This window comes from Hoeflea sp., assembly GCF_984452065.1.
This window is the reverse complement of sequence record NZ_CFHWAF010000023.1, coordinates 1-42,113: the sequence shown is the minus strand read 5'-3', so window position 1 is coordinate 42,113 and position 42,113 is coordinate 1. Positions and strand designations below refer to the sequence as shown.

General features: G+C 62.2%; 37 protein-coding genes and 1 tRNA gene. 23 read left to right on the top strand and 15 right to left on the bottom strand.

Annotated elements, in window-relative coordinates:
• Both polA and AC5E6N_RS06745 read left to right on the top strand, forming a co-directional pair.
• A partial coding sequence (gene polA / locus AC5E6N_RS06750) for a DNA polymerase I (protein ID WP_491747093.1) occupies nt 1-2,886 on the top strand: 2,886 nt, incomplete at its 5' end.
• Nucleotides 2,887-3,347: 461 nt separating this feature from the next.
• Nucleotides 3,348-5,825: a sensor domain-containing protein gene (locus AC5E6N_RS06745; protein WP_491747092.1), complete on the top strand. Its 2,478-nt coding sequence runs from the start codon at nt 3,348-3,350 to the stop codon at nt 5,823-5,825.
• Between the two features lie 39 nt (nt 5,826-5,864).
• Here the strand turns inward: AC5E6N_RS06745 and AC5E6N_RS06740 are convergent, their stop codons facing one another.
• Nucleotides 5,865-6,968, bottom strand: a complete 1,104-nt coding sequence (locus tag AC5E6N_RS06740) for an Ntn hydrolase family protein (protein WP_491747091.1) — start codon at nt 6,966-6,968, stop codon at nt 5,865-5,867.
• Between the two features lie 68 nt (nt 6,969-7,036).
• Here AC5E6N_RS06740 and AC5E6N_RS06735 point away from each other — a divergent pair, with 68 nt between their 5' ends.
• Nucleotides 7,037-7,813: a LytTR family DNA-binding domain-containing protein gene (locus AC5E6N_RS06735; protein ID WP_491747090.1), complete on the top strand. Its 777-nt coding sequence runs from the start codon at nt 7,037-7,039 to the stop codon at nt 7,811-7,813.
• Between the two features lie 4 nt (nt 7,814-7,817).
• Here the strand turns inward: AC5E6N_RS06735 and AC5E6N_RS06730 are convergent, their stop codons facing one another.
• Nucleotides 7,818-8,582 carry a sulfite exporter TauE/SafE family protein gene (locus tag AC5E6N_RS06730; protein WP_491747098.1) on the bottom strand — a complete coding sequence of 255 codons (765 nt, stop codon included), beginning with the start codon at nt 8,580-8,582 and terminating at the stop codon, nt 7,818-7,820.
• A gap of 105 nt (nt 8,583-8,687) precedes the next feature.
• Here AC5E6N_RS06730 and AC5E6N_RS06725 point away from each other — a divergent pair, with 105 nt between their 5' ends.
• A complete protein-coding gene (locus tag AC5E6N_RS06725; protein ID WP_491747089.1) occupies nt 8,688-9,539 on the top strand; it encodes a LysR substrate-binding domain-containing protein in 852 nt (283 codons plus the stop codon).
• 5 nt (nt 9,540-9,544) lie between these two features.
• Here the strand turns inward: AC5E6N_RS06725 and AC5E6N_RS06720 are convergent, their stop codons facing one another.
• Nucleotides 9,545-10,153, bottom strand: coding sequence for a TetR/AcrR family transcriptional regulator (locus AC5E6N_RS06720; protein WP_491747088.1), 609 nt, complete (start codon nt 10,151-10,153; stop codon nt 9,545-9,547).
• A gap of 177 nt (nt 10,154-10,330) precedes the next feature.
• Between AC5E6N_RS06720 and AC5E6N_RS06715 the strand changes: the two genes are divergently transcribed.
• Nucleotides 10,331-12,520: a phytoene desaturase family protein gene (locus AC5E6N_RS06715; protein WP_491747087.1), complete on the top strand. Its 2,190-nt coding sequence runs from the start codon at nt 10,331-10,333 to the stop codon at nt 12,518-12,520.
• A gap of 339 nt (nt 12,521-12,859) precedes the next feature.
• Here AC5E6N_RS06715 and AC5E6N_RS06710 read toward each other — a convergent pair whose 3' ends face one another.
• Nucleotides 12,860-14,047: a porin gene (locus AC5E6N_RS06710; protein ID WP_491747086.1), complete on the bottom strand. Its 1,188-nt coding sequence runs from the start codon at nt 14,045-14,047 to the stop codon at nt 12,860-12,862.
• 308 nt (nt 14,048-14,355) lie between these two features.
• Between AC5E6N_RS06710 and AC5E6N_RS06705 the strand changes: the two genes are divergently transcribed.
• Nucleotides 14,356-14,946: a tyrosine-type recombinase/integrase gene (locus AC5E6N_RS06705; RefSeq protein WP_491689561.1), complete on the top strand. Its 591-nt coding sequence runs from the start codon at nt 14,356-14,358 to the stop codon at nt 14,944-14,946.
• 113 nt (nt 14,947-15,059) lie between these two features.
• Here AC5E6N_RS06705 and AC5E6N_RS06700 read toward each other — a convergent pair.
• Together AC5E6N_RS06700 and AC5E6N_RS06695 are read right to left on the bottom strand one after the other, a co-directional pair.
• Nucleotides 15,060-15,146, bottom strand: a tRNA-Leu gene (locus AC5E6N_RS06700).
• A gap of 74 nt (nt 15,147-15,220) precedes the next feature.
• A complete protein-coding gene (locus AC5E6N_RS06695; RefSeq protein ID WP_491747085.1) occupies nt 15,221-15,745 on the bottom strand; it encodes a methylated-DNA--[protein]-cysteine S-methyltransferase in 525 nt (174 codons plus the stop codon).
• A gap of 318 nt (nt 15,746-16,063) precedes the next feature.
• On the opposite strand from AC5E6N_RS06695, the gene AC5E6N_RS06690 reads away from it, so the two are divergent.
• Nucleotides 16,064-16,288, top strand: a complete 225-nt coding sequence (locus AC5E6N_RS06690; protein ID WP_491689559.1) for an EF-hand domain-containing protein — start codon at nt 16,064-16,066, stop codon at nt 16,286-16,288.
• Between the two features lie 465 nt (nt 16,289-16,753).
• On the opposite strand, the gene lepA is transcribed toward AC5E6N_RS06690, so the two are convergent.
• The 4 genes from lepA to AC5E6N_RS06670 form a co-directional block, all read right to left on the bottom strand.
• Entirely contained in the window at nt 16,754-18,574 is a 1,821-nt protein-coding gene (lepA, locus tag AC5E6N_RS06685) for a translation elongation factor 4 (RefSeq protein WP_491747084.1), read from the bottom strand.
• A gap of 104 nt (nt 18,575-18,678) precedes the next feature.
• Entirely contained in the window at nt 18,679-19,536 is an 858-nt protein-coding gene (locus AC5E6N_RS06680; protein WP_491747083.1) for a C40 family peptidase, read from the bottom strand.
• Nucleotides 19,537-19,746: 210 nt separating this feature from the next.
• Nucleotides 19,747-20,361, bottom strand: a complete 615-nt coding sequence (locus tag AC5E6N_RS06675; protein WP_491747082.1) for a transglutaminase-like cysteine peptidase — start codon at nt 20,359-20,361, stop codon at nt 19,747-19,749.
• A 134-nt stretch (nt 20,362-20,495) separates the two neighbouring features.
• A complete protein-coding gene (locus AC5E6N_RS06670) occupies nt 20,496-21,281 on the bottom strand; it encodes an alpha/beta hydrolase (protein ID WP_491747081.1) in 786 nt (261 codons plus the stop codon).
• Nucleotides 21,282-21,516: 235 nt separating this feature from the next.
• Here AC5E6N_RS06670 and infC point away from each other — a divergent pair, with 235 nt between their 5' ends.
• The 8 genes from infC to AC5E6N_RS06630 all read left to right on the top strand — a co-directional run bounded on the left by infC (nt 21,517) and on the right by AC5E6N_RS06630 (nt 29,432).
• The gene (gene infC, locus AC5E6N_RS06665; protein WP_491747097.1) at nt 21,517-22,053 is read left to right on the top strand and encodes a translation initiation factor IF-3; all 537 of its coding nucleotides are present in this window, start codon (nt 21,517-21,519) and stop codon (nt 22,051-22,053) included.
• 268 nt (nt 22,054-22,321) lie between these two features.
• Nucleotides 22,322-22,522 (top strand): 50S ribosomal protein L35, encoded by a 201-nt coding sequence (rpmI, locus tag AC5E6N_RS06660; RefSeq protein WP_220228947.1) that lies wholly within the window; start codon nt 22,322-22,324, stop codon nt 22,520-22,522.
• Between the two features lie 31 nt (nt 22,523-22,553).
• On the top strand, nt 22,554-22,955 hold the full coding sequence (gene rplT / locus AC5E6N_RS06655; RefSeq protein WP_491689555.1) for a 50S ribosomal protein L20: 402 nt from the start codon (nt 22,554-22,556) through the stop codon (nt 22,953-22,955).
• Between the two features lie 122 nt (nt 22,956-23,077).
• On the top strand, nt 23,078-24,160 hold the full coding sequence (gene pheS, locus AC5E6N_RS06650; RefSeq protein ID WP_491747096.1) for a phenylalanine--tRNA ligase subunit alpha: 1,083 nt from the start codon (nt 23,078-23,080) through the stop codon (nt 24,158-24,160).
• 63 nt (nt 24,161-24,223) lie between these two features.
• Nucleotides 24,224-26,638 (top strand): phenylalanine--tRNA ligase subunit beta, encoded by a 2,415-nt coding sequence (pheT, locus tag AC5E6N_RS06645; RefSeq protein WP_491747080.1) that lies wholly within the window; start codon nt 24,224-24,226, stop codon nt 26,636-26,638.
• 62 nt (nt 26,639-26,700) lie between these two features.
• The gene (locus AC5E6N_RS06640; RefSeq protein WP_491747079.1) at nt 26,701-28,086 is read left to right on the top strand and encodes a nicotinate phosphoribosyltransferase; all 1,386 of its coding nucleotides are present in this window, start codon (nt 26,701-26,703) and stop codon (nt 28,084-28,086) included.
• 7 nt (nt 28,087-28,093) lie between these two features.
• The gene (locus AC5E6N_RS06635; protein ID WP_491747095.1) at nt 28,094-29,089 is read left to right on the top strand and encodes a Gfo/Idh/MocA family protein; all 996 of its coding nucleotides are present in this window, start codon (nt 28,094-28,096) and stop codon (nt 29,087-29,089) included.
• Nucleotides 29,090-29,255: 166 nt separating this feature from the next.
• Nucleotides 29,256-29,432 (top strand): nucleotidyltransferase family protein, encoded by a 177-nt coding sequence (locus AC5E6N_RS06630; protein WP_491747078.1) that lies wholly within the window; start codon nt 29,256-29,258, stop codon nt 29,430-29,432.
• Between the two features lies 1 nt (nt 29,433).
• Here AC5E6N_RS06630 and AC5E6N_RS06625 read toward each other — a convergent pair whose 3' ends face one another.
• Nucleotides 29,434-29,811, bottom strand: coding sequence for a GtrA family protein (locus tag AC5E6N_RS06625; protein WP_491689551.1), 378 nt, complete (start codon nt 29,809-29,811; stop codon nt 29,434-29,436).
• Between the two features lie 282 nt (nt 29,812-30,093).
• Here AC5E6N_RS06625 and AC5E6N_RS06620 point away from each other — a divergent pair, with 282 nt between their 5' ends.
• The 7 genes from AC5E6N_RS06620 to AC5E6N_RS06590 all read left to right on the top strand — a co-directional run bounded on the left by AC5E6N_RS06620 (nt 30,094) and on the right by AC5E6N_RS06590 (nt 38,048).
• Complete coding sequence (locus AC5E6N_RS06620) at nt 30,094-31,905, top strand: hypothetical protein (RefSeq protein WP_491747077.1); 1,812 nt, start codon at nt 30,094-30,096, stop codon at nt 31,903-31,905.
• 98 nt (nt 31,906-32,003) lie between these two features.
• A complete protein-coding gene (gene mepA, locus AC5E6N_RS06615; RefSeq protein WP_491747076.1) occupies nt 32,004-33,032 on the top strand; it encodes a penicillin-insensitive murein endopeptidase in 1,029 nt (342 codons plus the stop codon).
• A 181-nt stretch (nt 33,033-33,213) separates the two neighbouring features.
• Nucleotides 33,214-34,239, top strand: a complete 1,026-nt coding sequence (locus tag AC5E6N_RS06610; protein ID WP_491747075.1) for a glucokinase — start codon at nt 33,214-33,216, stop codon at nt 34,237-34,239.
• 108 nt (nt 34,240-34,347) lie between these two features.
• Nucleotides 34,348-36,132, top strand: a complete 1,785-nt coding sequence (locus tag AC5E6N_RS06605) for an ABC transporter ATP-binding protein (protein WP_491747094.1) — start codon at nt 34,348-34,350, stop codon at nt 36,130-36,132.
• Nucleotides 36,125-36,943 carry a 4-hydroxy-tetrahydrodipicolinate reductase gene (dapB, locus tag AC5E6N_RS06600; RefSeq protein ID WP_491747074.1) on the top strand — a complete coding sequence of 273 codons (819 nt, stop codon included), beginning with the start codon at nt 36,125-36,127 and terminating at the stop codon, nt 36,941-36,943. Before AC5E6N_RS06605 ends, dapB begins: the two co-directional genes overlap by 8 nt.
• 58 nt (nt 36,944-37,001) lie before the next feature.
• On the top strand, nt 37,002-37,637 hold the full coding sequence (locus AC5E6N_RS06595; protein ID WP_491747073.1) for a 2,3-bisphosphoglycerate-dependent phosphoglycerate mutase: 636 nt from the start codon (nt 37,002-37,004) through the stop codon (nt 37,635-37,637).
• Between the two features lie 75 nt (nt 37,638-37,712).
• Nucleotides 37,713-38,048, top strand: coding sequence for a hypothetical protein (locus AC5E6N_RS06590; RefSeq protein WP_491747072.1), 336 nt, complete (start codon nt 37,713-37,715; stop codon nt 38,046-38,048).
• Here the strand turns inward: AC5E6N_RS06590 and hemW are convergent, their stop codons facing one another.
• From hemW to rph, 4 genes are read right to left on the bottom strand one after another with little or no spacing between them, the layout of a single operon-like run.
• A complete protein-coding gene (gene hemW / locus AC5E6N_RS06585) occupies nt 38,049-39,206 on the bottom strand; it encodes a radical SAM family heme chaperone HemW (protein ID WP_491747071.1) in 1,158 nt (385 codons plus the stop codon).
• Nucleotides 39,207-39,220: 14 nt separating this feature from the next.
• Nucleotides 39,221-39,847 carry an RdgB/HAM1 family non-canonical purine NTP pyrophosphatase gene (rdgB, locus tag AC5E6N_RS06580; RefSeq protein WP_491747070.1) on the bottom strand — a complete coding sequence of 209 codons (627 nt, stop codon included), beginning with the start codon at nt 39,845-39,847 and terminating at the stop codon, nt 39,221-39,223.
• Nucleotides 39,834-40,280, bottom strand: a complete 447-nt coding sequence (locus AC5E6N_RS06575) for a VOC family protein (protein WP_491747069.1) — start codon at nt 40,278-40,280, stop codon at nt 39,834-39,836. Before AC5E6N_RS06575 ends, rdgB begins: the two co-directional genes overlap by 14 nt.
• Before the next feature lie 7 nt (nt 40,281-40,287).
• On the bottom strand, nt 40,288-41,007 hold the full coding sequence (gene rph, locus AC5E6N_RS06570) for a ribonuclease PH (RefSeq protein WP_491747068.1): 720 nt from the start codon (nt 41,005-41,007) through the stop codon (nt 40,288-40,290).
• 153 nt (nt 41,008-41,160) lie between these two features.
• Between rph and hrcA the strand changes: the two genes are divergently transcribed.
• On the top strand, nt 41,161-42,113 hold a 953-nt coding region (hrcA, locus tag AC5E6N_RS06565; RefSeq protein ID WP_491747067.1), incomplete at its 3' end, for a heat-inducible transcriptional repressor HrcA.

Below are 42,113 nucleotides of genomic sequence, written 5' to 3'. Positions count from 1 at the left end.
TTGCCTCCGCTGACGCGCAAGACGGACGGTTTGCCCGTTGGCGCCGTATCCGGTTTCTGCAACATGCTGTGGAAGCTGCTGTCGGAAGCGCGCGATACGTCGGTCGGGGTCACGCCGACCCATCTGGCGGTGATTTTCGATCACTCGTCACAGACCTTTCGAAAGGACCTTTACCCCGAATACAAGGCCAACCGCTCCGCGCCCCCGGAGGATCTCGTGCCGCAGTTCGGGCTCATTCGCGAGGCCACCCGCGCCTTCAGCCTGCCCTGCATCGAAATGGAGGGCTTTGAGGCCGACGACCTGATCGCCACCTATGCTCGGCTGGCAGAGGAAGCCGGCGCACACACGACGATCATATCGTCCGACAAGGATCTGATGCAGCTCGTGACCGATCATGTCACCATGTACGACACCATGAAGGATCGCCGCATCGAGGCGCCCGAAGTGGTCGAGAAATGGGGCGTGCCGCCGGAAAAGATGATTGACCTGCAGTCCCTCACCGGCGATTCCACCGACAATATTCCCGGCATCCCCGGCATCGGACCGAAGACCGCCGCGCAGCTTCTGGACACCTTCGGCGATCTCGACACGCTTCTGGAACGCGCCGGCGAGATCAAACAGAACAAGCGCCGCGAGAACCTTATCGAATTCGCCGACCAGGCGCGTCTGTCGCGTCAGCTCGTGACGCTGCGCAAGGATGCGCCGGTCACCGACACGCCCGGCGATTTTCTGCTTGAGGCACAGGATGGTCCGCGGCTGATCGCCTTCTTCAAGGCCATGGGTTTCAACACCTTGACGCGACGCGTAGCCGAGGCGACGCAGACCGACGCGGCCGAAATCGAAGCGGCCGATGTTGCGGTGGAGTGGGGCGCAGAAGCCCGCGGTCCCGACCTTGATACCGGCGACGCGGCTGGCCGGCCTGCCGCGGCCGGGATTGCCGGTTCGCCGGGCGGCTGGACGCCCGGGGATTTTGCGGCCGCCCGTGCGGCAGAAGGTGCCGACGCCAGGATCGACCACACCGGCTACGCATGTATCCGCGATGTTGAAGCGCTCGCAGCCTTCATCGCCAAGGCGCGCGAGACCGGTATCGTTGCGTTTGACACCGAGACGACGTCGCTCGATGCCATGCGGGCCGACCTTGTCGGCTTTTCGCTTGCCTACCAGCCGCAGGATGCGCATTCCGGCGCCAGCTTGCCGGTCATGGCCTGCTATGTTCCCCTGTCGCACAAGAGCGGTCAGGACGACCTGCTCGGCGGCGGCCTTGCCGAAGGCCAGATCCCGATCGACACTGCATTGTCCGCGTTAAAGGACCTGCTTGAGGATCCTGCGGTTCTGAAGATCGCTCAAAACCTCAAATATGACTGGCTGATCATGAAGCGCTACGGCATTGAGGTGCGCGGTTACGACGACACGATGCTGATTTCCTATGCGCTCGATGCCGGCCGCGGCGGGCAGGGCATGGACGCGCTGTCGGACCGCTGGCTCGGGCACAAGCCGATTGCCTACAAGGAGGTTGCCGGCAGCGGCAAGTCCGCCGTGACATTCGATTATGTCGACATCGACAAGGCGACGGCCTACGCGGCCGAGGACGCCGACATCACCCTGCGCCTGTGGCAGGTGCTCAAGCCCCGCCTCGCCGCCGAAGGCGTCGCCTCGGTCTATGAGCGCCTTGAGCGGCCGATGGTGCCGGTCCTGGCCCGGATGGAGTCGCGCGGCATCCGCGTCGATCGCCAGATCCTGTCCCGGCTTTCGGGTGATTTCGCCCAAGGGGCAGCGGCGCTCGAGGACGAGATCCAGGAGATGGCGGGCGAAAAGTTCAATATCGGTTCGCCCAAGCAGCTTGGCGAGATCCTGTTCGGCAAGCTTGGCCTGCCCGGCGGCTCGAAGACCAAGACCGGCCAGTGGTCGACGTCCGCACAGGTGCTTGAGGACCTGGCCGCGGAGGGCCACGAACTGCCGCGCAAGATCGTCGACTGGCGCCAGCTCACCAAGCTGAAGTCCACCTATACCGACGCGCTGCCCGATTTCATCAATCCCGAGACGAAGCGCGTTCACACCTCCTATTCATTGGCCTCGACGACCACGGGACGGCTGTCTTCATCCGATCCCAACCTGCAGAACATCCCGGTGCGCACGGCCGAGGGCCGCAAGATCCGGACCGCATTTGTATGCGAGCCCGGCAGCAAGCTGGTTTCGGCCGACTATTCGCAGATCGAATTGCGTGTCCTGGCGCATGTGGCCGATATCGACGCGCTCAAGCAGGCCTTTGCCGACGGCATGGACATCCACGCCATGACCGCGTCGGAGATGTTCGGCGTGCCGGTCAGGGACATGCCGTCCGAGGTTCGCCGCCGTGCCAAGGCGATCAATTTCGGCATTATCTACGGCATCTCCGCCTTCGGCCTTGCCAATCAGCTCGGCATCGAACGGTCGCAGGCAAGCGAATATATCAAAACCTATTTCGAGCGGTTCCCCGGCATCAAGGACTATATGGACAACACCAAGGCCTATGCCCGTGACCACGGCTATGTGGAAACGATCTTCGGCCGTAAGGCCCATTATCCCGATATCACGACAAGCAATCCGCATATGCGGGCCTTCAACGAGCGCGCCGCGATAAACGCGCCGATACAGGGCTCGGCGGCCGACATTATCCGCCGCGCCATGGCGCGCATGGACGCTGCGCTCGAGGAAGCCGGGCTGGCGACCCGCATGCTGCTTCAGGTCCATGACGAGCTGATATTCGAGGCGCCTGAGCAGGAGGTGGACAGCACGATCGCCGTTGTCACCGATGTCATGGAGAACGCCGCCATGCCCGCCGTTTCCATGAAGGTGCCCTTGAAAGTCGATGCGCGCGCCGCCGATAATTGGGACGAGGCGCATTAGAGTGAGCGATCGTCGGGCGAATCCTTATGCATAGAAGGCCCTCCCTGGGGGAGGACCTTCCATCGCGCCTGAAAAAGTTTTGGTTATATATGCACCTGGCGCTGCTGAAATTCTGCCCGTCGGACGGGTCGCCGCCCCTCAGTAATTTCCCAGTGCCTAGAGCGAGCTAACCTCATCTCGCTCTAGCTCCTTTGATATATCTATTTTTGCACCGATGCCAATAGAAGATTTCTATGGTATCCATGCTTGACATGCAGATTTCTCCATGAGTCCGCCATCTCCCGTTTCAGGGTTTTGTTAACCAAGCCCCTCAACGAAATCGAAGCAATCCGCAATTACTATACCCGCGCTTAATGTGTGTTCGGGGCCGCTGACGGGTGATTGGGGGCCATGCGGCATGACTGCCGACAGTAAAATCCGGATCATTGTCGTTTATTGTGGGACTGCCAGGGAGAATCTTCATGGATTCGCCGCTTGAGTGCCGATTGACGGATATTGTGGAGAGCATTCCCGCGGGGTTCCTGATGTGCGACGCGAGGGAACGCGTCGTCGCCTGCAATTCGCTCTATAAGAAGTGGTTTTTTCCAGGCATGGAGGACCGCGTTGTCCTCGGCATGACATTTGAGGAATTGCTGCGCCTGTTCGCATCCGAGAGCCCCTCTGCCAGCGACAGGATGGATGCCGCCTGGATCGAGCGCCGGCTTGCAAGACGCAATCGCTCCGACGGCCCGTTTGAACATCGTCTGGCCGACGGGCGGGTTCTGCGCACGTCTGAAAAGCGCAACGAGGACGGCTCCACGATCAGCATCCATGTCGACATGACCGAGCTTTACAGCCGCAAGGAAACAGCGGACCGCACCAGCGAGCAGTTCCAGGTCATCCTGAAGTCGATCGACCAGGGCATCAGCATGTTCGATCAGAACCTCGATGTGGTCGCATTCAATCCCCGTTTCCTGGAACTCCTGGAATTTCCCGCCGAGCTCGGAGAGAGCGCCACCAAGTTCGAAGACTTCATTCGCTATAACGCCGAGCGCGGCGAATATGGCGAAGGCGACAGCGACCAGCTGGTGAAAGACCGGGTTGATCTGGCCAAACAGTTCCAGCCGCACCTGTTTGAGCGGGTGCGGCCCGACGGAAGCGTCGTCGAGATCAGGGGGACCCCGGTGCCCGGCGGCGGTATGGTCACCACCTATACGGATGTCACCGAGCACCGCAGTTACGAAGAGGCCCTGTTGAAGCGCGATCAGGAACTCACCGAGCAGAACGAGCGTTTCAATGCGGCCCTCGACAACATGTCCCAGGGCCTGTGCATGTTCGACCAGGACCGCAGGCTTCTGGTGTGCAACCGCCGCTTTGTCGAACTCTACGATCTTCCGGACGCCCTGGTGCGCCCCGGTGCGATCTTTGACGACATCATCCGCTTTCGGGTCGAGCGTGGCGACTATGAGAACACCGATGCCGAGACATATCTGGGCGAGTGGATCGAGCTCTTGGAAAGCGGCAAGCCGGTGATGAAGATCCAGAGTCTGGCGGGCGACCGGACGATCGCGGTCAACCATCAGCCAATGCCCAATGGCGGCTGGGTTTCCACCCATGAGGACACGACCGAGCTGCAGCGCATCCAGGCGCGGCTCGCCTATATGGCGCACCATGACGGATTGACGGAATTGCCGAACCGGACCTATCTGCGCGAACGTGTTGAAATGGCGATACCCGGGGTCCACCGTGGTCAGAAATTCTCAATCATGTGTCTGGACCTGGATCGTTTCAAGAATGTCAACGATACGATCGGCCACCCGATGGGTGACAAGCTCCTCAAGGCGGTGGCCGGCCGATTGAGGAAATGTGTGCGTGAGACAGATACGGTCGCCCGCATCGGCGGCGATGAATTTGCCATCCTGCAGATTTCCGACGATCAGCCGAAGGCGGTCAAGCTGACGGCCCAGCGCATTTGCGAGGTGCTGGCCGAGCCTTTCAGCCTCGACAATCATCAGGTGGTGATCGGAACCAGTGTCGGCATCGCCGTCGCGCCTCAGGACGGCATCGATCCGGATCAGCTTATCAAGAACGCCGATATGGCGCTTTACCGGGCCAAGAATGACGGCCGGGGCGTTTACCGGTTCTTCGAGGCCGACATGGATGCGCATATGCAGGCCAGGCGCAACCTCGAGGTCGATCTGCGCCGCGCCTTCAAGGAAAGTGAGTTCGAGCTGCACTATCAGCCGCTCGTCGATCTTGAGACAGACGAGATCACCGGATTCGAGGCCTTGCTGCGCTGGCGTCACCCCGAGCGCGGCAATGTTTCGCCGGCCGAGTTCATTCCCGTCGCCGAAGAAATCGGGCTGATCGTGCCGCTGGGCGAATGGGTGGTGAAGCAGGCGTGTGTGGACGCCGCCGGCTGGCCTTCCCACACAAAGGTTGCGGTCAATTTGTCGCCTGCGCAGTTTCGCAACGACGATCTGGTGAATTCGGTCTTCAATGCGCTGGCGACGTCGAGGATCGCGCCGCAGCGGCTGGAACTGGAGATCACCGAACATGTGCTCCTGCAGCACAATGAGACGACCCTCAGCAAACTGCATGCGCTGCGCGACATGGGCGTGCGTATTGCCATGGACGATTTCGGCACCGGATATTCCTCGCTGAGCTATCTGCGCAGTTTCCCGTTCGACAAGATCAAGATCGACAGATCCTTCATCAAGGACCTGTCCAATCAGGAAGAGGCCGACGTGATCGTCAAGGCGGTTGCCGGCCTCAGCCAGGATCTCGGAATTACGGCGACGGCCGAGGGCGTCGAGACGGAAAACCAGCGCGCCCACGTCAAGGCCGCCGGCTATGCCGAGATGCAGGGCTTCCTCATCAGCCCGGCGCGTCCGATCGACGAAATCAACGCCGAGTATTTTCCTCAGTCGACCGCCGGAAACACAAGGCAAAGCGCCTGACCGATCCTGCACGATTGTCTCGCTCTGCGTGGATATCCGTCAGTCGCCGCATCGCAGGGAAGCGAGCAGACCCATGGTGAGGCCTTCGGCGGCGTCCGGTCCGAAACCGCCGCCGCGCAGCGATGCAAGCACGGCGCCCGATACCCGGCTTACCGCCGACGGATCCGCCGGCGCGAGCTTTGTCCTCGCGTCAGCGCCGGCAATGTCCTGAAGAGAGGCTGACAACGGGCGGCTGCGGCAGCGAAAGTCGATGCTGTTCAGTCCGAGCCGGTGAATGCGGTCCTTGCCGACAATCCGGAACATGATGCCCGCCTTGACCGGATCGAAGACAATCTGCCAGCGTGTTTGTGCATTGGCGACGGCGTCCAGGACGCCGAATGCGTCCTGTATTGAAACCGGATCGCCGCGCTGCGCGGCATCGGCCGCGATGACAAACCGTTCCAGGCTGCCCGGGCCGTCAGTCCCCTCGCCCGACGGCAGGATTCTTTCGCCGCCGTGGCCTTCAAACTCCGCGAGTTTTGCGATCAACGCGTCATAGTCCGTATTGGTCAGGGCCGGGACCGGCATGTCGGCGCCCGTGTGAATCGCGAAGCCTGAGATTGTTGGTGTCACAATTGCAGCGGCGCCGCCGGCATCGGCGAGAAAAAAGTGAATGGGAACAAGACCCTCGATGCGCAGCCCCGGCAGGGACGCCAACGCCTCGTCCACGGAACCGGACGCGTCGAGCAGGCGCTGGATGAATTCCAGCTCGTTGACGACGGCCCTGCCCTCGCGGCCGAAGACGACCCCGTCGTTCCACATCAGCGACACGATCAGCCCCCGCGTGTTCATTCCGGCGGCCGGCATGCCCGGACCCATCTGATTGAAGGTGACGCTGCCGTGGCGAACGGCCCACCGTGCCGCCGGACCCTCCATGACGGAGCGCCGCGATCCCGCCCCCGGATTGACGAAAAGGAAGCCGGCGCCGGTGGCCGCATAGTCGAAACTGTAGGCAATGACCGGCCGGTCCGGGAGCCCGAGCGCGACCGTCGAGCAGGCAAGGGCGGCCGAGGCCCAAAGCCACACAAGCACACTGGCGGGCAGGCGCATCGCCCGCCGCCACGATCCTGGCAAGGTGCCGGTCAACATGGAAATCTCTCTCATCTGTTACCTTCGATCTGTTTGCGCCATACTGGGCTGCCCTCGGACCAAACGAAGCGGGATTTCGCAAAATGCAGGAAAGTTTCGCAAACGACCGGCTCGCAGCCGTTCTGAAACGGCAATGTGCGGCAACGTTCGGATCGGCCGGAACGCTGGGCCTGCTTGTGCTGGCGGCTTTTTTTGCCGGGCTGGCCGGCCCCTTCGGCACCTATGATGCGTTTGCGCCGCTCGAACGGCATCTCTACTGGCTGCTGGTGGTTGCCGGAACCGCCGTCGCCGGACATCTTGCCGGAACGTCCGCCGAGGTCCTGCTGGCCCGGCGCGGTTTGCCGCTTCGGCTCCGCTTGCCGATCGCCGCGGCCATTGCGGCCGTGCCGGTCTATTGCACCGTCGTCGCCATTCTCCTTGCCTTCGGATCGAGGCCCGGCGCATCCGATCTGCTCGTCGTGTTCGCTCAGTGTGCAGCGGTGACCATGGGCATCGCCCTGCTGCCGTCATTCCTTGCCGGACATGCAAAAAGGCCGCGATCGCCCGTCGCGCCGAAACTGATGCGGCGGTTGCCGCCGGGCAGACGCGGCCGGCTGATCAGGCTGGCGGCGCAGGACCATTATGTCGAGGTCGTCACCGCCCGGGGCAGCACACTTGTTGCCATGCGGTTCCGGGACGCGATTGCCGAGGCCGCGCCCGAGGCCGGTGCGCAGACGCACCGCTCGCACTGGGTCGCCCGGCACGCGGTGTGCGGCAGAGGCCGTCTGGACGGCAAACCGGTGCTGCTGCTCAGCGAAGGATCAAAGGTTCCCGTGGGTCGCACATTCAGGACGGCGGTCAGAAATGCGGGGCTGGCGTGAACCGTCAGCCGGCAAGGTGGCCGATGATCAGCGGCGTGCTGTCCCAAAGCAGCCTGACGCCGGCCAGCGCGAGCAGAACATGGACGAGCGCCGTGAAGCGGGACTGATCGACGATCCCGTGCAGCCGGAAACCCAGAAAAACACCGAGCAGCAGCAGCGGCGAGAGGGCAAGACTGAGGCCGAGGCTGCCGGGCGTGTAATGTCCGAGCGCCCCGTAGGCGACGGTTTTGATGAAATTCAGCATGAAGAAGAAGATGGTGTTGGTTCCGACAAAAGTGGATTTGTCCAGCCTCTGGCGCAGGAGATAACCCTTGACCGGCGGCCCGCCGGCATGGGCGATGAAGCTGGCGAACCCGGAGATCGCGCCAAGAGCAAGGACAAACCCGTCATGGTGCGGTGAGCCGGCATTGTCGCGGCGCACCGTCAGGAGATATTGGGCCACGAAGGAAAGGGCGAGGACGCCGACCGCAAATCGGATAAGCGCCGTGTCCACGTGGCGGAACGTCAGCGCCCCGAGGGCCAGGCCGATCAGAGCGCCGGGCAAAAGCATCCGAACCACCCTGGCGGACCAGTTCCTGCGGTAATGCCACACGATGATGATATCCATGCCCAGGAGGATAGGCATCATCACCGCGGCCGCAAATTGCGGCGTTACAAAAAGGCTCATGAGCGGGACGGCCATAATGCCCAGCCCGCCGCCAAAGCCGCTCTTGGAGAGCCCCGTCAGTATGATGGCGACGGCAGCGACGACATAAAATTCCGGTGGCACGTTCAAATCAGACCTCCGACGTGGTTCGCCGGAGGGATAGACCGGTTGGAGTTATCTGAAAAATGATTTATTTCTATTGAATAAATCGGAAATAGAGATTTAATTATGGACCTTGCCGCTCTCGAGAGCTTCGTCACCGTATGCGAGACCCTGAGTTTCTCCGAAGCGGCGACACGTCGCAACACGGTTCAATCCGCGATCAGCGCGCATATCGGCAAGCTGGAGGATAAGGTCGGCCAGACCTTGTTCGAGCGGGGGCGGGGCCGCAAGGTTCACCTGACCCCCGAGGGCACGGTTTTCCTTGCCTATGCACGCCGGATCCTTGCCCTGTCGGACGAGGCGGTCGAAACGATGCGCGGCGCCGGCGCGCAGCCGGTGATCCGGCTCGGCACGACGATAACGCTTGCGCTGTCTGTCGTTCCCGTTGCGCTCGGACGCTTCGCGTGGATGCACCCGGACGCTCAGATCCAGGTCTCCTGCGACCGAAGCGATGCTCTGGCGGGCCGCCTCGATGCCGGTGAATTCGATCTTGCCTTCATGATGGATCAGGGCAGGCGGCCGGGCCGCGTCTTCGTCGAGGACACGCCGCTCGTTTGGGCCGCCGGCGAGGGCTTCAGCGCCGATCCCGGCCGCGATGTCCCGCTGGTTTTCCTGACGGACGGACGCGACCTGCGCCGTTTCGCGCTGGAGGCGCTCGACCGCATCGGCCGCCGCGGCTTCATCGCCCATACGAGCCCCGACCCCGTGGGTGTGCGTTCATTCGTCGCTGCCGGGCTGGCGGCAACGGTCATGCCCGCGCTTTCCGTCGTGGCGCCACTGCGCAGGATGGGCGAGGCCGAGGGCCTGCCGCCGCTCAAGAGTGTCGCGCTCTCGCTCTATCGCAAGGCTGAAGGCCGCCGTCCCGACATTGACGCGCTGGTTTCCGTGATCCACGAAGGCGCGCGAAGCCGCCCATAGGGGCGTCAATCCCCGGTGTTACTGTCCGCAGCCGCCGCGGGCACGGCCCGTCCGAGCACGTCCAGCACCCGTTCGATGAGCCGTTCCTGTTCGGTTTGTTTTTCCGGAAGATCGAGCCAGTCGTCGATCAGCAACTGCGCAAGGCCGTGGACGAGCGACCAGGCGGCGATGCCGAGCGGCCTGATATCCGCCGCGCTCCCGCCCGTTCCGGGCTTGAGCAGTCTCACCGCCTCTACGCAGCGCGCCTGAGCCATCTGCGCCGCTTCGTCAAGCCCCGGATACTGCTCATGATCGGCAAATTGCGGACCGAACATCAACTGATAGAGCGCCGGCCTGCGGCGTGCGAAGCTGATATAGGCCATTCCGATCGCCCGGGACCTCAACGCATCGTCCGCCTGCACCACCACCGCCTCGTCAATCGCCGAGACGAGATCCCGAAATCCCGTTTCCGCCACCGCCGCCAGCAGCGCCGTCTTGTTGTCGAAATGCCGATAGGGCGCCATGTGCGACACGCCGGCCGCGCGCGCGACCAGCCGGAGCGACAGGGCATCCGTACCCCGGCTTTCCAGAATCCCGATCGCGGTTTCGGTCAGTTCCGATTTGAGATTGCTCAATGCAGCGATCCACCATGTCCGTTAGGAAAGAGTGTCGCAAATAGTGTTTACACTGTAAACACCATGCGTTAGTTTACAGTGTAAACATAGGTGAAGCACAGCGTTGAAACACAGAGTTGAAACACAGAGTTGAAACACAGGGCTTCACCGCACTCGCACCAATGTTCGGGGCACAGGATGAAAACCTATCTGCTGGTGAATGTCGCGCTGTTGTCGCTGCCGCTCTATCTGCTGGGCGCGTGGCTTTTCTCTCCGGTCGCGGGCGCGGCTGTGGCCTTCGCCTATGCGCTCGGCTGGTCGCTGGTGACGCGCGGGCCGAAGATGCCGCCGGTGTTCGAGGCCGCCCTGATGGCCGGCCTGTTCCTGGTCCTCGCCGACCGGATCCTGAACGTCCGGCCGCTGATCGGGGCGCCGACCGGTATCGTCCTATTGTGCCTTTCCGTCGGCGCGGCGTGGAGCGTTGCCATGGGCAAGCCCTGGACGGCGGCCTTCTCGGCCGCCGAATATGGCGGCGCCAGCCGCACCCCGCTTTTCCTGTTGGTCAATATGATCATGTCGGCCTTCTGGGCCGTCCTGTTCGCCTGGCTCGGCGTCGCCGTGATCCTGGATCTGCCAGCCATTGCCAACTGGCTGCCGGCCGCCTTCGGCGCGCTCGTATCCATCGTTCTTCCCAGGGCCATCGTCGCCTTTGCGCTGAAGCAGGGCGCCAAGGGCGACCGCCGCAACAACTGGGCGCCGCCGGACTTCTCCGGCGGCCTGCCGGATACGGCAGAGGCGGACGAGGTTTGCGACGTTGCGGTGGTCGGCGCCGGGATCGGCGGCCTGACGGCTGCCGCGCTGCTGACGCAGGCCGGCCTGAACGTGCGTGTGTTCGAACAGCATGTGGTGCCGGGAGGGTTTGCGCACACCTGGCTGCGCAGGGCGCGCCTGCGCGATCCGCAAACCGGCAAGGCGCTCGTCTTCCGTTTCGATTCCGGCGTTCACGATGTGTCAGGCTGGCATCCGGGCGGTCCGGTCCGGGCGATGTTCGAACGGCTCGGCATTGCCGGCGATTGCCGCTGGGAACGGCTGGACCACCGCTATACGCTGGCCGGCAGGACCATCTCCGTTTCGCGCGACTGGCGCGCTTACGCCGCCGATCTCGCAGCGGCCTTCCCGCAGGAAGCCGACGGCATAAAATCCCTGTTTGAGGACATTCACGACGTCTATCGCGCCACGTACGCCAATGCCGACGAACGCGCCGGCGTACCCGGCGCGCCGACGACGCCCGAGGGGCTGCTCGCCTTTGCCGATGCCCATCCGCTGGCCGTGGCCTGGATGGACCGCCCCTGGACTGAGTTTGTCGCCCGGCATGTCACCTCGCCCGAGGCGCTCGAGTGGATCGACATGCTCACCGACTATGTGACGGACGATCCGCAGCAGTCGCTCGTCTCCGACCTGGTGCCGCTCTTCGGTTACTATTTCAACGGCGGCTACTATCCCGTCGGCGGGTCCGGCGTGCTCGGGGAAAGCCTTGCCGCCGCGGTGGAAAAATACGGCGGATCGGTTCATCTGCGCACGACCGTCAGGAGGATCGTTGAGGAAAACGGGGCCGCGGCGGGCCTTGTTGTCCGGGATGTCCATGGGGCCGAGCGCCGCATCCGCGCCAGGGCCGTCATATGCAATGGCGATCTGCGTCTGATGCTGGACGGTTTGCTCGAAAATACCTCGATTGCTGACCGGCTCGAGGCGCAGACCGGCGCCGTCCGGCCCGCCTGTTCGGCCATGGCGGTTCATCTCGGCCTGCGCGGCGCGCTTGATCTGCCGCCTGTCATCCACGTCGATGGCGAGGACGGAGGCGTCGGCATGATCATGCCGTCCGTTGTCGATCCGACCTGCGCGCCGGACGGTTATGCGACGCTCGAGCTGTTGCGGCTCATTCCCCATGACGAGGCGAAAGACTGGTTCGCCGGGTGTGATGACGAGGACCCGAACCTTGCGGCGCTTCGCCGCTCCGGCGCCTATCGCGACCGCAAGCGGAAGGCATGCGATGCGATGGTGGCCTGCGCCCGCCAGATCATACCCGATCTCGACGAGCGGATCGTCTACCGCGCCGACGCCAGCCCCGTGACGTTCCGGCGCTACACCCATACGGCGGACGGCGCGATCTATGGCGTGCGGGCGAAAGACGACACCGTCCCCGTCAAGACGCCGCTGCGCAACCTCGCCCTCGCCGGCGCCGCCACCCACGGCCCCGGCATAGAGGCGGTCGTGATCTCGGGCGCCTATGCGGCCGAGGCGCTACTGCCGGGACTGCTGGCGGCCGTTCCTGAAACGGATGCAGGACGTCAGGCGGACAACAAAAAGCCTGAGCCGGCCATCGCGTAAGGCAAGCAGATACGGCCCCGATGAGGGATTGGGATCAATTTATCTGTAGCTTTGAGAATGGTGCCCAGAAGATGTTGGTCGTCGCATCGGGCGCGACTACGATTGGGCGTTTCCCACAATTCCTAAGCCGAAAGAAAATACAAAGATCACCTTCGATAACATTGAGAAAGACGTTGAAATGGATCATTGGCGGCCGCGGTATCGTTGGGCATCGCAACATGTCTTTGCCACGGCGTAAGGGGCTTTAATATTGAAGGATGGCCCGGCAGCTAGATTGGTAGCTAAGTGCCGGGCCGTTGGTGACTGGAGGTCAATCCCGGCACCAAAGCTGTGTAGTGGTTAGAAACTGCGGGCCAACTGCATGACAAACGTCCACTCGTCGTCGATCAGCTGATCACCGCCCACGCCGTTGAAGTAGGTGCCGGAGCTGACTTGGGTGTACTGAGCATCCGCGGTAACAGAGAACTGGTCTACCGGCGTCCACTGAAAGCCGCCAGATACGGCCCAAGCATCAACACCGGAACCAGTGTTCAGGGGCGTGTAAAAACCGGTGAAATACTGGCCGTTGACGTAACCGTTCACTTCCGGCGTGAACTGATGGCCGTAGGCGGCCAGAACCGACCATTCCGGCGTCCAGGTCTGACCGGCATAGCCGACCGTTGCGCCATAGGCTGTGTTGCCGGTCGCGTAGAAGCCCTGCACAATCAGGTTGCCAGCCGCACCAATGTCGGCATTGAGGCCGAGCTTGACGCCAACTTCACCGGTGCCTGCGCCAGCAGCCGCACCACCAAGGGCATTCCACACATCATCGTCAACGCCGTTGTCCTGGTCGTAGCCGACTACGCCAAAGACGGTAACCCCGCCGAAGACACCGCCCAGGCGTCCGACGACATCCGGCACCCAACTGGTTGTGTCCGCGTCGTCTTCCAGTGACACGGCGGCGAACCAGTTGGCTTCGGTAAATTGATACTGCAGCATATTGCGCTGCTGATAACCGAAACTGCCGTCATAAATACCCTTGCCGCCAAAACCGGAGAGACCGCCATTGGTGGAGTAGACCCAGGCCGATTCGGTGTATCCGGCCAACAGACCGCCCAGTTCCAAATAAGCCTGATCCATGCCGTAGGCGGCATCGGTGCCGGGGGTGCCGTCATTTTCCGCCTGAATGCGCAACTTGCTGTTCAAGACACCAAATTCGGTATCGTTCTTGGCGTCCACCGTCAGGCGGGCGCGGGCTTTGGTGCTGTAGCTGTCGCCACCCGCATTGGAAAGGCTGAAGGTGTCTGTGGCGTCGTCATAATCCAGCGTGGTCTTTTCGCCAGCGGCAATGACGCGCATCCGCACTTGACCGCTCAGCTTGAGGCAGGTCTCGGAACCGGGGATATAGAAATAGCCCTCTCCGAAGGCGTCACAAACCCGGACATATTCCACGGGTTCGGGTTCAGCGGCCACAATGGCGTCGGCCGAGAGAGCCGGTGAAGCTGCCACCACGGCCGTGGAAGCAAACAAAAGAGTTTTAAGATGCATAAGCTGATCTCCAACTGATGAAAAGGACAGTTGGCGACCGGCTGAAACTGCAACATTATTATTCAATTTTGTACAAACGGCTCTGTGAAGCGGTTTGTTTGCTTGGCACTGGCTTGGCTCCGTGTTATCACATAGCCATTGGTTGGTTATCTGTCTGAAAATACAGCATATTCTCTAGAGGACACACTATTGAATAATAGTGTTGCACAGTCGCCACAACGACTGCTAAGGGTGGTATATTGGTTAGTATAAATCCAGACAAAGCAAGAATAATGTTGCAGGATAACGCCAGCTTCATGAATTCAAGGATGCGTATCTATGATAAGCGCAACCAAAGGCTGTATATAAATGCGCCGGAACGAAAACTCTTCTTGGTTGAGGCCAATAAATCGGGACTACCAGTGCGGGCTTTTTGCCTCACTTTACTTTATACCGGCTGTCGTCTTTCTGAAGCACTCGAACTCACCACCGCTTCGATTGATCCTGCGAGCGACTTGCTGTCTTTCCGAACACTCAAAAAACGGGATCGGCATCACATAAGAGAAGTGCCGGTTCCTCCAGAACTCTCCGACATCCTGAATACCCTCAAAGAGCAGCGCCTAAATGAAGGTCCGGCCGACCGGAAACCTCTTGCCTTATGGACACACAAGGGCCGGCCGCTTAACCGCATTACCGGCTACCGCTGGATCAAGCGGATCATGGAGAAGGCCGACATACACGGCGCTCAGGCCAGCCCCAAGGGCTTGCGCCACGGTTACGGTGTCTATGCTCTGCGCATGGGCATACCACTCAACATGCTATCCAAGTGGATGGGACATGCTTCCATGGCAACGACTGCCATCTATGGCAATGCGGTCGGTTCCGAGGAATTGGAGATCGCGGGGCGAATGTGGGGGTGAACATAGCTACCATATTACACTGCCATAGAGCGGAAATAACGGTGGCTCAAAAGGTGATCTCGAATTGGGTTTGTAAGAAAAAGTCAATAAAAACAATAAATTATAAGTAAAAATGGTGCCCAGAAGAGGACTCGAACCTCCACGACCATGCGGTCACCAGCACCTGAAGCTGGCGCGTCTACCAATTCCGCCATCTGGGCATTGCAACTGTGCGGGCGTGATGTAAGGCCGCTGCCCTTGCATGTCAACGGTTTATTTGGCCGCGCGCCGGGGCTCACAGCAGGAACGGAAAGCCGCCCTCGTGCTTGAGCAGTTGGATTTTTGTCTCGATCCCGCCCTCGCCCGAAAACCCGCCGATTCCGGTGGCCGAAAGCACCCGGTGACAGGGAATGATGATGGGGATCGAATTGGCGCCGCAGGCCTGGCCGACGGGCTGGCCGTAGGTGTCCAGGTCCCTGGCGATATCGCCATAGCTGCGCGTCTCGCCATAGGGAATGGCGATCATCTTTTCCTGCACCTGGCGTTCGAATTCGCTGGAGGACAACTCCAGCGGCAGGTCGAAGGATGTCAGCGTGCCGTCGAAATAGGCCGTGAGCTGACGTTCCGCCTCGTCGAGCAGTTCAGTGCGCGCCGTCTGCGGATAGGCGCCGGTATCGCGGTCCCAGAAGAGGCGGATGATCCGGCCGCCTTCCTCGATCACGACAATGGTGCCAAGCGGCGTATCGATATGCGCCACATGGCGGCTTTGCCTGCGCGACGATGACTTCTGGCTGTCCAGCGATTCGAGTGGCTTGGTCATGGTTTGATCGTAGTTGGGTTCCGGGGGTTGTCAAATATTCAGGTCGCGTGCCGGCGAAGCAAAATAACGCTTGCCGATCCGCCATTTAGGACTGCCACGAATTCCAGTCAAATTTGATTAATAACCTCAATATTTCAACAAGTTATATTAATCACGGTTACCCATAGTTTTGTCTTGAAATGATCCTCAACGGGTCATTTTTCTTCCCATTTGCCACCACAAATCCGGATCACAGTCGCAGCTGTCCGGCAAAGGGCCGGGCGGACGGGTCAGCTCCCAAGACTTTCGACCCGCCCTGTAAACATAAGGAGAGTACCAATGAAACAGCTTCTTTTGGCGATGGGATTTACCGCATTTTCGATGGCAGCCTATGCCGCAACGGTTGATTTCACCACCGCCGATGCCGACGGCAATGGCGTGGTCACCATGGAAGAAGCACAGGCAGCCATGCCGGACATGTCTTCCGACGCTGTGGCCGCGGCGGACAGCGACGGAGACGGGGTTCTCACCGTAGCCGAATACGAAGCGTTGGCCAGCCAGTAACTGGCGCTACCCCTCTCACATGTTCCCTACGGGCAATGATCGGAACATGTGTGCTACTGGCTGATCGGCGCTTTTGCCGGGGCCCCCGCCATGAGACCCGTGGCGGGGGTTCTTTTGTTTGCGATGCGTAGCACCGCTGCTCGGTTTTTTGTCCTCACGGTTGAGCGCGGCTTCGCCGCTAACCTCCGGACGGGGCGGGCCATAAGGCCCGACGCGCGGTCGCGCTTGCGGTGCTGCGCACCGGGTTCTTTTTCCATGATATCTTTGCAAGGAAAAATGGTTCGAAGCTCGCAGAGCTTCGCAAGGCCGACCGGCCGTCGCCGCTCATGCGGCGCGCCCGCGCAGGCCAGCCGCGAAGCGGCGGTGCGGCCGTGAGCGATAACAAACAAGGCGCTCAACCGTGAGGACAAAACCAATTAAAAGCGCAGCCGCGCAGCGGCGGTGAGCGCAAAACCCCCGCGCTACTCAATCATCCTTCATCTTCAACGCCGCGATGAAAGCCTCCTGCGGGATATCGACCTTGCCGAACTGGCGCATGCGCTTCTTGCCGGCCTTCTGCTTTTCCAGAAGCTTGCGCTTGCGCGTCGCATCGCCGCCGTAACATTTGGCGGTCACGTCCTTGCGCAGGGCCGAGATCGTCTCGCGCGCGATGATCGTGCCGCCGATCGCCGCCTGAACGGGAATCTTGAACATGTGCCGCGGAATCAGGTCCTTGAGCTTCTCGCACATGTCGCGGCCGCGTTTTTCCGCCGCATCCCGGTGCACCATCATCGACAGCGCGTCGACGGGCTCGCCATTGACCAGAATCTGCATCTTGACGAGGTTGCCGGGCTTCAGATCGGTGATCTGGTAGTCGAAGGAGGCATAGCCCCGGGAGATCGATTTCAGCCGGTCGTAGAAATCGAACACCACCTCGTTGAGCGGCAGGTCGTAGGACAGCATCGCCCGCGAGCCCACATAGGTCATCTCGATCTGGATGCCGCGCCGGTCCTGGCACAGTTTCAGGATCGGCCCCAGATATTCGTCCGGCGTCAGGATCGTCGCGCGGATCCACGGCTCGTGGATCTCGGCGACCTTGACGATATCCGGCATATCGGCGGGATTGTGCAGCTCGCGGCGGCTGCCGTCGGTCATGACGAGTTCGTAGACGACCGAGGGCGCGGTGGCGATGAGATCGAGGTCGAACTCGCGCTCCAGCCGTTCCTGGATGATTTCCAGATGCAAAAGGCCGAGGAAACCGCAGCGGAAGCCGAAACCGAGCGCCGCCGAGGTTTCCATCTCGAAGGAAAAGCTCGCATCATTGAGCCGCAGCTTGCCCATGGCGCTGCGCAGATCCTCGAAATCCGCCGCATCGACGGGAAAGAGACCACAGAAGACGACGGGCTGCGCCGGTTTGAAGCCCGGAAGCGCCTCCGTCGTCGGCCGCTTCTCCTCGGTGATGGTGTCGCCGACGCGCGTATCGGCCACTTCCTTGATCGAGGCGGTGATAAAGCCGATCTCGCCGGGGCCGAGCGCGTCCACATTGACCATCTTCGGCGTGATGATGCCGACCCGGTCAACGGGGTATTTGGCGTCCGTTCCCATCATCCGGATGGTCTGGCCCTTTTTCAGCACGCCGTCGATCACCCGCACCAGGACGATGACGCCGAGATAGGCGTCGTACCAGCTGTCCACCAGAAGTGCTTTCAGCGGCGCGGCCTCGTCGCCTTCGTGCGGCGGCGGCAGCCGGTGGACGATCGCCTCCAGCACCTCCTCGATGCCGAGGCCCGTTTTGGCGGAAATCTCGATAGCGTCCGATGCGTCGAGGCCGATCACCTCCTCGATCTGTTCCTTGACCCGCTCCGGTTCGGCCGCCGGCAGGTCGATCTTGTTGAGGACGGTGACGATCTCATGATCGTTGTCGATCGCCTGGTAGACATTGGCCAGCGTCTGCGCCTCGACGCCCTGGCTGGCGTCGACGACAAGCAGCGAGCCCTCGCAGGCCGACAGGCTGCGCGAGACCTCATAGGCGAAATCCACATGGCCGGGCGTGTCGATGAGATTGAGGATATAGGTCTCGCCGTCCTTTGCCTCGTAATGCAGCCGCACCGTCTGCGCCTTGATGGTGATTCCGCGTTCGCGCTCGATATCCATATTGTCGAGCAACTGCTCGGACATCTCCCGTTCGGCAAGGCCGCCCGTCGTCTGGATCAGCCGGTCGGCGACGGTCGATTTGCCGTGGTCGATATGGGCGACAATCGAGAAATTGCGGATGCGCGAGAGCGGGATACTGGATGATGCGGTCATGGCAGGCCCTATAGAGCAAATCATGGGGCGCTGAAAAGTCATTTTGCGGGCAAAGACGCCATCAGGCCGCCGGCGGCACGAAGACCGCCGCGACGCCGCTGAACTCAATCGCTCTTCGTGCTGCTCTCGATCACGAATTCCCGGTCCGCCGTTCTGGTCTTCTTGCCCTCGTGCGAATGCCAGTTCAGCGCCTTGTAGTCGAAGCCGTGTTCGAGCGTCGGCTTGACGACGCGGAAATAGGGCGACAGGTCGAAATCGCGCGGCGTGAACAGCGAATGGTGCCGGATATGCAGGATCTCGCGCCGCGAATATTTCGATTGCGCCGTCATATGGCCCGGCATGCGGCGGATTTCCGGCAGGATCGGATAACGGACCCGTTGAAAGGCCTGCGCGATGAGCGACGAACAGATGGCCCGCGTCGGATCGCCCGATCCGAAGGACAGCATGCGCCGCCGCCAGCGGACCGGCACCGGCGGCGTCGGCAGGAAATAGCGCAGCATGTCGAAGATGTTTTTCAGGTCGTATTTGGTTCCGATGCTCGAGATCATGAAGTCGACCACGGCGCGGCGGTCGTCGCCCGTCAGGCCGACCGGCCGGCATATCCTCGTATTGTAGGTGGCGTATTTCTTGAGCGGTACCGCGACGCAGCCTTCGCCGATCACCACCTCGATGAGTTGCAGCCTTTCGGCGCCCTCTTCCGGCTCGCCGCAGGCATCGCCGACATAAAGCGCCGCATGCGACCAGGTCGACTGCGTGAGATATTTGATCGCCGCCGAGATTTTCTGATTGCCCTCGACAAGGAGGATGTCGCCCGGCTGCAGGGTGCGCTCCAGCGTTTCGGGGTCCGACGGCGTATAGGGCTGGTAGCCCGAGGTCTCGCTGCGCAGGCGGCCCGCGACCCAATAGCCCAGCCGGTCGAGAAATGTATCTTGCGATACGGTCTTTGAAGTGTCCTCCGCCATATCCCTACTATTTGGCGGCACGCCGACGATATCAAGATGCGTTTCGACACGTTCTTTTGATATTGCCGCGATTGTTCGTTCCGCGGAATTCGATGTGGCGCGGGTCATCGCGCTGGTGACGAGCAGGCGCAAAACCCCGGTGATGCCGCATCGTCGCTCGGGGCGCTGGGGCAGATGATTGCGTCCCGTTGAACGTGATGGAGAAGCCGCTTACTCGGGAATGGAGCCGACCATCAGCTCGTCGCCGTTTTCGATATCCACCCAGCGGCCGGCGTGGAACGATGCCTGGCGCTTGAGATAGGTATAGGGCGTGTCGATCCACATCTTCACCTCGTCCTCGAGGTTGTCGAGCACATAGTCTCCGTCCGAGGTGCGCAGCGTCAGCACCGCGTGACCCTCGCCGTTCGGCTTGCGCACGACGGTGATCAGCAGATCGGCCGGCGAGAAGCCGTGCTCGATCAGCATGGCGCGCTTGAGCAGCACATAGTCCTCGCAGTCGCCGACGACATCGGGATAGGACCAGACCTCCTCGCGGCCGTGGATTTCGTAATCCGTCATCGGCATGACGGCGTAATTGACGGACTGGTTGACCTCGCGCACGACGGTCCAGCCGTAACTGGTCACCCGCGGCGGCGCTGTGCGAACCCCGGTTCCCCGGCATTCCGCGCGGTTGCGCTTGCAGAATTCATAGTGACCGATGGGCTGCGATGTGACGTCGCCGACGACCATGGACGACCCCGTCGGCTGCGCGGCCATGACGATCGGTGTCGACGACATCGCGACGAGACAACCGGCAATTGCAGCCTTCAAAAACACGCCCTTCATAGACGACCCGTCCCTGTACGCCCCTTATAATCGTTAATAAACAGTTAAGATTGGGGACGGGTCCTGAGTCAACAAACAAACCGGTGAAGTTCTGTTTATGGTTACCGAGAGAACGGACAAGTGTTGCAGTTCGGTCATGCCCCGGTCATCTGACCGGCGGCATTGAGCAGGAGGGCGATATCCTGTGGGCGGGAAAGCCGGTGATCTCCGTCCCGCACCAGCGTCAGAACCACATCGTCGGCCGGCAGGTGCTCGATCAGCCGCAAAGCATGGCTGTAGGGCACGTCCGGGTCCTCCATGCCTTGCAGGATATGGACGGGGCAGCCGGTTTCGATCATGCCGCTGAGCACCAGATTGCGCCGGCCGTCCTCGAACAGGGCGCGCGTGTACACGTTCGGGTCCGGCCCGTAGGGCGTTTCCTCTTCATAATAGCCCTTGTCCTCAAGGTCCTTTCGCTGCGCGTCGTTCAGCAGCGGCTCGTGCAGGACGGACGTGAAATCGGGCGCCGGCGCCAGCAGCAAAAGACCGTGGATCCGGTCCCCGTGCCCCGACCCCTTCAATTCCTGCACCATCCTGAGCGCGATCCAGCCGCCCATGGACGATCCGACCAGCACCTGCGGCCCGCCGGCGAACCGCTCGAGAACGGCAAGGCTCTCCTCGAGCCAGCGGGAAATCGTGCCGCGCATGAACGCTCCGCCGGATTCGCCGTGGCCGGAATAGTCGAACCGCGTGCATTCAAGGCCCTTCTCGCCGGCGAAACGGTCAAGCTCGACCGCCTTCGTGCCGGCCATGTCCGACCGGTAGCCCCCGAGCCAGAAAAGGCCGGGCTTGCCGCTCGTTGCGCCGCTGCGGTGCCGCACCGCGATGGCACGCCGGTCCTCGCCCGTCCCCACGTCGATTTGCTCTGCTGCTTGCGTCATTCCATGATCCTGTTTGTGTCGCCCGAAGATTGCCGCAAATAGGTCTGCGGCGAACGGATCGTAAACCAAAAGCACGGGCCGTGGCGGTCTGCAAAGCCCCCGGCGGGTGATTTTTTTCACAAGTCATGCTATTGACTTGATTGCGGCGATGGTGACATTGCCGCCTCTGTCCGCACGCGCTCGCCGCGCACCGGACATTGGAGCGAGAAACGAAACAGCCAGGGAGACTACGGCCATTCGCAGACCATTCAGAGCGCCGCCGCCGACCAATACCGGACCGCGCGCCAACCAGGACATCCGGGTTGACCGGGTGCAGCTTATCGACGATGAGGGGAACAATCGCGGAGACGTTTCAATAGAAGAAGCGCTCGAAGTCGCGCAGGACGCGGGGCTCGATCTCGTGGAGATCTCCCCTAATGCCAATCCCCCGGTTTGCAAGGTTCTCGACCTCGGCAAGCTGAAATATCAGACGCAGAAGAAAGCCGCCGAGGCCCGCAAGAAACAGAAGACCGTCGAGGTCAAGGAAATCAAGATGCGGCCGAACATCGACACGCATGATTACGACGTGAAGATGAAGGCAATGAACCGCTTTTTCGACAGCGGCGACAAGGTCAAGGTGACGTTGCGTTTCCGTGGACGCGAGATGGCCCACCAGCAGCTCGGCATGCAGCTGCTCCAGAAGGTCAAGGAAGACACGGTCGAGATTGCCAAGGTCGAAGCCGAGCCGAAGCTCGAGGGCCGGCAGATGATGATGGTGCTGGCACCGAAATAAGACACAGCAGTTCGAACGCCGCCGGCGCGGGATACGGGGTCAAAACCGCTTGCGCTGGCGTTCATTGGCGGCTATAAGGCCGCGTCCGAACCGTCCGGCAGGGCATGCCGTGGCGGTTTTGAATGCAACACTGTCCCCGAACGAGAAACCGACCCGGCCCGCAAGGGCGCTCAGGCGGTTTTGTCGGCCCGGCCCGAAAGGCGGGGTGTCTTCAAAAGGGGCAAACAACAAACGGGCCGCATCGACAGCCTGAAAACGGAGTAGCAAAATGCCCAAGATGAAGACGAAATCGTCTTGCAAGAAGCGGTTCAAAATCACCGCTTCGGGCAAGGTCAAATCCGCCGCCGCAGGCAAGCGCCACGGCATGATCAAAAGATCCAACAAGTTCATTCGCGACGCACGCGGCACCATGGTTCTGTCCGAGCCGGATGCCCGCATCGTGAAGAAGTTTATGCCGAACAGCCTTTAGGGCTGCGCATTCCGATCAAGGAGCTTAGATCATGGCACGCGTAAAACGGGGCACGACCGCCCACGCAAAACACAAAAAGGTTCTGTCGCAGGCCAAGGGCTATTACGGCCGCCGCAAGAACACGATCCGGACCGCGAAGGCGGCCGTCGATCGTGCCAAGCAGTATGCCTATCGCGACCGCAAGACCCGCAAGCGCAATTTCCGCGCCCTGTGGATCCAGCGCATCAATGCAGCCGTGCGCGAGCATGGCCTGACCTATGGCCGTTTCATCGACGGCCTCAACAAGGCCGGCATCGAGGTCGACCGCAAGGTGCTGTCCGATATGGCGATCAACCAGCCCGAGGCTTTCGGTGCGCTGGTGGAGAGCGCCAAGGCGTCGCTCGCCTATCTTAAAGACACCACACCCAATGCTTTTGAAGGCGCTGTCCGCTAAGCCAGCGCTTTCCCAGGCACGACATTGAGAATTTGGGAAACCCGCGCTGGCTGGACCGGCGCGGGTTTTTTTTACGGAGCAGCGAGATGCTGAAAGACAACGGGACGATGGAAACGACGACGATGGCTGATCTGGAAGAGCTCGAACAGGCCATTCTCGCCGAGATTGCCGCCTCGCAGGACGAACAGGCGATCGAGGCCGTCCGCGTGGCGGCGCTCGGCAAGAAGGGCAGTGTTTCGGAAAAGCTGAAGACCCTCGGAAAGATGAGCGCCGATGAGCGCAAGGTCATGGGGCCGGCGATCAACGGCCTGAAGGCCCGCATCGCCGATGCGGTTGCCGAACGCAAGGCGGCCCTGCACGACCTCGCGATCGAGGCGCGCCTCGCGAACGAGACGGTCGACGTGACCCTGCCGGTCCGCCGCTCGCCCGCCGAAGCCGGGCGCATTCACCCGATTTCCCAGGTGGTCGACGAGATCACGGCGATCTTTGCGGATATGGGCTTCTCCATCGCCGAAGGGCCGGATATCGAGACGGACTATTACAACTTCACCGCCCTCAACTTCCCGGAAGGCCATCCGGCGCGGGAGATGCACGACACCTTCTTCCTCAATGCGGGAGAGGATGGCGAGCGCAAACTGCTGCGCACACACACCTCGCCGGTGCAGATCCATTCGATGGAGCGGCACGAGCCGCCCTACCGGATCGTCATCCCCGGCAAGACCTACCGCTGCGACAGCGATGCGACCCACTCGCCGATGTTCCATCAGCTCGAGGGGCTTGTCGTCGACAAGAGCGCCAATGTGGCCAACCTCAAATGGGTGCTGCAGGAATTCTGCAAGGCGTTCTTCGAGGTGCCGCATATCAATATGCGCTTCCGGCCGTCCTATTTCCCGTTCACCGAGCCGAGCCTGGAGCTCGACATCCAGTGCGACCGGTCCGGCAACGAGGTCCGGTTCGGGGAAGGCGATGACTGGATGGAGATCCTCGGCTGCGGCATGGTCAACCCGAACGTGCTGCGCAATGTCGGCCTCGACCCGGATGTCTATCAGGGTTTTGCCTGGGGCATCGGCATCGACCGGCTTGCGATGCTCAAATACGGCATGCCGGATCTGCGCGCCTTCTTCGACGCCGATGTGCGCTGGCTGAACCATTACGGTTTCCGGCCGCTCGATATGCCGACCCTGTTTTCGGGCCTGACGCCCTGAACGGGGTGATAGACACATTATTCGCCCGCTCCGCGCGGGCCCATCTGGATCACGGATAGACCGATGAAATTTACGCTTTCCTGGCTGAAGGATCACCTCGAGACCGATGCGACGCTCGAAGAGATTGTCGATGCGCTCAACATGATCGGACTGGAGGTTGAGGATGTCGACGACAAGGCCGACCTCAAACCCTTTGTGATCGCCCGTGTGCTCAGCGCCGAGCAGCACCCGGACGCCGACCGCCTGCGCGTGTTGAGCGTCGACACCGGCAGCGGCGCGCCCGTGCAGGTCGTGTGCGGCGCTCCCAATGCGCGTACCGGTCTCGTCGGCGCGTTTGCCGCGCCCGGAACCTATGTGCCGGGCATCGATCTGACGCTTTCGGTCGGCAAGATCCGCGGCGTCGAAAGCCACGGCATGATGTGCTCCGAACGGGAGCTGAAAATGTCCGACGAGCATGACGGCATCATCGATCTTGAAGGCGATTTCGAAATCGGTGCCAGCTTTGCCGCCCATGCCGGGCTGGACGATCCGGTGATCGAAATCGGGCTGACGCCCAATCGCCCGGACTGTACGGGCGTGCGCGGCATCGCGCGGGATCTGGCGGCCTATGGCCTCGGTACGCTGAAAGACGCGCACACCCCGCCGGCCGGCGGCAACGGGCCCTGCCCCGTCAATGTCTCGCTGGAGTTCGGCGACACGCAGTCGCTCTGCCTCGGTTTCGCGCTGCGCATGGTACGCGGTGTCAAGAACGGCCCCAGCCCGCAATGGATGCAGCAGCGGCTGACGGCCATCGGGCTTCGGCCGATCAACGCCCTGGTCGACATCACCAACTACGTCACATTCGACCGCGGGCGGCCGCTGCACGTCTTCGACGCCGGCAAGGTGCATGGCGATCTCGTCGTCCGCCGGGGCAAGGCCGGTGAAACCGTGCTCGCGCTGGATGAGCGCGAATACGAGGTCAATGACGACATCTGCGTCATTGCCGACGACAATGGCGTTGAATCCATTGCCGGGATCATGGGCGGCGAGCGCTCAGGCTGCGATGAGGGGACCAGCGACGTCCTGATCGAATCGGCCTTGTGGGACCCGAAGAACATTGCCCGCACCGGCCGTGATCTCGGTATCATCACGGACGCGCGCTACCGTTTCGAACGCGGCGTGGACCCGGCCTATATGGCCGAGGGCATGGAGCTTGCGACCAAGCTGGTGCTGGACCTGTGCGGCGGCGATCCGACCGAACCGGTCATTACCGGCTATGAGGAACCGAAGCCGAAGGTCATTGCATTCCCGCTTCCTGAAATCCGGCGGCTCACCGGCATTGACGTGCCGCGCGATGACGCGATCGGGATATTGAAGCGCCTCGGTTTCGAGCCGCAGGGCGACGGTGAAACCGTCGATGTTGTGATTCCCACATGGCGTCCGGATATCGACGGCAAGGCCGACCTTGTGGAAGAGGTCATGCGCATTTATGGCGTAAACCGCATCGACCCGCAGCCCTTGCCGCGCCGGGCGCATATCGGCGAGCGCATCCTGACGACACTCCAGATCCGCACCCGCATGGCGCGGCGCGCCCTGGCGGCGCGGGGCATGAAAGAGGCCGTCAACTGGTCCTTCATCCCCGGTGATCTGGCCGAATTGTTCGGCGGCGGCGGCAAGACCCTCAGGCTCGCGAACCCGATCGCCGCCAACATGTCCGACATGCGTCCGTCGCTGCTGCCGGGTCTTCTGGTCTCGGCCCAGCGCAATGCCGACCGCGGTCATGGCGATCTTGCTCTCTTCGAGGTCTCCGATGTCTATCAGGACGACACCTGTACCGGCCAGCATCGAATGGCCGCCGGGGTGCGTCGCGGCAATGCCCGGCTCGAAGGCAGCGGCCGCCATTGGGCAGCGTCCGCCGAACCGGTCGGCGTGTTCGACGCCAAGGCGGATGCGCTCGCCGCTCTCGAAGCCTGCGGCGCGCCGGTCGACGGCGCGCAGATCGAGGCGGGCGGACCGCACTGGTATCACCCGGGCCGCTGCGGCACCATCAAACTTGGTCCGAAAGTCGTTCTGGGCACCTTCGGAGAATTCCATCCGAAAGTGCTCGATGCCATGGGCGTCTCCGGCCCGGTCTGCGGTTTTGAGGTCGGTATCGATGCGATACCCGAACCGAAACGCAAGGCGACGCGGACCAAAACACCGCTTGAGGTTTCGCATTTCCAGGCGCTCAAGCGCGATTTCGCCTTCGTTGTCGATGAGGATGTCGCTGCCATCGACATCACCAGATCGGTTGCCGCCGCCGACAAGAAGCTGATTGTCGATGTCAGCGTCTTCGACCTCTTCGAAGGCCCTTCGCTCGGCGAGGGCAAGAAGTCGGTTGCCGTCGAGGTCGATATCCAGCCGGATGACCGCACGCTCACCGATGCCGATCTGGAAGCGCTGGCCGAGCGCATCGTCGAAAATGTCGGCAAAAAAACCGGTGGCGTCCTGCGCGCATAGTGTATGCTTTGCCGGCCGGTTATGCTTAAAGTGAGCATAACCGGCCGGTCGAGGGCGAAATCATGAACATGATCCTGAACACGGACAGTTACAAATACTCCCATTTCGCCCAGTATCCGCCCGAGACCGCGGCCATCTCGGCCTATATCGAGAGCCGGCCCGGAGGCCGGCACGATCATGTGTTGTTCTTCGGCCTGCAGATGTTCCTGAAGGAATATCTGACCCGGCGCATCACCATGGAGGATGTGGACGAGGCGGACGAGCTGGTAACGGCGCACGGCCTGCCCTTCAACCGGGACGGCTGGGAGCTGCTTGTCAGCCGTCACGGCGGCAGCTTTCCGATTTTGATTGAAGCCCTGCCGGAAGGATCCATTGCGCCTGCCGGAACGCCGCTGGTGCAGATCAGGAACACCGATCCCGACTTTTTCTGGCTGCCCACCTTTATCGAGACGGCGCTCCTGCGCGCCGTCTGGTATCCGTCAACCGTCGCGACGGTGTCTCACAATGTACGCCGTATCATCGCCGCGGCGCTGGAGCGTTCCTGCGACGATTACGGCGATGTTCTTCCCTTCCGGCTGCATGATTTCGGCGCCCGCGGCGCCACCTCGCAGGAACAGGCGGGCATCGGCGGCGTCGCGCATCTCGTCAGCTTCATGGGCACCGACACGGTGTCCGGCCTTGTCTATGCACGCAGATATTACGGCGAGCCGATGGCCGGCTTTTCCATTCCCGCCGCCGAACACTCGACCATGACGGCATGGGGCGAGGAACGCGAGGCCGAGGCCTACGGAAACATGATCGAATCCTTCGGCGGCGATGGCAAGATCGTCGCCGTCGTTTCCGATTCCTACGATCTTTATCACGCCGTTTCCGAGATCTGGGGCAAGGAGCTGCGCTCCAAGGTCGAACAGATGGGCGGCACCCTGGTTGTCCGGCCGGATTCGGGCGACCCGCAGGTTGTCCCGGTCGACACCGTCGACATGCTTGGCTCGATTTTCGGCCATTCCGTCAACAACAAGGGATACAAGGTCCTGAATCCCGCCGTCCGGGTCATCCAGGGGGACGGCGTGACGCCGGAGACGATCCGCATCATCCTCGACCGGCTCATGGAGCGCGGCTGGTCGGCCGAGAACATCGCCTTCGGCATGGGCGCCGGACTGCTGCAGAAGGTCAATCGCGACACGCTGCGTTTCGCCATGAAGGCCAATGCCAGGCAGGACATCTCCGGCAAATGGACCGGCATCCACAAGGATCCGAAGACCGATCCGGGCAAGGCATCCAAGCCCTTCCGCCAGGCGGTCATCCGCGAGGACGGAGAATATGCGGCCGTTCCGCTGAAAGACCTCGGCGACCGGGAGAACCTGATGCAGCCGGTCTGGGAGGACGGGCAGTTGCTGAAGGACTGGACCTTCGCTGAAATCCGGGAGAAAGCCGCAAAGGGAGGCTGATATGGCCATTTTTCGTTGGGGCGTGTTGTCGACGGCCAGGATCGCCCGCACCCAGTTGCTTCCGGCCATGCAGGACGCGCGAAACGGCGTGGCAACGGCGATCGCCAGCCGCAATCTGGAGCGCGCGCAGGAGGTGGCCGGCCGTTTCGGCATACCGCACGCCTACGGGTCCTATGAGGAGCTTCTCGCCTCGCCCGAGGTCGACGGGGTCTATATTCCACTGCCGACCAGCCAGCATATCGAATGGAGCCTGAAGGCCGCCCGGGCCGGCAAGCATGTCCTTTGCGAAAAACCGATTGCGCTGAACGCCGGCGAAATCGACGCGCTGATCGCCGAGCGCGACCGCTTGGGCCTGCTGATCAGCGAAGCCTTCATGGTCTGCTATCACCCGCAATGGGCAAAAGCGCGCGAGCTTGTCCAAAGCGGCGCGATCGGACGCCTGCGCCATGTCAGCGGCGTGTTCACCTATTTCAACCGCGACCCGGACAATATGCGCAACATACTGGAGCTGGGCGGCGGCGCATTGCCCGATATCGGCGTCTACCCGACCGTCGCCACGCGCATGGTGACCGGCGGGGAGCCGTCCCGCGTGCGTGCCACGCTCGAGCGGGACCCGACATTCGGAACCGATATCTATGCCAATGTGACGGCCGATTTCGGCGCGTTCAATCTGAACTTCTACTGCGCGACCCAGATGGCGCAGCGTCAGGAAATGGTGTTCCACGGCGAAGAGGGCGCAATTGTGGTGTCGGCGCCGTTCAACGCCGGCGACTACGGCTATCCGGCGGTCACGCTGCGTGACCGGTCGAACGCCGTGTCGCAGACCTACCGCTTCGGCGCCGAACGCCAGTACCGCAACATGCTGGAAGCGTTCGCCGATGTCGCCCACGGCGCCGGGGATGAACTGTTTTCCCTCGAGAGTTCGAGGGCGAACCAGGAACTGATCGACGCGGTCTACCGCGCCGCCGGTCATCATGGCTGGGAGCCCGTCGGGGGCGGTTGAATTCCCGCCGGCCAGGCCGCATCATCGGTGTTCGCCGCCCCGATTCGGGCCGTGAACATCGAGCCCCGGAGCTGAATGTGAACCATCTGCGTTATGCCGGACTGCCGTTTGAAAGGCAGCGGGACATCCTCTTCGACATTGTCCGCTTTCTTCCCGGACCCATGCCGTGGGCCTGCGCCTCGAACCCGACGGAACGCTCGACCTGTGCGCACCGTTCGGCCTCGATCACATCTTTTCGTTCCGCGTCGTTCCCAACCGCGTGCTGTTGAACGAGCCGGGCTATTCGGCCAAGGCCAAAAGGGCGCTTGAGGTTTGGCCCGAGCTCTCGGTCGAGCCCTGGTAGATTAGCGCCCGAAGACGAGCTTTGCGTAACCGGTATAGGAAAACACGGTGGCGATTGCGGAGCCGATGGTCAGCGCGAAAACGGGCCGCAGATCCGGCACGAACACGATAAGCCCGGAATAGACCAGATAGTTCAAAAGGCTCGTGGCGATACCGACGCTGCTGTAGCGGATGCCTTCAACAGCGGCATGACGTGTGCTCTTGCCGAATGTGAAGTTCCGGTTGAGCAGCCAGGCCACCTGCAGCGCCGCGGCAATGGCGATCAGCCGTGCCGTGAACGGATCGAGCGCGGTCCAGCGCAACAGTCCCATCAGCAGTCCGGCATCCGTCGCAAAGGCAATTCCGCCGACAACGACGAAACTCAACAGACGTTTTTTCATGCAGCGATTGTTTTCCTTGCCTTGCCGCCGGACCGGCGCTGATCATTCACGGTGCCTGGAGCGAGATGAGGTTAGCTTGCTGGCGCGCCGTCAGGTGATCCCTATACAGCATCCTTGTGCATTCTGCACGGCTTACGGAGACGGAAATCCAAAATATCCTGCCGGCCGTCCGGCACCGGCAATGATCGCCGTCCGATCACGCCTTTACCATTTCTTCGGAAGGTTAAGGCTACGTTGCTTGCGTTGGAATTGCCGCCAAAAGCGGCCGCCCGGAGAAAGATCGTGCCGAACCCGAATGCCGCCCATCCGCAGGTGGACGAAACCCGCAGCCCTACGGCGCTGGCTTTGCCGGTTGCGGTGGCCGTGGCTCTGACGGCTGTTTTTCTTTCGGCGATGCACATCTATTTCGGTGCGGACTATGTCGGCGCCGATAATGACGACGTCATGCGCCTGGTGCAGGTGCGGGACCTGATGGCGGGACAGGGCTGGTTCGACATGACCCAGTACCGGCTGGGGCTTGAGGGCGGAACCCGGATGCACTGGTCGCGGCTGATCGATGTGCCGCTCGCCAATATGATAGGACTCTTCTCCCTGTTCACCGACATTCCCACGGCCGAGGCTCTGGCCCTTTTCGTCTGGCCGCTGGCGCTGCTCATCCCGCTGTTTCTGGCAGCCGCGGTTGCCGGGCGCAATCTGGGCGCGCGCGGCGGAATGATTGTCGCGCTGATCCTGACGGCGTTCTTCGTGGTCGCTCACAACCGTTTCCAGCCCGGATCCATCGATCATCATAACGTCCAGCTTGTCCTCGTCATGGCTATGGTTGCCGGGCTGACCGAGCCGAAGCTCAGCAGATTATGGTGTTCGATTGCCGGCGCGGCGGGCGCGCTTGCCGTCGTGATCGGAGCCGAAACCCTCCCCATCGTGGCAACCGGCTGTGCTGCGATTGCCGTCCTTTGGGCCTGGATGGGGCAGCCGGCCCGGCGCGCCGCGCGCGCTTTCGGCATGGCGTTTGCGGCAACGCTGGCGGCCTGTTTTTATCTGCTCACGCCCCCTGCGGCCTATGCCCGCATTGCCTGCGATACGTTCTCCGGAGGCTCCTACCTGCTCGGCACGCTGGGCGGCGTTGCCCTGTTTCTTCTTGCGGCGCGCTGGAGCGACAGGAGCAGGCGTTTCCGATCGGCGGCGCTGGGGACGCTCGCCCTGGTCTTGTGCGCACTGGTCGTGCTGGTTGCGCCGGCCTGCCTTCAGCAACCCTATGCCGGCCTCGACCCGCTGCTGCGCGCCCTGTGGCTCGATCACGTGACGGAGGCACGGTCGGTCGTCAGCCAGGGGAGGATCAGCCCCGGGAGCCTTGGCGCTTTCTACGCCGTTCCCCTGATCGCACTGGCCGTGTGCGCCTGGTGGATCGGGCGCGGCGAGAAAATCGGCCAGTATCTCGTCCTCTTCGCCATCATCGCCGTCGCCTATGCCCTGTCGCTGTATCAGGTGCGCGGCGCTGTTTTTGCCAATCTGATCGCCATCGTTCCGCTGTCGGCGCTGATCGCGCAGAAAAACCCGGCCGGCCGCCGTTCCGGCAGCGCCGGGGCCGCGGCTGTGCAGTATCTGGCGCTGATTCTCGTTTCCGTGCAGCTGTTCTGGGTCTTTGCCGGAACGATGGCCGTTGGCGGTATCGATTCGATCGTCACGCAATCCGCCGACAGGCCACGGCAGCATGCGCGCTGCAATTCGGCTGAAAGTCTTGCTGCCCTAGCGGCGGAACCCGCCGGTGTGGTCTCCGCCGGCACCGGCCTCGGTTCCGCGATCCTGCGGTTCACGCCGCACCGCGTGCTGTCGGCGCCCTATCACCGCAACCAGGGCGGCATGCTGACGCAATTCCGCATCGCCATGGGCAGCGAACGGGACGCGGCGGCTTTCCTGCGCGGGGCCGGAGTCACACTCGTTGTGTTTTGTGCCGGCGATCCGGAGACCCGCGACATCGTCAGAACCTATCCGGACAGTCTTTACGCGTCCCTCGCGGCCGGCAATACCCCCGCCTTTCTCGAACCCGTAAATGGTCCGCGAGGCCCGGTCAGCGTGTTCCGGGTCGTGCCGTGAATTCGACGACATGCCGCAGATCGTGCCGGAGATAGTGATCGTCCGGCTTTTGCCATATGATGGTCTATAATGAATTGGAGCGAGATGAGGCTTTTGCCATGACCGCAAGACGATTTCCGATTAAGCTTCTCGCCGTGCTCTGCGGCGCGCTGATGACCGCATGTCCGGGCCTTGCCTCCGAAACCACGCCGGCCAAGCAGCTTTTCGCCAACAGGAAACTTCCCTCGGCGATGCCCGCGCAGGTTCATGGCTTTTATTCCAAGGGTTGTTTCTCAGGCGGTATCGCCATAGCGACGGACGGCCCCTACTGGCAGGCCATGCGGCTTTCGCGCAATCGGCGCTGGGGCCATCCGCAACTCATCGCCACGATCGACAAACTGTCACGCGATGCCGCGGAAAAGGACGGCTGGCCGGGTCTGCTTGTCGGCGATCTGTCGCAGCCGCGTGGCGGGCCGATGCTGACCGGCCACGCCTCCCATCAGATCGGTCTCGACGCCGATATCTGGCTGACACCCATGCCGAACCGGCGTTTCAACGCTCAGGAGCGCGAATCGACAAGCGCCATTTCCGTGCTCAAGGCGAAATCGGTGGTTGTCGACCCGGCGGTCTGGACCGACGCGCACGGCAAACTGATCATGCGCGCGGCCAGCTACTCCGAGGTCCAGCGCGTTCTGGTTCATCCCGGCATCAAGAAAAAGCTGTGCGAGACCTGGAAAGGCGACCGGTCGAACCTCAACAAGATCAGGCCCTATTACGGTCATCACTATCACATGCATATCCGTCTTCGGTGCCCCGGTGGATCGGCCAGTTGCCGGGCCCAGAATGCGGTTCCTGCCAGCGCCGGGTGCGGCAAGGAACTCGATTGGTGGTTCGACGTCGCGCTGAAGCCGAAGAAGCCTGCCAGGAAACCGAAGAAGACGGCAAAGCCGAAGCACATCATGCTCTCGGATCTGCCGACGGCCTGCGCCGTCGTGTTGAATTCGGCCGCACCGGCAACGGAGACGGAAGTCACGTATCAGGCCGTATCGGGCGCCCGCACGGCCTTTGCGCCGGTCAAACCGGTGCGATCGCCTTTTTCGATGCCTGCGCTTGTTCCGGTGCCGAAACCGCGGCCTTTCGTGCAATAGAACTGCAACAATTCTCTATTAAAGCAGCCTTGCGCTAAAATAAGCCGAGGCCGCTGCTTTCAATTGGGTTCGCAATTTCCTATAGGAAGAATTCAAATCGATTTAATGCGGCAGAATAGGCCTCCGGCGACACGCTTTGGCGGACCCGCCGGAGTGGCCAATTTCGGAGACGGACTGACCAATGCCAAATATCATGGACCAGGAAGCCATCGTTCATTTTCCGATCCTGATCGGCGATATCGGCGGCACCAACGCACGGTTTGCCATCCTGGTGGATGCGTTTGCGCAGCCCAAGGAGTTTCCGATCCTGGCAACCGCCGACTACAAGTCGATCGAAGAGGCTATCCAGGTCTGCGTGCTCGACAAGACATCGGTTCAGCCGCGCTCCGCGATCTTCGCGATTGCCGGGCCCGTCGATGGCGATGAGATACAATTGACCAATTGTCCCTGGGTCGTGCGCCCGAAGCAGATGATGCAGGACTTCTTCCTCGAAGACGTCATTGTCCTCAACGATTTCGAGGCGCAGGCCCTGGCCGCCGCGTCGCTTGACGACGAACACCGGCACGCCATCGGCAGCGGAACGATCGAAGCCAACACGTCACGGGTCGTGCTCGGCCCCGGAACGGGTCTTGGTGTCGCCGGGCTCGTTTACTCCAATCACAACTGGATACCGGTTCCCGGCGAGGGCGGACATATCGATCTTGGTCCGCGCTCCGACCGTGATTTTGCCATCTTCCCGCATCTGGAACGCATCGGCGGACGTATATCGGCCGAGCAGATCCTGTGCGGCAGCGGCATGGTCAACCTTTATCGCGCTCTCTGTGCCGCCGATGAAGTCAAGCCTGCCTTCAGCGCGCCGCACGAGATCACGGCGGCGGGCCTTGACGGCAGCGACCCGGTCGCCGCCGAAACACTGTCGATGTTTGCGACGTTCCTCGGGCGGGTCGCGGGCGATCTCGCCCTGGTCTTCATGGCACGCGGCGGCGTGTTCCTGTCCGGCGGAATAGCCCAGAAGATCATTCCGGTCCTTGAGAGGCCGGAATTTCGCACCGCATTCGAGGACAAGGCGCCTCACGAAGAGATGATGCGCACCATTCCGACCTGCGTCATCACCCATCCGCTCGCCGCCCTGTTCGGCCTTGCCTCGTTCGCGCGCACGCCGGTGCGTTTCGGTGTGGCGACCGAGGGGCGCCGCTGGAGGGCATAGGCAAACCGTCCCGAAGCGTATATAGAGCCCCCGTATTCAACCATTTCGGGGCTTTTTCATTTGGCCGAATCTGACACCAAGCGGGTCGATCCCTATACGATTATCGGCATGCTGCGGCGTATCCTCTCCGAGAACGGTCGCGATTATATCGGCACCTACGCCTTTGCGATTGCCTGCCTTGTCGCCATCTCCCTTTCGACGGCGTTTCTTGCATGGATATTGAAAGACATTGTCGACGAGGCGTTCGCGCGCCAGCGCGCCGAGGTGATCTGGTGGATAACCGGCGGCATATTTGTCGCCTTCCTGGTACGCGGCCTCGCGAGCTACGGACAGGCGGTGGCGCTGGCGAAGATCGGCAACAACATCGTCGCCCGCTATCAGCGCCGGCTGTTCTCTCACCTGATGGAGCTCGGGGTCGGCTATCTCGGCGAAACCCGGTCGGCGCAACTGGCGTCCCGCATCGGACAGAACGCCACCGGCATCCGCGACGTCCTCAACCTGACCATAACATCGCTCGCGAAGGATCTTCTCACGCTGGTCGCGCTCGTCGGCGTCATGTTCTATCAGGACTGGGCCCTGACGCTCGCCGTTTTCCTGGTCGGCCCGCCGGTGGTCCTGGCCCTGCGCTATATCTCCAAACGCCTGCGCAGCGTCACGCGCGAGGCCGTGCTGGTCAACAGCCGCGTCTACGGCGTGATGCAGGAGACGATGCAGGGCATTGCCATCGTCAAGGCGTTCACCATGGAGGATCAGCTTCGCCACAAGGTCGACCATCTCGTCACCGATGCCGAGGCAAGGTCCAATCGCATCGTGCGCCTTACCGAGCGCACCGGCCCGCTGACCGATTCGCTCGCCGGGCTCGCCGTTGCCGGGATCCTCGCCTATGCGGCCAGCCAGACGATAAACTCCGACGAATTGCCCGGCGCTCTTGTCTCCTTCATCGGCGCGCTCCTGTTCGCCTATGATCCGGCGCGCCGGCTGGCCAAGCTTCAGGTCAATCTGGAGCGCGCCATCGTCAATGCGCGCATGATCTACGAGGTGCTCGACATCGTCCCGCATCAGCCGGACGCGCCGGGCGCGAAGCATGTTCGGATTTCGGGCGGCGAGATCCGTTTCGAACATGTCGGCTTCGGCTATGCGGAGACAAGCCCCGTGCTCCACGATGTCAGTTTTGTCGCGGAAGCCGGCAAGACCACCGCCCTCGTGGGACCGTCCGGTGCCGGCAAGACGACGATCGTCAACCTGCTGCCGCGTTTCTACGACCTGTCGGAGGGCCGCATCCTCATCGACGGGCAGGACATTGCCGGAGTGACCAAACACTCCCTGCGCGCCGGCATCGCCTATGTCTCCCAGCATCCTTATCTGTTCGAGGGCTCGATCCGCGACAACATCCGCTACGGCCGGCCGGACGCCACCGACGCCGAAGTCGAGGCGGCGGCCCGGCTCGCCTATGCCCATGATTTCATCCTCGAACAGCCCGAGGGCTATGACACACCGATCGGCGAAGGCGGCTCGACGCTGTCAGGCGGGCAGAGACAGCGGCTGTCGATCGCCCGGGCGCTGATCCGCAAGGCGCCGATCCTGCTTCTCGACGAGGCGACCTCCGCGCTCGATACCGAATCCGAAGTGCTGGTTCAAAAGGCGCTGGATGAGGCGATGTCCGGCCGCACGGTTCTGGTGATCGCCCACCGGCTGTCGACCATCGCCCGCGCCGACAAGATCGTCGTCATGCTGCGCGGCCGGGTGACCGAGCAGGGCACGCACGCCGAACTTGCCGCCATGGAGGACGGCATCTATGCACGGTTCCTCAAGCTTCAGGCGCTTGGCCTTGACGGGACGGAGGATCTCGGGCTTGAGAGGAAACCGGCAGTCAGCGAGGTTGATAATGACTGATATGAAACTGGCCGTCGTCGGAGCCGCCGGGCGCATGGGACAGGCGCTTGTCCAGGCGATCGATGCCGTCGATGGGGCGACGCTGGCGGGTGCCGTCGAGCGTGACGGATCGGAGGCGATCGGACGCGATGCCGGCGAACTTGCGGGCCTTGGCCGCAACGGCGTTGTCGTGACCGACGATCCGGGCGAGGCCTTCGCGTCCGCGGAGGGGATTCTTGATTTCACGGCGCCCGCCGTTTCCGTCCGCTTTGCCGAGCTTGCGGCAGGGTCCGGCCTCGTCCACGTCATCGGCACCACCGGCTTTGAGAAAGCGCAGGAACAGGCCGTCCGCACGGCCGCCGGGCGCACGGCGATCGTCAAATCGGGCAATATGAGCCTCGGCGTCAATCTTCTGAGCGTTCTCGTCAAACAGGCCGCCCGCGCGCTCGGTTCGGCCGACTGGGATATCGAGGTGCTGGAAATGCATCACCGACACAAGGTGGACGCGCCGTCCGGCACCGCTTACCTGCTCGGCGAGGCCGCGGCCGAGGGCAGGGGCATCGACCTTTTCGAAAACAGCGTGCGCGTGCGCGACGGCCAGACCGGCCCGCGCCCGTGCGGGAGCATCGGTTTTGCGACGCTGCGCGGCGGATCGGTCGTCGGCGAGCATTCGGTTGTCATTGCCGGCGAGGGCGAGGCGATCGAACTGACCCACCGGGCGCTTGACCGGTCTATTTTTGCGCGCGGCGCCGTCAGGGCGGCGCTGTGGGCAAAAGGGCGCGAACCGGGTCTTTATTCAATGCTCGACGTCCTCGGCATTTCACAACAATAGAGCCGGTTGCCAGGGCAACATCCGGCTGGCGTCTTGGACCATCAGAAAGGGAGCCTTCATGTCCGGAACACTCGTTCTCGTACGGCACGGCCAAAGCGAATGGAACCTGAAAAACCTCTTTACCGGCTGGAAGAATCCCGACCTGACGGAGCAGGGCCTCAAAGAGGCAGAAGACGGCGGAGAGGCGCTGCATGCCTATGGCATCCGCTTCGATATCGCCTTCACCTCGGTTCTCGTGCGGGCCGAGCGGACCTGCGAGATCATTCTGGACAAGGTCGGCCAGCCCGATCTTCAGACCATCCACGACCAGGCGCTGAACGAGCGCGACTATGGCGATCTGGCCGGCCTCAACAAGGATGACGCGCGGGCGAAATGGGGCGAGGAACAGGTTCACATCTGGCGCCGGTCCTATGACGTTCCGCCTCCCGGCGGCGAGAGCCTGAAGGATACCGGCGCGCGCGTCTGGCCCTACTACATGATGGAAATACTGCCCCGTGTTCTGGCCGGCCAGAAGGTTCTGGTCGCGGCGCACGGCAATTCCCTGCGTTCGCTGGTCATGGTTCTCGACCGCCTGACGCGCGACGAGATCACCGGATTGAACCTGGCGACCGGCGTTCCCATGGTCTACCGGCTGAACGCCGATTCCACCGTCGCCTCCAAGGAGGTTCTGGGAGACATGTCCAAGGCGCATTAGAGCATCGGGCGATCATATTGAACCATTTGACCGCGCCGATTCGCCGTTCCCGTCAAACAAATCGCGAGGCCTGTTGTGAACACCGCCAAGCTACGCATTCCTCTCTTCGCCGTTCTGGCTTTGGTCGTCTCCGGTTGCGTGTCGGACGTGGCGGATCAGTCTGACGCTGCGGTCGCGTCGGCCGGCAACAGCTATGCCCAGTGCCGGGCCGAGGCGGCAAAGAGGTTTCCGCCGAAACCGGTGATCAATCAGGAGCCCGGCTATATCGGCGACCGCTGGGTTCCCTGCGGATATGGCGACGGCAGGCTCTGTCCGCCCGCGAGCGCGGCTTACTACGCCGATCAGGGCACGGCCTGGGATTACAACCGCACGCCGCGGCAGCTTTATTTCCGCCGCTGCTTGGCCGGCTGACTACGCGGCGAGATCCGCCACCACAGCATCGAGCACCATCATGCCGGCCGGCGTGCAGCGCAGCCGTGAATTGCCGAGCCGTTCCAGCAGACCGTGCGAGATCAGGAAGCTCTCCCTGTCCGGATCGAGATTGCGGCCCGTCAGGCCGTGCCAGCGGGCAAGATCCATACCCTCGCGCAGCCTCAGGCCCATGAGCATCAATTCGTCGGCCTGGCAACGTTCATCGAGTTCTTCCCGCTCCTCCATGCCATGCCCGAACGCCTCCACCTGCTCGAGCCATCGTTCGGGGAGCCGGTAGTTGACGGTCCCGGTCTTGCCGCCCGATACGGTCAGTCGCCCGTGTGCGCCGGCGCCAAGTCCGGCATAGTCGCCATAGCGCCAATAGGTCAGGTTATGCCGGCTCTCGGCGCCCGGCACGGCGTGGTTGGAAATCTCATAGGCGGGCAGTCCGCGCGCTTCGGTCAGTTCCTGCGTCGCCTCATAGAGATCGGCGCTCAGCTCGCCATCGGGAACGACGAGTTTTCCCGCGTCGTGGAGCCGGAAAAACGGCGTGCCCTTCTCGATTGTCAGCTGGTAGAGAGACAGATGGTCGGCGGCCAGACCGATCGCCCGCTCCAGTTCCTCCCCCCATGTCTCGACGCTTTGACCGGGCCTTGCATAGATGAGATCGAATGAGAGGCGCGGAAAGGTTTCGCGGGCAAGATCGATGGCGCGAAGCGCCTCGGCCGTATCGTGCAGGCGGCCGAGGAATTTCAGATCCCGGTCATTGAGCGCCTGAACGCCCAGGGATACGCGATTGACACCGGCGTCGCGGTAGCCGCGGAACCGTTTCGCCTCGACGCTTGAAGGATTGGCTTCCAGGGTAATCTCGATGTCGCCCGGCACGTGCCAGGCCTCGGCAATGGCCGACAGGATCGCGCCGACGGTTTCGGCCGCCATCAGCGAGGGCGTGCCGCCTCCGAAAAAGATGCTGGTGACGGTTCTCGGTCCGGTGAGCGAGCGCATGTAGCGGATTTCACGTTCAAATCCGGCGACAAAGCGCGCCTCGTCGACCGGCCGGTGCCGGACGTGGCTGTTGAAATCGCAATAGGGGCATTTGGCCGCGCAGAACGGCCAGTGCACGTAAACGCCAAGACCCGTATCTGTTTGATCACGCATTGCTTTTGTGCCCGTCAGCCCTTGAGGCACTGCTCGGCAAAGAGCTTGAATGCGCGCGCACGGTGCGACAGCGCTGCTTCCTGCCCGGGTTTCCAGCCATGTTTCTGTTCGGCGCTCATTTCGCCGAAGGTCTTGTCGTACCCGACGGGCAGGAAGATCGGATCATATCCGAAGCCCTGATCGCCGCGTGGCGGCCAGACAAGCGTACCCTCGACCTCGCCGCGGAAAAATTCGACATGCCCGTCCGGCCAGGCCAGGCAGATCACCGACACAAACCGCGCCGTCCGGTTGTCGGGTGCCTTTGCCTCGAGTTCCTCGTTGACGCGGCGCATGGCCTCGCCGAAATCCTTCTGCGGCCCGGCCCAGCGCGCGGAATAGATCCCCGGCGCGCCGTCGAGGCCATCGACGGCGAGACCGGAATCGTCCGAAAGCGACGGCAGGCCCGATGCGGATGCCGCCGCGCGGGCTTTCAGCTCGGCATTTTCCTCGAAGGTCAGGCCGGTTTCCTCGGGTTCCTCAAGCGACAGGTCCGTGGCCGTCACCAGCGTGTAGCCCAGCGGGTCCAGAAGCTGCCTCAGCTCCCGTACCTTGCCCTGATTGTGGCTGGCGATGACCAGCTTCTTGTCTTCAACCTGTCTCACTGCCCCTGTCCGTTCCTGATCCGAAACCCCAGATGCGGGGTTCGGCAAATTCAATACTGTTGCCGGCCGGGTCGCGCACATAGATCGAGCGGCCGCCGCCCGGCCACCGGAAATCCGCCTCAATGGCGGTGCCCGATGCGTCGAGCCGCGCCTTGATGGCCTCGATGTCCTTTCCCGTTGCCGCAAAACACATATGCCCCTCGCCCCTTGCGCCATGAACCGGCACGGGCATGGCCGGGTTTTCCGGCGGCTTGACCGATTCATCCGGGTTGAAAATCAGCAACATGCCCTCGCCGCAGCGGAAGAAGACATGCCGGTTGCCGGCCCGCGTGACCTTTTCGAGGCCCAGAAGATCGCCGTAAAACCGCTCGGCCGCGTCAAGGTCATCGGCATAAAGGCCGGTTTCCAGTATGTGGCTTGGCGGCTTCATCATCCTCGTCTCAGGCCGATGTCGCCTGCCGCTGCATCTCGACAAGGCCCGCAATACCGTTCTTGGCGAGACCGAGAAGGCTGGCGAATTCGTCCTCGCTGAAGGGTTCGCCCTCCGCCGTGCCCTGAATTTCGACAATGCCGCCGGATCCGGTCATCACGAAGTTCGCATCGGTCTCGGCCGACGAATCCTCCGCATAGTCGAGGTCTATGACCGGCTGATTGAGGAAAATGCCGCAAGAGATGGCGGCGATATGATCCTTGAGCACCTTCTGCGCCGTCACCATGCCTTGCGCCTCCATCCATTTGAGGCAGTCGTGGAGGGCGATCCAGGCCCCTGTGATCGAGGTCGTCCGGGTTCCGCCATCGGCCTGAATAACATCGCAGTCGACGGAAATCTGCCGTTCGCCAAGGGCCTCAAGGTCGACCACCGCACGCAGCGACCGGCCAATAAGACGCTGGATTTCCTGTGTTCTTCCGCTCTGCTTTCCGGCCGACGCCTCGCGGCGCATCCGCTCGCCCGTCGCGCGCGGCAGCATGCCGTATTCCGCCGTCACCCAGCCCTTTCCCGCATTGCGCAGCCATGGCGGAACCCGTTCTTCCAGACTTGCCGTGCACAGCACATGGGTGTCGCCGAATTTGACGAGGCAGGACCCTTCGGCGTGCTTGGAAAAGCCGCGCTCGAAGGAAACGGCCCGCATCTCATCGGTTCTTCTGCCTGATGGGCGCATAGAGGTACTCCTGTTCAATCCGTAACCGGTCCTAGCCTTCCTTTGCGGCACTTGCAAAGAAAATGCACTATATAGGAGCCATGCCGTTTGATTTTTTCGCGGCGAGCGTGAAACTATGCGCATGGACGCTGCAGCAGCCAAGAGACCGATTGCATGAGTAAGGATTCGCAAATGGGTATCGAACGGCCGGCCCGTCTTGACGACCGAACCCGGGAAATTTTTCGCAGCATTGTCGAACTCTATCTCGAATCAGGCGATCCGGTCGGATCGCGCAATCTCTCGCGCGTCCTGCCGATGGCGCTGTCGCCCGCCTCCGTGCGCAACGTCATGAGCGATCTGGAGGAGCTCGGCCTCATCTATGCGCCCCATATCAGCGCCGGACGGCTGCCGACCCAGCAGGGATTGCGCTTTTTTGTCGACGCCTTCATGGAATCGGGCGATCTGTCCAATGAAGAGCGCGACATGATCGAGCGGCAGGTCAGCAGCGTCGAGCGCAACCAGTCGGTGGAAACGCTTCTTACGGAGGCCAGCCAGCTTCTGTCCGGCCTGTCGCGCGGCGCCGGGCTGGTGATCACCAGCAAGAACGACGCGGTCATCAAGCATATCGAATTCGTCAGGCTTGAGCAGACGCGGGCGCTGGTCGTGCTCGTCGGAGACAACGACCAGGTGGAAAACCGCATCATCGATCTGCCGGCGGGCGTGACCGCGTCCCAGTTGACGGAAGCGGCGAATTTCCTCAACGCCCACATTGCCGGCCATACGCTGAACGAGCTCAGGGGCGAGATCAGGAAGCTCAAGACCGAAGTCAGCCGCGAGCTCGACGCTTTGTCCCGGACGCTTGTCGAACGCGGTGTCGCCGTGTGGTCCGGCAGCGCCGAGGGCCAGCCGGCGCGGCTGATCGTGCGCGGCCGCGCCAATCTTCTCGACACGATTTCGGACATGGAGGAAATCGAACGCCTCAGACTGCTCTTCGACGATCTGGAGAAGAAGGACGGGCTGATCGAACTTCTGGATCTGGCCGAGGCCGGGTCCGGCGTCCGCATTTTCATCGGCTCGGAAAACAAGCTGTTTTCCCTCTCCGGCTCGTCGCTGATCGTTGCGCCCTA

What these genes read in the sequence shown, in the direction of transcription:
- AC5E6N_RS06575 (WP_491747069.1), bottom strand. Translation starts at nt 40,280, where the DNA reads ATGATGAAGCCGCCAAGCCACATACTGGAAACCGGCCTTTATGCCGAT.
- AC5E6N_RS06745 (WP_491747092.1), top strand. Translation starts at nt 3,348, where the DNA reads ATGGATTCGCCGCTTGAGTGCCGATTGACGGATATTGTGGAGAGCATT.
- rpmI (WP_220228947.1), top strand. Translation starts at nt 22,322, where the DNA reads ATGCCCAAGATGAAGACGAAATCGTCTTGCAAGAAGCGGTTCAAAATC.
- AC5E6N_RS06675 (WP_491747082.1), bottom strand. Translation starts at nt 20,361, where the DNA reads ATGAAGGGCGTGTTTTTGAAGGCTGCAATTGCCGGTTGTCTCGTCGCG.
- rph (WP_491747068.1), bottom strand. Translation starts at nt 41,007, where the DNA reads ATGCGCCCATCAGGCAGAAGAACCGATGAGATGCGGGCCGTTTCCTTC.
- AC5E6N_RS06740 (WP_491747091.1), bottom strand. Translation starts at nt 6,968, where the DNA reads ATGAGAGAGATTTCCATGTTGACCGGCACCTTGCCAGGATCGTGGCGG.
- AC5E6N_RS06715 (WP_491747087.1), top strand. Translation starts at nt 10,331, where the DNA reads ATGAAAACCTATCTGCTGGTGAATGTCGCGCTGTTGTCGCTGCCGCTC.
- AC5E6N_RS06690 (WP_491689559.1), top strand. Translation starts at nt 16,064, where the DNA reads ATGAAACAGCTTCTTTTGGCGATGGGATTTACCGCATTTTCGATGGCA.
- lepA (WP_491747084.1), bottom strand. Translation starts at nt 18,574, where the DNA reads ATGACCGCATCATCCAGTATCCCGCTCTCGCGCATCCGCAATTTCTCG.
- AC5E6N_RS06710 (WP_491747086.1), bottom strand. Translation starts at nt 14,047, where the DNA reads ATGCATCTTAAAACTCTTTTGTTTGCTTCCACGGCCGTGGTGGCAGCT.
- AC5E6N_RS06625 (WP_491689551.1), bottom strand. Translation starts at nt 29,811, where the DNA reads ATGAAAAAACGTCTGTTGAGTTTCGTCGTTGTCGGCGGAATTGCCTTT.
- AC5E6N_RS06725 (WP_491747089.1), top strand. Translation starts at nt 8,688, where the DNA reads ATGGACCTTGCCGCTCTCGAGAGCTTCGTCACCGTATGCGAGACCCTG.
- AC5E6N_RS06735 (WP_491747090.1), top strand. Translation starts at nt 7,037, where the DNA reads ATGCAGGAAAGTTTCGCAAACGACCGGCTCGCAGCCGTTCTGAAACGG.
- AC5E6N_RS06605 (WP_491747094.1), top strand. Translation starts at nt 34,348, where the DNA reads ATGCTGCGGCGTATCCTCTCCGAGAACGGTCGCGATTATATCGGCACC.
- AC5E6N_RS06640 (WP_491747079.1), top strand. Translation starts at nt 26,701, where the DNA reads ATGAACATGATCCTGAACACGGACAGTTACAAATACTCCCATTTCGCC.
- AC5E6N_RS06595 (WP_491747073.1), top strand. Translation starts at nt 37,002, where the DNA reads ATGTCCGGAACACTCGTTCTCGTACGGCACGGCCAAAGCGAATGGAAC.
- mepA (WP_491747076.1), top strand. Translation starts at nt 32,004, where the DNA reads ATGACCGCAAGACGATTTCCGATTAAGCTTCTCGCCGTGCTCTGCGGC.
- pheS (WP_491747096.1), top strand. Translation starts at nt 23,078, where the DNA reads ATGGCTGATCTGGAAGAGCTCGAACAGGCCATTCTCGCCGAGATTGCC.
- AC5E6N_RS06670 (WP_491747081.1), bottom strand. Translation starts at nt 21,281, where the DNA reads ATGACGCAAGCAGCAGAGCAAATCGACGTGGGGACGGGCGAGGACCGG.
- rplT (WP_491689555.1), top strand. Translation starts at nt 22,554, where the DNA reads ATGGCACGCGTAAAACGGGGCACGACCGCCCACGCAAAACACAAAAAG.
- AC5E6N_RS06695 (WP_491747085.1), bottom strand. Translation starts at nt 15,745, where the DNA reads ATGACCAAGCCACTCGAATCGCTGGACAGCCAGAAGTCATCGTCGCGC.
- AC5E6N_RS06610 (WP_491747075.1), top strand. Translation starts at nt 33,214, where the DNA reads ATGCCAAATATCATGGACCAGGAAGCCATCGTTCATTTTCCGATCCTG.
- AC5E6N_RS06705 (WP_491689561.1), top strand. Translation starts at nt 14,356, where the DNA reads ATGCGTATCTATGATAAGCGCAACCAAAGGCTGTATATAAATGCGCCG.
- pheT (WP_491747080.1), top strand. Translation starts at nt 24,224, where the DNA reads ATGAAATTTACGCTTTCCTGGCTGAAGGATCACCTCGAGACCGATGCG.
- hemW (WP_491747071.1), bottom strand. Translation starts at nt 39,206, where the DNA reads ATGCGTGATCAAACAGATACGGGTCTTGGCGTTTACGTGCACTGGCCG.
- dapB (WP_491747074.1), top strand. Translation starts at nt 36,125, where the DNA reads ATGACTGATATGAAACTGGCCGTCGTCGGAGCCGCCGGGCGCATGGGA.
- AC5E6N_RS06680 (WP_491747083.1), bottom strand. Translation starts at nt 19,536, where the DNA reads ATGGCGGAGGACACTTCAAAGACCGTATCGCAAGATACATTTCTCGAC.